Annotated in this window: 52 protein-coding genes and 1 tRNA gene (2 of these 53 only partly in view); 30 read left to right on the top strand and 23 right to left on the bottom strand. The window is 68.3% G+C overall.

Annotation, left to right across the window (positions count from 1 at the left end; all coding sequences use genetic code 11):
- The 11 genes from sucD to sdhC form a co-directional block, all read right to left on the bottom strand.
- Positions 1-346 carry the beginning of a succinate--CoA ligase subunit alpha gene (gene sucD, locus FSB78_RS01325; RefSeq protein WP_147079303.1) on the bottom strand. The gene continues 545 nt to the left of window position 1, outside the view, so 346 of the gene's 891 nt are visible here — the first part of the coding sequence; its start codon is at positions 344-346; its stop codon lies off the left edge, out of view.
- 56 nt (positions 347-402) lie between these two features.
- A complete protein-coding gene (locus FSB78_RS01320) occupies positions 403-699 on the bottom strand; it encodes a GIY-YIG nuclease family protein (protein WP_147079301.1) in 297 nt (98 codons plus the stop codon).
- A 54-nt stretch (positions 700-753) separates the two neighbouring features.
- The gene (mdh, locus tag FSB78_RS01315) at positions 754-1716 is read right to left on the bottom strand and encodes a malate dehydrogenase (protein WP_147079299.1); all 963 of its coding nucleotides are present in this window, start codon (positions 1714-1716) and stop codon (positions 754-756) included.
- A gap of 151 nt (positions 1717-1867) precedes the next feature.
- Positions 1868-2959 (bottom strand): cell division protein ZapE, encoded by a 1092-nt coding sequence (zapE, locus tag FSB78_RS01310; RefSeq protein ID WP_147079297.1) that lies wholly within the window; start codon positions 2957-2959, stop codon positions 1868-1870.
- Between the two features lie 116 nt (positions 2960-3075).
- On the bottom strand, positions 3076-3525 hold the full coding sequence (locus FSB78_RS01305; RefSeq protein ID WP_147079295.1) for a PaaI family thioesterase: 450 nt from the start codon (positions 3523-3525) through the stop codon (positions 3076-3078).
- Between the two features lie 141 nt (positions 3526-3666).
- Positions 3667-4458, bottom strand: a complete 792-nt coding sequence (locus tag FSB78_RS01300) for a succinate dehydrogenase iron-sulfur subunit (RefSeq protein WP_147079293.1) — start codon at positions 4456-4458, stop codon at positions 3667-3669.
- A 104-nt stretch (positions 4459-4562) separates the two neighbouring features.
- A complete protein-coding gene (locus FSB78_RS01295; RefSeq protein WP_147079291.1) occupies positions 4563-5144 on the bottom strand; it encodes a ClpP family protease in 582 nt (193 codons plus the stop codon).
- A gap of 163 nt (positions 5145-5307) precedes the next feature.
- Positions 5308-5577, bottom strand: coding sequence for a hypothetical protein (locus FSB78_RS01290; RefSeq protein ID WP_158637941.1), 270 nt, complete (start codon positions 5575-5577; stop codon positions 5308-5310).
- Complete coding sequence (gene sdhA, locus FSB78_RS01285) at positions 5574-7376, bottom strand: succinate dehydrogenase flavoprotein subunit (protein ID WP_147079287.1); 1803 nt, start codon at positions 7374-7376, stop codon at positions 5574-5576. Before sdhA ends, FSB78_RS01290 begins: the two co-directional genes overlap by 4 nt.
- A complete protein-coding gene (gene sdhD, locus FSB78_RS01280) occupies positions 7376-7762 on the bottom strand; it encodes a succinate dehydrogenase, hydrophobic membrane anchor protein (protein WP_147079285.1) in 387 nt (128 codons plus the stop codon). The genes sdhA and sdhD overlap by 1 nt, the downstream gene beginning before the upstream one ends.
- On the bottom strand, positions 7762-8172 hold the full coding sequence (gene sdhC, locus FSB78_RS01275; protein WP_147079283.1) for a succinate dehydrogenase, cytochrome b556 subunit: 411 nt from the start codon (positions 8170-8172) through the stop codon (positions 7762-7764). Before sdhC ends, sdhD begins: the two co-directional genes overlap by 1 nt.
- A gap of 193 nt (positions 8173-8365) precedes the next feature.
- Here sdhC and FSB78_RS01270 point away from each other — a divergent pair, with 193 nt between their 5' ends.
- From FSB78_RS01270 to FSB78_RS01255, 4 genes are all read left to right on the top strand, one after another.
- Positions 8366-9724 (top strand): methyl-accepting chemotaxis protein, encoded by a 1359-nt coding sequence (locus FSB78_RS01270; protein ID WP_147079280.1) that lies wholly within the window; start codon positions 8366-8368, stop codon positions 9722-9724.
- 19 nt (positions 9725-9743) lie between these two features.
- Positions 9744-11102 (top strand): methyl-accepting chemotaxis protein, encoded by a 1359-nt coding sequence (locus FSB78_RS01265; RefSeq protein ID WP_147079278.1) that lies wholly within the window; start codon positions 9744-9746, stop codon positions 11100-11102.
- Between the two features lie 248 nt (positions 11103-11350).
- The gene (locus FSB78_RS01260; RefSeq protein WP_147079276.1) at positions 11351-12055 is read left to right on the top strand and encodes an SDR family NAD(P)-dependent oxidoreductase; all 705 of its coding nucleotides are present in this window, start codon (positions 11351-11353) and stop codon (positions 12053-12055) included.
- Between the two features lie 88 nt (positions 12056-12143).
- Positions 12144-13070 carry a 50S ribosomal protein L11 methyltransferase gene (locus FSB78_RS01255; protein WP_147079274.1) on the top strand — a complete coding sequence of 309 codons (927 nt, stop codon included), beginning with the start codon at positions 12144-12146 and terminating at the stop codon, positions 13068-13070.
- 129 nt (positions 13071-13199) lie between these two features.
- Here FSB78_RS01255 and phhA read toward each other — a convergent pair whose 3' ends face one another.
- The gene (gene phhA, locus FSB78_RS01250; RefSeq protein ID WP_147079271.1) at positions 13200-14057 is read right to left on the bottom strand and encodes a phenylalanine 4-monooxygenase; all 858 of its coding nucleotides are present in this window, start codon (positions 14055-14057) and stop codon (positions 13200-13202) included.
- A gap of 22 nt (positions 14058-14079) precedes the next feature.
- Between phhA and FSB78_RS01245 the strand changes: the two genes are divergently transcribed.
- Positions 14080-14745, top strand: coding sequence for a TIGR02117 family protein (locus tag FSB78_RS01245; protein ID WP_242007909.1), 666 nt, complete (start codon positions 14080-14082; stop codon positions 14743-14745).
- A gap of 103 nt (positions 14746-14848) precedes the next feature.
- On the opposite strand, the gene FSB78_RS01240 is transcribed toward FSB78_RS01245, so the two are convergent.
- Both FSB78_RS01240 and FSB78_RS01235 read right to left on the bottom strand, forming a co-directional pair.
- The gene (locus tag FSB78_RS01240) at positions 14849-15124 is read right to left on the bottom strand and encodes a hypothetical protein (RefSeq protein WP_147079269.1); all 276 of its coding nucleotides are present in this window, start codon (positions 15122-15124) and stop codon (positions 14849-14851) included.
- Positions 15124-16116 carry a glycerophosphodiester phosphodiesterase gene (locus tag FSB78_RS01235; RefSeq protein WP_147079267.1) on the bottom strand — a complete coding sequence of 331 codons (993 nt, stop codon included), beginning with the start codon at positions 16114-16116 and terminating at the stop codon, positions 15124-15126. Before FSB78_RS01235 ends, FSB78_RS01240 begins: the two co-directional genes overlap by 1 nt.
- A 106-nt stretch (positions 16117-16222) precedes the next feature.
- Between FSB78_RS01235 and FSB78_RS01230 the strand changes: the two genes are divergently transcribed.
- The 6 genes from FSB78_RS01230 (at position 16223) to FSB78_RS01205 (ending at position 24032) form a co-directional block, all read left to right on the top strand.
- Entirely contained in the window at positions 16223-16789 is a 567-nt protein-coding gene (locus tag FSB78_RS01230; protein WP_147079265.1) for a 2Fe-2S iron-sulfur cluster-binding protein, read from the top strand.
- Positions 16786-17763: an FAD binding domain-containing protein gene (locus FSB78_RS01225; RefSeq protein WP_147079263.1), complete on the top strand. Its 978-nt coding sequence runs from the start codon at positions 16786-16788 to the stop codon at positions 17761-17763. Before FSB78_RS01230 ends, FSB78_RS01225 begins: the two co-directional genes overlap by 4 nt.
- A 2-nt stretch (positions 17764-17765) precedes the next feature.
- On the top strand, positions 17766-19997 hold the full coding sequence (locus tag FSB78_RS01220; protein ID WP_147083943.1) for a xanthine dehydrogenase family protein molybdopterin-binding subunit: 2232 nt from the start codon (positions 17766-17768) through the stop codon (positions 19995-19997).
- A 193-nt stretch (positions 19998-20190) separates the two neighbouring features.
- Entirely contained in the window at positions 20191-22395 is a 2205-nt protein-coding gene (locus FSB78_RS01215; protein WP_147079261.1) for a xanthine dehydrogenase family protein molybdopterin-binding subunit, read from the top strand.
- Between the two features lie 109 nt (positions 22396-22504).
- Positions 22505-23428, top strand: coding sequence for an XdhC family protein (locus tag FSB78_RS01210; RefSeq protein ID WP_147079259.1), 924 nt, complete (start codon positions 22505-22507; stop codon positions 23426-23428).
- On the top strand, positions 23415-24032 hold the full coding sequence (locus FSB78_RS01205; RefSeq protein ID WP_147079257.1) for a nucleotidyltransferase family protein: 618 nt from the start codon (positions 23415-23417) through the stop codon (positions 24030-24032). Before FSB78_RS01210 ends, FSB78_RS01205 begins: the two co-directional genes overlap by 14 nt.
- Here FSB78_RS01205 and FSB78_RS01200 read toward each other — a convergent pair.
- The 4 genes from FSB78_RS01200 to FSB78_RS01185 form a co-directional block, all read right to left on the bottom strand.
- Positions 24007-25215, bottom strand: coding sequence for an ABC transporter permease (locus FSB78_RS01200; RefSeq protein WP_147079256.1), 1209 nt, complete (start codon positions 25213-25215; stop codon positions 24007-24009). The two genes, FSB78_RS01205 and FSB78_RS01200, sit on opposite strands and share 26 nt — an antisense overlap.
- A gap of 128 nt (positions 25216-25343) precedes the next feature.
- The gene (locus FSB78_RS01195) at positions 25344-26000 is read right to left on the bottom strand and encodes an ABC transporter ATP-binding protein (RefSeq protein ID WP_147083942.1); all 657 of its coding nucleotides are present in this window, start codon (positions 25998-26000) and stop codon (positions 25344-25346) included.
- Positions 26001-26055: 55 nt separating this feature from the next.
- Entirely contained in the window at positions 26056-27435 is a 1380-nt protein-coding gene (locus FSB78_RS01190) for an efflux RND transporter periplasmic adaptor subunit (RefSeq protein WP_147079254.1), read from the bottom strand.
- Positions 27435-28904, bottom strand: a complete 1470-nt coding sequence (locus FSB78_RS01185; protein ID WP_147079252.1) for an efflux transporter outer membrane subunit — start codon at positions 28902-28904, stop codon at positions 27435-27437. Before FSB78_RS01185 ends, FSB78_RS01190 begins: the two co-directional genes overlap by 1 nt.
- Before the next feature lie 254 nt (positions 28905-29158).
- Here FSB78_RS01185 and otsB point away from each other — a divergent pair, with 254 nt between their 5' ends.
- The 3 genes from otsB to FSB78_RS01170 are packed head-to-tail and all read left to right on the top strand — an operon-like array spanning position 29159 to position 33110.
- A complete protein-coding gene (gene otsB / locus FSB78_RS01180) occupies positions 29159-29914 on the top strand; it encodes a trehalose-phosphatase (protein ID WP_147079250.1) in 756 nt (251 codons plus the stop codon).
- A gap of 26 nt (positions 29915-29940) precedes the next feature.
- A complete protein-coding gene (locus tag FSB78_RS01175) occupies positions 29941-31725 on the top strand; it encodes a glycoside hydrolase family 15 protein (RefSeq protein WP_147083941.1) in 1785 nt (594 codons plus the stop codon).
- Positions 31722-33110: an alpha,alpha-trehalose-phosphate synthase (UDP-forming) gene (locus tag FSB78_RS01170; protein ID WP_147079248.1), complete on the top strand. Its 1389-nt coding sequence runs from the start codon at positions 31722-31724 to the stop codon at positions 33108-33110. Before FSB78_RS01175 ends, FSB78_RS01170 begins: the two co-directional genes overlap by 4 nt.
- Positions 33111-33239: 129 nt before the next feature.
- Here FSB78_RS01170 and FSB78_RS01165 read toward each other — a convergent pair whose 3' ends face one another.
- Positions 33240-34397: a mechanosensitive ion channel family protein gene (locus tag FSB78_RS01165; RefSeq protein ID WP_242007907.1), complete on the bottom strand. Its 1158-nt coding sequence runs from the start codon at positions 34395-34397 to the stop codon at positions 33240-33242.
- Positions 34398-34474: 77 nt separating this feature from the next.
- Here FSB78_RS01165 and FSB78_RS01160 point away from each other — a divergent pair, with 77 nt between their 5' ends.
- The 11 genes from FSB78_RS01160 to FSB78_RS01110 all read left to right on the top strand — a co-directional run bounded on the left by FSB78_RS01160 (position 34475) and on the right by FSB78_RS01110 (position 46647).
- Positions 34475-36136: an efflux MFS transporter permease gene (locus FSB78_RS01160; protein WP_147079246.1), complete on the top strand. Its 1662-nt coding sequence runs from the start codon at positions 34475-34477 to the stop codon at positions 36134-36136.
- Complete coding sequence (locus FSB78_RS01155) at positions 36133-37299, top strand: HlyD family secretion protein (protein ID WP_147079244.1); 1167 nt, start codon at positions 36133-36135, stop codon at positions 37297-37299. The genes FSB78_RS01160 and FSB78_RS01155 overlap by 4 nt, the downstream gene beginning before the upstream one ends.
- Before the next feature lie 242 nt (positions 37300-37541).
- Complete coding sequence (locus tag FSB78_RS01150; protein WP_199743095.1) at positions 37542-38933, top strand: efflux transporter outer membrane subunit; 1392 nt, start codon at positions 37542-37544, stop codon at positions 38931-38933.
- A gap of 39 nt (positions 38934-38972) precedes the next feature.
- On the top strand, positions 38973-39695 hold the full coding sequence (locus FSB78_RS01145) for a phosphocholine cytidylyltransferase family protein (protein WP_147079242.1): 723 nt from the start codon (positions 38973-38975) through the stop codon (positions 39693-39695).
- The gene (locus FSB78_RS01140) at positions 39695-40801 is read left to right on the top strand and encodes a hypothetical protein (RefSeq protein WP_147079240.1); all 1107 of its coding nucleotides are present in this window, start codon (positions 39695-39697) and stop codon (positions 40799-40801) included. The genes FSB78_RS01145 and FSB78_RS01140 overlap by 1 nt, the downstream gene beginning before the upstream one ends.
- Before the next feature lie 111 nt (positions 40802-40912).
- Entirely contained in the window at positions 40913-42022 is a 1110-nt protein-coding gene (locus FSB78_RS01135) for a CDP-alcohol phosphatidyltransferase family protein (protein WP_147079238.1), read from the top strand.
- A 31-nt stretch (positions 42023-42053) separates the two neighbouring features.
- Complete coding sequence (locus FSB78_RS01130; RefSeq protein WP_242007905.1) at positions 42054-43400, top strand: lipopolysaccharide biosynthesis protein; 1347 nt, start codon at positions 42054-42056, stop codon at positions 43398-43400.
- 44 nt (positions 43401-43444) lie between these two features.
- A complete protein-coding gene (locus FSB78_RS01125; RefSeq protein WP_147079236.1) occupies positions 43445-43909 on the top strand; it encodes a DUF2141 domain-containing protein in 465 nt (154 codons plus the stop codon).
- Between the two features lie 67 nt (positions 43910-43976).
- A complete protein-coding gene (locus FSB78_RS01120; protein ID WP_147079234.1) occupies positions 43977-45014 on the top strand; it encodes a diacylglycerol/lipid kinase family protein in 1038 nt (345 codons plus the stop codon).
- A complete protein-coding gene (locus FSB78_RS01115; protein WP_147079232.1) occupies positions 45011-45898 on the top strand; it encodes a hypothetical protein in 888 nt (295 codons plus the stop codon). Before FSB78_RS01120 ends, FSB78_RS01115 begins: the two co-directional genes overlap by 4 nt.
- Positions 45895-46647, top strand: coding sequence for a nucleotidyltransferase family protein (locus FSB78_RS01110; protein WP_147079230.1), 753 nt, complete (start codon positions 45895-45897; stop codon positions 46645-46647). Before FSB78_RS01115 ends, FSB78_RS01110 begins: the two co-directional genes overlap by 4 nt.
- A 3-nt stretch (positions 46648-46650) precedes the next feature.
- Here FSB78_RS01110 and FSB78_RS01105 read toward each other — a convergent pair whose 3' ends face one another.
- Entirely contained in the window at positions 46651-47415 is a 765-nt protein-coding gene (locus tag FSB78_RS01105; protein WP_147079229.1) for a hypothetical protein, read from the bottom strand.
- Between the two features lie 133 nt (positions 47416-47548).
- Between FSB78_RS01105 and dapB the strand changes: the two genes are divergently transcribed.
- From dapB to FSB78_RS01085, 4 genes are all read left to right on the top strand, one after another.
- The gene (gene dapB / locus FSB78_RS01100; RefSeq protein ID WP_147079227.1) at positions 47549-48277 is read left to right on the top strand and encodes a 4-hydroxy-tetrahydrodipicolinate reductase; all 729 of its coding nucleotides are present in this window, start codon (positions 47549-47551) and stop codon (positions 48275-48277) included.
- 30 nt (positions 48278-48307) lie between these two features.
- Entirely contained in the window at positions 48308-49021 is a 714-nt protein-coding gene (gene nth / locus FSB78_RS01095; protein WP_147079224.1) for an endonuclease III, read from the top strand.
- Positions 48999-49075 (top strand) — tRNA-Arg (locus FSB78_RS01090). Before nth ends, FSB78_RS01090 begins: the two co-directional genes overlap by 23 nt.
- Positions 49076-49170: 95 nt before the next feature.
- Positions 49171-50208 (top strand): alpha/beta fold hydrolase, encoded by a 1038-nt coding sequence (locus tag FSB78_RS01085; RefSeq protein ID WP_147079222.1) that lies wholly within the window; start codon positions 49171-49173, stop codon positions 50206-50208.
- A 17-nt stretch (positions 50209-50225) separates the two neighbouring features.
- On the opposite strand, the gene FSB78_RS01080 is transcribed toward FSB78_RS01085, so the two are convergent.
- The 3 genes from FSB78_RS01080 to FSB78_RS01070 all read right to left on the bottom strand — a co-directional run bounded on the left by FSB78_RS01080 (position 50226) and on the right by FSB78_RS01070 (position 55917).
- A complete protein-coding gene (locus tag FSB78_RS01080; protein WP_242007902.1) occupies positions 50226-51347 on the bottom strand; it encodes a pectinesterase family protein in 1122 nt (373 codons plus the stop codon).
- Positions 51348-51370: 23 nt separating this feature from the next.
- Entirely contained in the window at positions 51371-54373 is a 3003-nt protein-coding gene (locus tag FSB78_RS01075; RefSeq protein ID WP_242007900.1) for a TonB-dependent receptor, read from the bottom strand.
- A 191-nt stretch (positions 54374-54564) separates the two neighbouring features.
- Entirely contained in the window at positions 54565-55917 is a 1353-nt protein-coding gene (locus FSB78_RS01070) for a glycoside hydrolase family 88/105 protein (RefSeq protein WP_199743094.1), read from the bottom strand.
- A gap of 175 nt (positions 55918-56092) precedes the next feature.
- On the opposite strand from FSB78_RS01070, the gene FSB78_RS01065 reads away from it, so the two are divergent.
- Positions 56093-57288, top strand: the 5' portion of a protein-coding gene (locus FSB78_RS01065) for a glycoside hydrolase family 28 protein (protein WP_242007898.1). It continues 202 nt past the right edge of the window; the window shows 1196 of its 1398 coding nt (coding positions 1-1196); its start codon is at positions 56093-56095; the stop codon falls past the right edge of the window.

The following is a 57288-nucleotide window of genomic DNA, read 5'->3' as shown; positions in this document are numbered from 1 at the left end:
CCGACAGCGCGCGCTTCACGCGGACCATGTCGAGCACGGGAATGCCCTCGGTGATCGCGACGATCAGCTCGATCTGCGCGTCGATCGCCTCGAGGATCGAATCCGCCGCGAAGGGGGGCGGCACGTAGATGACGGATGCGGTCGCGCCGGTCTTCGCCTTGGCTTCGGCGACGGTGTTGAAGTTGGGCAGGCCCAGCTCCTCGTGCATCGTGCCGCCCTTGCCGGGCGTCACGCCGCCGACCATCTGCGTGCCGTAATCGAGCGCCGCCTTGGTGTGGAAGGTGCCGGTCTTGCCGGTCATGCCTTGCGTGATGACTTTGGTGTTCTTGTCGACGAGGATGCTCATCTAGTTTTCTCTCTCTCGTTCCCCGGCGGAGGCCGGGGCCCAGTTGGGAAGGCGGATCAGTCTGGCGTCAGCGTATCGAACAGATCATCCCAGTTCGGGTTCATCCACTCGATCTCTTTCACCTTCCAGTCCCGTTTCCATTCCTTCATCCGCAGCTCGCGCTGCCGGGCGGCTTCGATCGTGTCATGCGCCTCGAACCAGACGAGATCATGACACCCGTATTTCTTCGTGAACCCCGGGACGACGCCATTGCGGTGTTCCCATACTCGCTTAGCGAGACCACTGGTGACGCCGATGTAGATCGTACCGTTACGCCCGCTTGCCATGATGTAGACGAAGCCGGGCTTTTCCATCCGGGGTTCTCCCAACTGGGCCCCGGCCTTCGCCGGGGAACAGCTTCGCCCACATCAGTTCAGCGAACCATCGATCCCCTTGCACGCCACGATCAGCTCCTTGACCGCGTCGACCGAGACCTGGAGGTTGCCCTTGGCTTCGTCGTCGAGCTTGATCTCGACGATCTTCTCGACGCCACCGGCACCGATCACGACGGGGACGCCGACGTAGAGATCGTCGAGGCCGTACTCACCCGAGACGTACGCCGCCGCCGGCAGGACGCGCTTCTGGTCGTAGAGATACGCCTCGGCCATCGCGATGCCGCTGGTGGCAGGCGCGTAATAGGCCGAGCCGGTCTTCAGCAGCGCGACGATCTCGCCGCCGCCGCCGCGCGTGCGCTTGACGATCGCGTCGATCTTCTCCTGCGTAGACATGCCCATCGCGATGAGATCGGGAACCGGGATGCCCGACACGGTCGAGTAGCTGATGACCGGGACCATCGTGTCGCCATGGCCGCCGAGCACGAAGCTGGTGACGTCCTTGACCGATACGTTGAACTCGTCGGCGAGGAAGTGGCTGAAGCGCGCCGAGTCGAGCACGCCGGCCATGCCGACGACCATGTGGTGCGGCAGGCCCGAGAATTCACGCAGCGCCCAGACCATCGCGTCGAGCGGGTTGGTGATGCAGATCACGAATGCGTCGGGTGCGTTGGCCTTGATGCCCTCGCCGACGGCCTTCATGACCTTCAGGTTGATGCCGAGCAGGTCGTCGCGGCTCATGCCCGGCTTGCGGGCGACACCGGCGGTGACGATGATGACGTCCGCACCGGCGATGTCGGCATAGTCGTTCGAGCCGGTGATCGTGGAATCGAACCCTTCGACCGGGCCGCACTGCGACAAATCGAGCGCCTTGCCCTGGGGCACGCCCTCGGCAACGTCGAACAGGACGATGTCGCCCAGCCCCTTGAGCGCCGCGAGGTGCGCGAGCGTCCCGCCGATGTTACCGGCGCCGATCAGCGCGATCTTCTTGCGAGCCATTCAATCCGTCTCCGTCTACGGGGTGATTGGCCACGCCGCCTACGCGCATTCTGCGCTTACGGCAACCGCTAAAGCGGTAAAGCCACCGTGCTGTTGCGACTGGTTCGCATGTGCAATAAGGCGGCGCTGCCGCGTCCCGCACAGCGACGGGCTAGAGATGCCCCTCGGCCAGATAGTCCTCCGAGCGCATTTCCTCTAGGCGGCTGATCGTCCGGTCGAACTCGAACCGACCGTCGCCGGCTTCGTAGAGGTCGCCCGGCTGTGCGTCCGCCGCGGCGAGCAGCTTGACCTTGTGCTCGTAGAGCGCGTCGATCAGCGCGACGAACCGCGCCGCCTCGTTGCGGTTCTCCGGCCCCAGCTTGGGGATGCCGACCAGGATGATCGTGTGGAATTTCCGCGCGATCGCGAGATAGTCGGCCACGCCTCGTGCTTCGCCGCAGAGCTTCTTGAAGCTGAACACGGCGACACCCTTCAGGCTCTTCGGCACGCGTAGCGTGCGCCCCTGGACGACGAGCTCCTCGGCGGGGACGTGCGCGCTGTCGTCGGGCGAGAAGTCGGTCAGGCGGAAGAACGCCCCCGACAGCTGCGCGGTCACCTCCGCGCCGTTAGGCACGAGCCAGGTGTCCTGGCTGCCGAGGCGGTCGCGGCGATAGTCGACCGGCCCGTTCAGCGGCAGGACGTCGAGCTGGCGCTCGATCGTCGCGATGAACGGCAGGAAATGCTCGCGGTTGAGCCCGTTCCTGTAGAGGTCCGACGGCGGACGATTCGAGGTGGTCACGATCGTCATCCCCGCTTCCAGCAGCGACGTGAACAGCCGCGACAGGATCATCGCGTCGGGGCTGTTGGTGACCATCATCTCGTCGAACGCGAGCAGGCGCGTTTCGTCGGCGATCGCCGCTGCGACCGGCGCGATCGGGTCGCCGACTTCCTTGCGGCGTTCGGCGGCGATGCGCGCGTGAACCTCGAGCATGAACTCGCCGAAATGGACGCGGCGTTTCTTCTCCACCGCGACGTTGGCGAAGAACAGGTCCATCAGCATCGACTTGCCGCGGCCGACGCCACCCCAGAGATACACGCCGCGAGGGTCCGGCTGCTTGCTGAAGCGCGCGAAGAAGCCGGTGGACCGGGGCGTGGCGAGCTGGGTCGCGAGCGTATCGAGCCGCGCCGCGGCGGCGGCCTGTTCGGGGTCGGGGCGCAGTTCGCCCGACGCGACCAGGGCGTCATAGGCGGCGAGGACGGTCACTGCGGTTCCCCGGCGCAGGCCGGGGCCCGGCTGGAAAGGTCGATGTAACGGCGCGCAACGCTAGACAATGGTCGTTTCCCAACTGGGCCCCGGCCTGCGCCGGGGAACGTAAGAGTTCAGCTTTTCGATGGCTTCCGGATCGTGCCCGAAAACGCCGCGATCTTCGCGGTCCCCTGCACCACCAGTCCCCGCAGGAACAGCAGGCGGCCCGTCTCCTTGAGCAGTTCCACCTGCGCCTCGATCGGCTCGCCGATCCGCCCCGCCGCTATGAACTGCGTGTTGAGGTCGAGCGTCACCGCGGTGCCCGTCTCGATCACGCCGAAGCCACGCGCCGCGGCGAACAGTGCGACGTCGATGAACCCCAGCAGCGCGCCACCATGGACGTTGTCCTGCAGGTTGGAATGGCGATGCTCGGGCGTGATGCGGACCCGGACCATGTCGGCATCGACGCGGTAGAGCATGGGTCCGAGCAGCGTGTTGAACCGGGTCGGATCGGACAACGCCCAGCTGCGCCAGCCGGGGTGCGCGGCGGACTCGGCGTCGATGAAATGGGGCTTTTCGGTCATGATGTCCGTTCGTGCCGAGTAGAGACCGAGCGAGGCCGAGGGCTCGTATCGAGGTACCTGTCCTTCGATACGCCATCTCGACACGCTCGACGGCTACCCGGGACGAACGGCGTGAGGGAGACCCGTCTCCCCCAGCAAGGATCAGACGATCCGTTCGGCTTCCATCTTCTTGATCTCGGCGATCGCCTTGGCGGGGTTCAGGCCCTTGGGGCAGGCGTTCGCGCAGTTCATGATCGTGTGGCAGCGATAGAGACGGAACGGATCCTCGAGCTCATCGAGACGCTCGCCGGTCATCTCGTCGCGGCTGTCGGCGAGCCAGCGATAGGCTTGCAAGAGGATCGCGGGGCCCAGGAACTTGTCGCTGTTCCACCAATAGGACGGGCAGCTGGTCGAGCAGCAGGCGCACAGGATGCACTCGTACAGCCCGTCGAGCTTCTCGCGCTCCTTGGGGCTCTGCAGCCGTTCCTTGCCCGAGGGCGGCGGCGTGACGGTCTGCAGCCATGGCTTGATCGAGCTGTACTGCGCGTAGAAGTGCGTGAAGTCGGGGACCAGGTCCTTGATCACGTCCATGTGCGGCAGCGGCGTGATCTGGACCTCGCCCTTGCAGTCCTCGATCGCGGTGGTGCAGGCGAGCCCGTTCTTGCCGTTGATGTTCATCGAGCACGAGCCGCAAATGCCTTCGCGGCACGACCGGCGGAAGGTGAGCGACGAATCCTGCTCGCTCTTCATCTTGATCAGCGCGTCGAGCACCATCGGGCCGGTGTCGTCGAGGTCGAGCGCGAACGTGTCGTAGCGCGGGTTCTCGCCGCTGTCGGGATCGTAGCGATAGACCTTGAACGATTTGAGCCGTTTGCCGTTCGCGCCCGGATTGGTCGGGGCGTAGCTGACGCCCTTCTTGACGACGCTGTTCTTCGGGAGCGAAAATTCGGCCATTGCGCGCGGTCCGTCCGTAGGTGAAGTGATCGGTTACGGGTGCCGATACATGACAGGCAGGTGGTCCGCAAACCCCGTGTCGCTGCGGTGCGACATAGCTGGTGTCAAATCACGTCGAGGACAAGCCCGAGCGACAGCGCCTCCTCGGCCTCGATGTACCAGTTGTTGGGCGCGCGCTCCTTCAGATCCTCGAACGCGACCTTCGATCCGGCGACGATGTCGCGAAAGCCCTCGTCCTGGATCCGGATCGAATCCTCGATCTCGTTGAGTTTCGCGCGCAACGTATAGGACAGCGTGTTGAGCGGGCCGTTGAGCTCGATCGTGCTCTGCATCGAGCGTTCGTGGATCATCAGCCGGGTGTGCTTGGTCAGGAAGCGGCTGTGCACGGGGAATGCCGACATCAGCGTCGCGCCCGCCGAATAGACCGCGACCTTGCCGAGGAACAGCGTCTCGCGGTCGGTATACTCCCGCAGCAAGCGGATATTGTCGCCCATCGCGCGCGCTATTTCCGGGTCGCCGCCGAGGGTCGTGATCGACAGCACCAGCGGGCCATCGACGGGCGCGTTCACGAGCTGCGTCCTGAAATTCTCGTACATCGCGTCGTCCACCGGACCATGGAGCTGGATGTGCGGGCTGGCGAGCAACGGATAGTTGCGGGCGTTGGACTGGGGTGAGGTGTCGGTCATGCGGCGCGTAACCGTTCGGCGCGGTGGGAGTTCCGCCTTCACTCTCACTACCACCCCGGCGAAGGCCGGGGCCCAAATGGGAAGTTGGTAGTAACAGAGCGCTGTCCGTCGTCACGCGAGTCCCCCAATTGGGCCCCGGCCTTCGCCGGGGTGGGGGAGTAGATTACGTGCGCCCAGCCAACCGCCGCTTGATGATCCATCCCAGCACCCCGCCGGGCACCCCGCCCGCCAGCGAGAACAGTGCCGCGAACGGGATTGCCAGCGCGGCATTGGGGTCGTCCGCCGCCAGCGGATGCACATTCACGTAGATGACCGCGCCGATCGCCACCAGCAGGGCCCAGCCGAAGCCGAGCAACAGAGGCTGGAGGCGAGTCGGCACGCCCAACACGATCGGGACCAGGAACCCGACCGCGATGATCGCCCAAGGGCTCAATAGACGCGCTTCTTGGGCTTGATGTAGTCGACGTCGTCGGTGAGCGTGTAGTCGTGGACCGGGCGGTAATCGATCTTGGTCTCGCCGCCCTTGCCGCCCCACCCGTTGAAGGTGGTGATGGTGTGCTTCATCCAGTTCGCATCGTCACGCTCGGGGAAATCCTCGTGCATGTGCGCACCGCGCGACTCGGTGCGGTTGGCCGCCGAGTTCATCGTCACCACGGCCTGGCCGATCAGGTTGTCGAGCTCGAGCGTCTCGACCAGATCGGTGTTCCAGATCATGCTGCGATCCTTCACCTTGATGTCGGTCATCCGGTGATAGATCGTCGCCATCTTCTCGACGCCCTGGTTGAGCAGTTCGGTGTCGCGGAACACGGCGCAATGCTTCTGCATCGTCTGCTGCATCTCGAGCCGGATCTGTGCGGTGGTCGAGCCACCGTCGGCATTGCGGAAATGGTCGAGGCGCGAGAGCGACAGCTCTTCCGATCCCTTGGGCAGCGGCGCGTGGCTCTGGCCGGGCTTCTGGATGTCCCGGATCCGCAGACCCGTGGCACGACCGAACACGACCAGATCGATCAGGCTGTTCGAGCCCAGGCGGTTGGCGCCGTGCACCGAGACGCACGCCGCTTCGCCGACCGCGAACAGGCCGGGCACGACCGTGTCGGGGTTGCCGTCGACGAGGTTGACGACCTCGCCGTGGAAGTTGGTCGGGATGCCGCCCATGTTGTAGTGGACGGTCGGCGTCACCGGCAGCGGCTGGCGCGTCAGGTCGACGCCCGCGAACACCTTGCCGGTCTCGGTGATGCCGGGCAGGCGCTCGGCGAGCACCTTGGGATCGATGTGATCGAGGTGCAGGAAGATGTGGTCGCCGTTCTTGCCGACGCCGCGGCCTTCGCGCATCTCGAGCGCCATCGAGCGGCTGACGACGTCGCGCGACGCGAGGTCCTTCGCCGACGGGGCATAGCGCTCCATGAAGCGCTCGCCCTCGGAATTGGTCAGATACCCGCCTTCACCGCGTGCGCCCTCGGTGATGAGAACGCCCGCGCCGTAGATGCCGGTCGGGTGGAACTGGACGAACTCCATGTCCTGCAGCGGCAGGCCGGCGCGGAGCACCATCGCGTTGCCGTCGCCGGTGCAGGTGTGCGCCGAGGTCGCCGAGAAATAGACGCGGCCATAGCCGCCGGTGGCGAGCACGGTCTGGTGGCTGCGGAAGCGGTGGATCGAGCCGTCTTCCATGCACAGCGCGATCACGCCGCGGCAGACGCCGTCTTCCATGATCAGGTCGAGCGCGAAATATTCGACGAAGAAGTCCGTGTTGTACTTAAGGCTCTGCTGGTACAGCGCGTGGAGCATCGCGTGGCCGGTGCGATCGGCGGCAGCGGCGGTGCGCTGTACCGGGGGCCCCTCGCCCATGTTCTGCATGTGGCCGCCGAACGGACGCTGATAGATCGTGCCGTTCTCGTTACGGCTGAACGGCATGCCGGCATGTTCCAGCTCGTACACCGCCTGCGGCGCCTCGCGGCACAGATACTCGATCGCGTCCTGGTCGCCGAGCCAGTCCGACCCCTTGACGGTGTCGAACATGTGCCAGGTCCAGTGATCCGGCGAGTTGTTGCCGAGCGACGCGGCGATGCCGCCCTGCGCGGCGACGGTGTGCGACCGGGTCGGGAACACCTTGGTGATGCACGCGGTCTTCAGGCCGCTCTCGGCGATGCCCATCGTGGCGCGCAGGCCCGAGCCGCCGGCACCGACGACGACGGCGTCATAGGTATGATCGATGATCTTGTACGAGGCCGACATTATGCGGGGGCTCCGGTGAAGGCGACCTTGAGAATCGCGAAGAGCGCGATGCCGGCGGTCACGAACGTGAAGAGGTTGAGGACGATCATCCACACGACGCGGGTCTCGTCATGCTGGTAGTCCTCGATCACGACCTGGAGACCCAGGCGGAAATGATAGAAGACCGAGACGACCAGCAGGATCATCGGCACCGCGACCCAGGCCGATTGCAGCCAGAGGCGGACCGCGGCGTAGTCATAGCCGGGCATCCGCGCGACCGAGATCATCAGCCACAGCATCAGCAGGATGTTGGCGGCCGCGGTCAGGCGCTGGTGCCACCAATGGTGTGCGCCTTCCTTGCTGCTGCCGAGCCCGCGAACGCGGCCGAGGGGGGTGCCGGTACCCATTAGTTGATCCCCAGATAGAGCCAGAACACGATCGTCAGCGCGACCGATGCGACCATCGTCGCCAGCGCACCCGTCTTGTTGCGCCTCAGTTCGTAGCCGGCGCCGGTGTCGAGCACGAAGTGGCGGATGCCCGTCATCATGTGCTGGAACAGCGACAGCGTCAGGCCGATGCCGATGACGTAGCCGAGGATGTTCAGCGCGCCGGTGTCGGTGGTGAACACGTCGCGAAACGTCGCATAGCTCTCGGCGCCGCCGGCGATCGCGGCGAGCCACCAGACGAGCAGGCCGGTGCCGACGGTGGCCATGCCGCTGCCCGTCGCGCGGTGCAGGATCGAGACCAGCATGTGCGGGCCCCATTTATAGACCTGCAGATGGGGAGACAGCGGGCGGGCGGGATTGCGGGATGCCAAGGGCGAAGTCCTCGAATGGGTTTGGCGACCTATTAGACCGAGCGTGCTGCGATGCAACCCATCCCGCGCACGGCTGGCCCCGCGCACAGGACCGGTCCGTTCGCGAAACAGCCGCACCGTAATTCTAACCAGCGCTTAACCATTGGCGCTTACGTCCGATCCACGATCTTCCTGCGACGCGGAGTGTACCGTCTTGACCACCACCGACCTTCCGGCTCCCGGATCGATCGCCGCGTCCATCGACCTCACCGCGCGCCTGCGCGTCTTCGACTTCGACGGCACGCTGACCACCGCCAGCCGCGGCGTGTGGGCGGCGCTGGCGCCCGAGATCACGCACGTCTCGCGCGCCTATTGGGAACAGTGGCTGCGCTGCTTCTCCGACGAACGGATCTGGGCCCCGCACGAGACCGAGCGGATGATCGAGGTCGGCTGCACCTTCCTGCGCAACCGCTTCCTCGAGACGAGCGGTCGCGCGTGGATCGAATCGATCGAACGGTCGGTCGCCGCCGCCTACGCCGCCGAGGTGTCGCCGATGGCGCTGCTGTCGATGATCAGCGCCAGCGACCGCGCCGCGCTCGACGTGCTGATGCGCCGGATCGACCGCGCGGACGAACAGCTGCCGATGTTCATCGACACATTGATGCGACTGTCCGCGCTAGAGGGCGAGATCACCGTCGCGATCTACAATTCCTACCGCGCGCACGCCGCGCAGGGGCAGCGCGACACGCTGGCCGCCGAATTCCGCGACGGCATCGCGATGATGGTCGAGACCGCCACCGACGAAGGCCATGTGTTGCGCGAGCAGGCGGTGCGCAGTTCGGCGTCGACGCGCGCGGTGCTGGGCAAAGCGAGCGAAGTCGCCGCCGCCGCCGAACAATCCGCCGTGGCGATGCGCGAGGCAGCGCAGACCGCCGCCGGACTGATCCGCGCGATTGAGGATGCGCGCACCGAGGTCGAGGCCGCCGCCGAGATCGCCACCCGCGCCTCCGCGCAGGCCAGCCAGGCGGTCGGCATGTCGGAGACGCTCAGCGATCACGCGAAATCGATCGAATCGATCCTCGGGCTGATTCGCGACATCGCCGGGCAGACCAACCTCCTCGCGCTCAACGCGACGATCGAGGCCGCGCGCGCCGGCGACGCCGGCCGCGGCTTCGCGGTGGTGGCGCAGGAAGTGAAGAGCCTCGCCAACCAGACCGCGCGCGCCACCGACGACATCGCCGCCAAGATCGCCGCGATCCAGTCGGCGACGCGCTCGACCGTCGATACCAATGCCAGCATCAAGGCGACCGTCGCCGAGGTGCAGGAAAGCGCCGACCGCATCCGCTATGCGATGGAGGCGCAGGCACAGACCGTCACCGCGATCACCGCGGCCGTCGACGAGACCGCGCTCGCCGCCGATTCGATGTCGACCACGATCGCCGCGATCCGCAGCGACACCGAGACGGTCGCGAGCGAGATCGACGGGGTCGGTGCCGGCTTCGACGTGCTCGACAGCCGGTTGAGCAACCTCAAGAACAGCGCCGGCGACTTCATCGCCAAGGTCGCTGCGTGAGACCCTCGGGAGGGGATGTATGGCAACCGCACTGAAGACGTGGAGCGGCGAGGATCGTGCGTTCGCCGACCACGTCCGCGACTATGACTGGGACGGCCGGATCCGCGCGGGCTCGGCCGAGATCGACGCGCTGCTGACGCCGGCGGACTATACCCGCATCTCGACGATGTTCTGGACGCATTATCTGTCGCTCGACACGACCGCGCATCTGGCGGCCAAGATGTCGCCCAGCGCGCGCGCAAAGGGCATCGCGCGCAGCGCCGACTATGCGCGCGCCCGCTATCGCGCCTCCTATGACGAGGCGTGGCGCGACGGCGCGATCATGCATGCCGATCTGTGCAAGGCATCGGGCGTGCCCTTGCCTGCGCTGCTGGCGTCGCTCGCCTATGCGCACAGCACGACGATGGCGCTGATCGGCGAACGGCTGGGCGAAGGCGATCCACGGGTGCGCGGACTGTGCGACGTCGTGCTGCGGCTGTCGCTGATCGAGGCGGACGTGATGGCATCGCATCTGGGCGAAGTCGACGCGACCGCGGCGCGCTCCGAACGTGGCCAGCGCGCGGCCGAGTTTCGCGAGCGCATCGCGACCTCGATCGGCGATACCGCCGCGCTCGGCACGCGGATCCGCGTGCAGGCGGCCGGCGCGTCGTCGTCCGCGCGCGGCATGCTGGGCAAGGCAAGCGAAGTCGCGGCGGCGGCCGAGCAGTCGGCGGTGGCGATGCGCGAAGCGGCGCAGACCGCGACCGGGCTGATCCGCGCGATCGAGGATGCCCGCACCGAGGTCGAGGCGGCGGCCGAAATCGCGACACGAGCGAGCACGCAAGCGAGCGATGCGGTCGAGATGTCGGAGGCGCTCTCGGATCACGCGCATTCGATCGAATCGATCCTGGGGCTGATCCGCGACATCGCCGGGCAGACCAATCTGCTCGCGCTCAACGCGACGATCGAGGCCGCGCGCGCCGGCGATGCGGGACGCGGCTTCGCGGTGGTGGCGCAGGAAGTTAAGAGCCTTGCCAACCAGACCGCGCGAGCGACCGACGACATCGCCGCCAAGATCGCCGCGATCCAGCAGGCGACGCGCGGTACGGTCGCGACCAATGCCGGGATCAAGGCGACCGTCGGCGAGGTCCAGCAATCGGCGCAGCATATCCGTCATGCGATGGAAGTGCAGGCGCAGACCGTCGCCGCGATCACCGCCGCGGTCGACGAAACCGCGCTCGCCGCCGATTCGATGTCGGTCACGATCGCGACGATCCGCAGCGATACCGAGGCGGTGGCGAGCGAGATCGAGCGGCTGGGGCAGGATTTCGGCGAGGTCGACGACCAGCTCGGCGTACTGAAGACCGCGGCGGACGGCTTCTCGGCGAGCGTGGGGTAGGCGGCGCCTCGGCCCTCGCGCCTTGTACCGCCCCCGGCCCCGCCCCTTCCGTCATGCCAGCGCAGGCTGGCATCTCCCAGTTCGGGCCGGGTGCCCTCCCCGGAAAGACCCCAGCCTTCGCTGGGGTGACGAAAGGGGCTGGGGTGACGAAGGGGCTGGGGTGACGAAGGGGCTGGGGTGACGAAGGGGGCTGGGGACGGGGGCGTCTCGTTGGTGACGGACCCTTCCCACCCCGCTACAGCGCCCCCATGACCATTCTCCTCACCGGCTCTAGCCGCGGCATCGGCGCGGCGATTCATCAGGCTCTGGGCGATGCCGGCGCGACCGTCATCGGCCACGGTACCGCCAGCGGGATCCCCGCCGACTTCGCCGACCCTGCCGCCCCGCGCGCGCTGTGGGACGCGGCGCTCGAACAGGCCGGCGGCACGATCGACGTGCTCGTCAACAATGCCGGCGTGTTCGAGGCAAGCCCGCTCGAGGCCGACGACTGGACCGCGAACTGGGACCGGACGATGCGGATCAACCTGACCGCGAGCGCCGAGCTCTGCCGGCTTGCCGTGCTGCACTGGCAGGCGCGCGCGGCCTCGGGATGGAAGGGCGGCGGGCGGATCGTCAACATCGCCAGCCGTGCGGCGTATCGCGGCGATTCGCCCGCGCACTGGCATTACGCCGCGTCGAAGGCGGGGATGGTAGCGATGACCAAGACGATCGCCCGCGGCTATGCCCGGCAGGGGATCCTCGCGTTCGCGGTGTGCCCCGGCTTCACGATGACGGGCATGGCCGAGGACTATCTCGAAAGCCGCGGCGGCGACGCGCTGCTGGCAGACATCCCGCTCGGCAAGGTCGCGGACCCCGCCGAAGTCGCGTCGGTGGCGCGCTACTGCGCGCTGGAAGCGCCGGCCTCGATGACCGGCGCGGTGATCGACGTGAACGGAGCAAGCTATGTCCGCTGACATTGCCCGGCCGTTCGCCCTGAGCGCAGTCGAAGGGCAGCGCGCGGCACCATGCTTCGACTGCGCTCAGCACGAACGGATGATTTGAATGACCGACAGTTGGAAACTCACCCTCCCCTGCACCCGCGCCGAGGCCGAGGCGATCGATGCGGCCGAGATGACGATCGACGCGGTGCTGATGACCACCGAGGAGATCGAGGACGACCGCGAGCATTGGCGGCTCGATGCGTATTTCGAGGCGGAACCCGGCGCGGAGACGGTCGCCGCCATCCGCGCGCTGGTGCCGAGTGCGACGGGCGCGGACGTCGTCGTCGAACGGCTGGGCGATGCGGACTGGGTGACGATGAGCCAGGCGGGGCTGGAGCCGCTCCATGTCGGGCGCTTCTACGTCCACACCGGCGAGGCAGTCGCACCCGAGGGCACGCGCGCCTTCCACATCGCGGCGAGCCGTGCGTTCGGGACCGGGCATCACGAGACGACCAGCGGGTGCCTGGCGATGCTCGACGGCCTGTCGGACGCAAGGTTCGCGCACGTGATCGATATCGGCACCGGCACCGGCCTGCTCGCCTTCGCCGCCGCGCATCTCTGGCCCGAGGCGGCGGTCATGGCGACGGATATCGATCCGGTGTCGATCGAGGTGACGCGCGAGAATGCGGCGCTCAACGCTGTGCCCGGGATCGATCTGGTCGTCGCCGACGGGACGCTCGACGATGCGATCGTCGCGCGCGCGCCCTATGATCTGGTGATCGCCAACATCCTCGCGGGGCCGCTGGTATCGATGGCGCCGGAAATCGCGTCGATCGCCGATACCGGTGCGACGATCGTGCTCGCCGGGCTGCTGGAAACGCAGCGCGAGGCGGTGGTCGCGGCCTATGCGGCGTGCGGCTGCGCGATCGAGGCGGTCGATCGCCGCGGAGACTGGAGCGTCCTGCGCCTGCGCGCAGGCGACGTGCGGTTCGTCGCGGACGGCCCGTTCGATCCCAAGGGGCGCGACGGCTGGGCCTTGGATATCTGACGCTGCCACCGCCACGCCCCACCCCGGCGGAGGCCGGGGCCCAGTTGGGAAGGTCGGCGTAACGGAGGGCGGTCCGCCGTCACGAAAGTCCCCCAACTGGGCCCCGGCCTTCGCCGGGGTGGTGAGCGGTTAGGCGTTTATTTTTGCCGAGGCATAGTCCTGCGTGCCCTTGGTCAGCACCACATCGTCCGGCTCGATCTGCGCGACCGGAATATCCGGCAGCGCTTTCAACTCCTCGTACAGCGGTGCGAAATCGGTCTCGACCGTCAGGCGCAGCAGTTCGTCGAAGCTCGGGATCACAAAATAATTCTGCTGGAAATCGTCGATCCGGTACTCGGTGCGCATTACGCGGGCGAGGTCGAGCATGATCCGGTTGGGGCTCGGATCGTCGAGCGCGAAGCGGCTTTCGGCATAGCTCGACACGATCCCCGAGCCGTAGATGCGCAGGCCCTCGGGCTCCGCGATCAGCCCGAACTCGACGGTGTACCAGTAGAGGCGCCCGAGATATTTGAGCGCATCGAGCCCCAGCGCGCGCTGTCCGCCGCGGCCATAGGCTTCGAGATAATCCGCGAACACCGGGTCGGCGAGCATCGGGACGTGCCCGAACACGTCGTGGAAGACGTCGGGCTCCTGCAGATAGTCGAGCTGGTCGGGCCGGCGGATGAAATTGCCCGCGACGAAGCGGCGATTGGCCATATGGTCGAAGAACACGTCGTCGGGGACGAGACCCGGGACCGCGACGACCTGCCAGCCGGTCAGCTTCATCAGCCGTTCGGACAGTTCCTCGAAATCGGGGATGCCGGGCTTGGACAGTTTCAGCACGTCGAGCCCGCGCAGCCACGCGTTCGACGCGCGCCCGGGCAGCAGTTTCGCCTGACGCGCGAACAGCGTGTCCCAGGTCGCATGCTCTTCGGCCGTGTAGTGCGACCAGTCCTGTGCGATCGTCCAGTCGCCTTCGGCCGAGCGGGTGTGGGTTTCTAGTGCCATCGCAGCCGTCTAGCATGACGAAATGGTGACGGGAACGGGTGTGCGGCGTTGGATGGTGCGACTGGCGGCGGCGATCGCGGCGCTGGCGCTCGGCTATCTGGTCGCGGGCGCGATCGGCGGGGCGATACCGACCAACACGGCATGGCGGCCACCCGCGCACGGCGTGCGGATCTTCGTCGAAACCAACGGCGTGCACACCGGCTTCGTCATGCCCAAGGTCGCCGCAGGGGTGGATTGGCGCGACCTCGCACCGGCGGGCGACCTCGGTGACCCGCGCTACGGCGGGTTCGACCATATCGTGATCGGCTGGGGCGAGAAGGCGTTCTTCCTCGAAACCAAGACCTGGGCCGACGTGAAGCCCGGCACGGTGCTCGCCGCCGCGATCGGCAGTGCGCACACGCTGATGCATGTCGAGCATGTGCCGGAGCCGGCGGTCGGCCCGGAGGTGCGCGCCGTGGTGCTGAGCGAGGCGGAGTATCGGCGGCTGGCGGCGTTCATCGCGGCGAGCTTTCGCCCCGGCGGTGCGCGCTATCCGGGCTATGCGGGGTACGACGTGTTCTACGATGCGCGTGGTCGGTACGACGCGGTCGCGACGTGCAATGCATGGACCGGCGACGCGCTCCGCCACGCTGGGGCGCGGGTCGGCGCGTGGACGCCGTTCCCCGCCACGGTGATGCAGTGGTTCTGATCCCCACCGTCATCCCGGGCTTGTCCCGGGATCCAGGGTTACAGGCGTTGCCCCCCGTTACTCTGGATCCCGGGACAAGCCCGGGATGACGTGTCCCTAAGCCTCAATACCCCGCGCGGTACCCCTGATACTGGCGGCAGCTCGACGAGTCCGGGTTGCTGCGGCACTGCTTCTCCCGCTCCTTGCGCTCGCGGCCTTCTTTCGCCTCCTGCTTGCGCATCTTGCGGCCATAGTTGCGGTCCGATTCCTCCTGGCTGGTGGTCGACCAGTCGACCGCCTTGCCGGCGACCTGGAACGGCGCCTTGACGATGCTGGTCGCGGTGCTGATGCAGCCCGCGGTCGCCAGCGGCAGCAGGGCGAGGATCAGGAATTTGCGCATTACTTGGCTCCCGTGCGCAGTGCGTTGCGCGCTTCGACGCCCTGTAGCGGAAAATCCGTGAAGAATCCGTCGATTCCCTGGGACAGCGCCGCGGTTATTTCCGCCTCGACGTCGCCGTGCGCCGCGGGCTCGGTACCGCGACGGAAGGGCTCGCGCACGAAGACGTTCTCGGCGCGGTAGGTCCAGGGGTGGACGCGCAGCCCCGCCGCATGCGCATCGGCGACCAGCGGGCTCGCCGCATCACCGGTCCACAACTGCGCCTTGTCGGGCCCGATCCCGTACGCATAGGCCGCGATCTGCCGCAGTCCGTCAGGCGTCAGCATCGCCGCATAGCTCGGCGCGGCGCCGTCGGCGGGGGCGCCCTGCCCCGCGGTCAGCTGGATCAGCCGTATCTTGGTGACCTCGTGCAGACGCTTGAGGTTCGCGACCTCGAACGACTGGATGAACACCGGCGCGGTCTCCGAATCCCACCCGGCGGCCTGCAATTGCGCGACCAGCGGCAGGTCGGTCGGGTGGCCGATGCTCGCGAAATAGGTCGGGTGCTTGGTCTCGGGATAGATGCCGATCGTCCGCCCGGTGTCTTTCGACCGCCGCTTGGCGAGCGCGATGATCTCGGCGAGCGTCGGGATTGCGAACCGGCCGTCATAGGCGACATTGCCCGGCCGCAGCTTGGGCAGCCGCTCCTTCGCGCGCAGCGTCTTCAGCTCGGCGAGCGTGAAATCCTCGACGAACCAGTCGGTCTGCGCGCGGCCGTCGATCGTCTTGGTGGTGCGACGTCCCGCGAACTCGGGATGCTGCGCGACGTCGGTGGTCTCGGAGATCGCATTCTCGTGCCGCGCGACGAGGATATCGTCCCTGGTCGGCACCAGGTCGGGCTCGATGAAGTCGGCGCCCTGGTCGATCGCCAGGTCATAGGCGGCGAGCGTGTGTTCGGGGCGCGATCCGCTGGCGCCGCGGTGCGCGATGACGATGGGGGGATGCGTCGGTTCCATGCGCGCAGTGTGAACGGGCGCGACCGCCAGCGCCAGTGAGAGCCAGTCGCAATAGGATAGGATCGAGGACATCGGCGTTCAGCACCCAAACCGGAGGACGAGCCCCATGCATTTCACGATCAATGGTCAATCTTATGACGCGGACGTCGATATCCGTACGTCGGTGCTCGATCTGTGCCGCGAGCATCTCGGGCTGACCGGCTCGAAAAAGGGCTGCGACCACGGCCAATGCGGCGCCTGCACGGTGCTGATCGACGGCCGGCGGGTCAATTCCTGCCTGACGCTCGCGGTGATGCATCAGGACGACGAGATCACGACGATCGAGGGCCTGGGCCAGGTCGGCAATCTCCACCCGCTGCAGGACGCGTTCGTGCGGCACGACGGCTATCAGTGCGGCTATTGCACCCCGGGCCAGATCTGCTCGGCGGTCGGCATGCTCGACGAGGTCAAGAAGGGCTGGGCCAGCCATGCATCGGGCGACCTGACCGACCCGAAATTCGACGACGCCGAGATTTCCGAGCGGATGAGCGGCAACATCTGCCGCTGCGCCGCCTATCCCAACATCGTCGACGCGATCCGCGAAGTCGCGGGCGCAGAGCCCGCCGGCCGCACCGCGGACGAGAAGGACGAAGCGATGCGCAACGAACTGAAGCACGGGGAGCTGGCCTCGTGAAGACCTTCACCTATGAAAAGGCCGCAACCCCCGAGGCAGCGGTCGCCGACATCGTAGGCAGCGCGAAATTCATCGCGGGCGGGACCAACCTGCTTGACCTGATGAAGCTGCAGATCGAGACCCCTGACAAGCTCGTCGACATCAGCCGCCTCGACCTCGCCAAGATCGAAGAGCGCGAGGACGGAGGCCTGACGATCGGTGCGCTGGTCCCGAACAGCGACCTCGCCGCCGACCCGCGCGTCATCGCCAAATACGAGGTGCTCAGCCGTGCGCTGCTGGCAGGCGCGAGCGGCCAGCTGCGCAACAAGGCATCGACCGGCGGCAACATGCTCCAGCGGACGCGCTGCTATTATTTCTACGACACCGCCGCCAAGTGCAACAAGCGCGAGCCCGGCACGGGTTGCGACGCGATCGGCGGGTTCAACCGCATCCTCGCGGTGCTCGGCACCAGCGAGCATTGCATCGCCACGCACCCCAGCGACATGGCGGTCGCGATGCGCGCGCTCGATGCGACGATCGTGACACTGAAGGCGGACGGCGACCGGCGGCGGATCTCGGTCCATGAGTTCTACCGCCTGCCCGGCGACACGCCGCATATCGAGACGGTGCTCGAAGCCGGCGAGCTGATCACGCATATCGAGCTGCCAGCCCCGGCCAAGGGCAAGCATGCCTATCGCAAGGTGCGCGACCGTGCGTCCTACGCGTTCGCGCTGGTCTCGGTCGCGGGCGTCGTCTCGGTCGAGGATGGCCGGATCGCCAGCGCCTCGCTCGCGTTCGGCGGGCTCGGCCCGATGCCGTGGAAGAACGACGCGGTCGAGGCGGCCCTGGTCGGCAGCGCGCCGAGCGACGCGGTGTTCGCGGCAGCGGCCGACGCGCTCGTCGCCGACGCCAGGGGCTTCGGCTCGAACGACTTCAAGATCCCGCTGGTCAAGCGGACCTTGATCGCGACTCTTCGCGAATTGACGGGAGCATGAGCATGTTCGGTTTCGGCACCACCAACAGCCTGACGATGGACAAGCCTCACCCGGAGAGCCTGCTCGACACCGGGGTGCAGGGCGTCATCAGCCGCCCGCTCGACCGCGTCGACGGCCCGCTGAAAGTCTCGGGCACGGCGACCTATGCGGCCGAATACGCATTCGACAACATGGCGTACGGCGTCCTCGTCGGATCGAGCATCGCGGCCGGCAAGGTGGTCAGCATCGATGCCGATGCGATCCGCGGCATCCCCGGCGTGATCGACGTCGTCACCGACTTCGACCGGTTCATCCGCGTCGCCGCACAGGGCGGCGCGACCGACGCGCCGACGCAAGGTGTCAAGGACATCGCGTTCTCCGGCCAGATCGTCGCGATCGTGCTCGCCGAGAGCTTCGAGGTCGCGCGCGACGCCGCGCAGGCATTGCCGATCCAGTACGAGGCGAGCGAAGGCCAGTACGAGTTCGCCGCGCACAAGGACGAGACGCGCAAGCCCGCCGACGACGCGACCAAGGCGCATTTCGCGCAGGGCGACGTCGACCAGGCGGTGGCCGATGCGCCGGTGTCGATCGACGTGACCTATGTGACGCCCAGCCAGAACTCGGCGGCGATGGAGCCGCATGCCTCGATCGCGGTGTGGGACGACGACGGATCGCTCGACCTGTACGGCGCGTACCAGATGCCGACCTCGGACGCGCAGCAGCTCGCCAAGTCGCTCGGCGTATCGCCCAAGAAGGTGCGCATCATCGCACGCTACATCGGCGGCGGCTTCGGCTCGAAACTCGGCATCGCGCCCGAGAGCGTCGCGGCGGCGATCGCCGCGAAGCAGCTCGGCCGCCCGGTCAAGGCGGTTATGGCCCGCCAGCAGGTGTTCGACGCGACCGTGCGCCGCTCGAACACCGAGCAGCGGATGCGGCTCGCGGCGCATGCCGATGGCCGCCTGACCGCAATTGGGCACGAGACGCTGTGTTCGAACCAGTCGACCGAGGATTATTTCGAGCCCGCCGGCATCGGCACGCACCTGCTGTACGGCGGCGAGAACCGGCTGATCACGCACGACCTGGTCGATCTCAACTTCGTGCTGTCGGGTTCGATGCGTGCGCCCGGCGAAGCGGTCGGCATGGTCGCGCTGGAATGCGCGCTCGACGAACTGGCGGAGAAGCTCGGGCTCGACCCGATCGAGCTGCGCCGGATCAACGATCCCGCGCAGGATCCCGAGAAGGACATTCCCTTCTCGTCGCGCCAGCTGATGCGCTCGCTCGACGAGGGTGCGCAGCGGTTCGGCTGGAGCCAGCGCCAGAAGGCGGGCACGCGCCGCGAGGGCGAATGGCTGGTTGGCATGGGCGTATCGTCCGCGGTCCGCGGCAACATGCTGATGGAATCGTCCGCCAAGGTCGAGATCCATCCCGACGGCTCGGCCACGGTCGCCTCCGCAATGACCGACATCGGCACCGGCAGCTACACGATCCTGGCGCAGATCGCGTCCGAGATCCTCGGCATCCCGGTCGAGAACATCACGCTGTCGCTGGGTGACACCAATGATCCGCCCGCGGCGGGTTCGGGCGGGTCGTGGGGCGCAGCGTCGGCTGGGTCGGCAGTCTATCTCGCCTGCGAGATGCTGCGCGGCAAGCTCGCCAAGGCGATGGACGTCGACGAGGACGGCCTGACGCTCAAGGACGGCAAGGCGATCGGCGACAATAGGTCGACCCCGATCGGCGAGCTGGTCGGCGAAGGTCTCGAGGCGACCGGGCATATCAAGCCGGGCAAGCAGGAGAAGCAGACCACGCAGGCGTCGTTCGGCGCGCATTTCGCCGAAGTCGCGGTCAACGTCGTCACCGGCGAAGTCCGCGTGCGGCGGATGCTCGGCGTGTTCGCGGCGGGTCGCGTGCTCAACGCGAAGACCGCACGCTCGCAGTGCCTGGGCGGCATGACCTTCGGCATCGGCACCGCGCTGACCGAGGATCTGATCCACGACACGCGCAACGGCAAGCTCGTGAACCGCGACCTCGCGGAATATCACGTGCCGGCGAACGCCGACGTGCCGCAGATGGACGTGCATTTCCTCGACGAGCGCGACATCCATGCGAACCCGATCCACGCCAAGGGGATCGGCGAGCTGGGTATCTCGGGTGCGGCGGCCGCGGTCGCGAACGCGGTCTTCAACGCCACCGGCGTGCGCGTCCGCGACTTCCCGATCACGCTCGACAAGCTGCTCGAGGAATTGCCGGCGGTCTAGTCGGATCCCCCTCGACACCATACATCCCCGGCGGAGGCCGGGGCTCAGTCGGAAAACGACGGTAACGGAGCGCTGCCTTCCACCATGGTTCTCCCAACTGGGCCCGGCCTCCACCGGATGGGAGAGTAAGGTCTGGCCGCTAGCCACATCCCCACCCCGCCCCTATCTTAAGCCTCATCTTCGAGGATCATGCATGACCGATCACGTAATGGACGCCGCGTTCCGGCCGGCGGCGCTGGACCGCGCGGTACAGGGCGTGCTCGGGCGGCCCGTCGACCGGATCGAGGGTCCTGCCAAGGTCTCGGGCGCAGCGAACTACGCCTATGAAGGCACGCCCGACGGAACCGCCTATGCGGCGATCGTCGGGACGCCGGTCGGCAGCGGCAGGATTCTGCGCATCGACGACACGGCGGCGAAGGCGTTGCCGGGCGTGATCGCGGTCATCCACGGTGACAAGCGGATGCCCGCGGGCGAGTCCAATTCGCGCGCGATGCCGCTGTTCGACACGGCGACGATCCTGCATCTGGGCCAGCCCGTCGCGATCGTCGTTGCCGAACACCAGGAGATCGCGCGCGAGGCGGCGGCTTTGGTGGTAGTCGAGGTCGAGGCCGGCACGCCGCGCTACGACGTCGCCGAGCAGACCGTCGACACCAATCCCGATATCGGCTTCCTGGCGCCGGTCGACATCGGCGATCTCGATGCGGCGATGGCGTCCGCAGCGGTGACGCTGGACCGGACCTACACGACGCCGGTGCACTTCCCCGCCGCGCTCGAACCGCATGCGACGACCGCCTGGTGGGAGGACGGCAAGCTGATCGTCCGCACCAGCAGCCAGGTGATCGGCGGTGCGCGCAAGACGATCGCCAACGCGCTCAAGATCGATCCGGATTCCGTCCGCGTGCTCGCGCCCTATGTCGGTGGCGGGTTCGGCGGAAAGACCGGGGTCGGCTCCGAGGTCATCCTCGCTGCGATAGCGGCCGAGGCGATCGGCCGGCCGGTCAAGATCGCCCTCCCCCGCCGCCAGACCGCCTATATGGTCCACCACCGCTCGCACACCGTGCAGCGCGTCCGCATCGCGTGCGACGCCGACGGTGTGATCAGCGGTTTCGGGCATGAGAGCGTCGCCGCGCAGAACGACGACGGCGAGTTCCTGGAACCCGTGCCGTTCGGGACCTTGCCGCTGTACCGCGGCGAGGCGCGGCGGTTCCGCACCGACCTGGTCCGCGTCAACCTGCCCGCGAGTGGTGCGGTCCGCGCGCCCGGCGAAGCGGTCGGTACCTTCGCGGTCGAATGCGCGATGGACGAACTGGCCGAGCAACTGACGCTGAACCCGCTCGAACTCCGCCGCCGCAACGAGCCCGAGACCGATCCCGTCAGCGGCAAGCCGTTCTCGACGCGGCGGATGCTCGATTGCTACGCGCAGGGCGCGGCGTGGTTCGGCTGGCCCGAGACGGTGCCCGCCCCCGGATCGGTCCGCGAGGGCGAGTGGCTGATCGGCATCGGCATGGCGGCGGCGCTGCGCGGCAACTTCACCGTGCAGGCGCAGGCGCGCGTGCGGCTGGAGGCGGACGGTCGCGCGACGGTCGAATGCGACATGACCGATATCGGCACGGGCACCTATACGATCCTCGCGCAGATGGCGGGCGAGATGCTCGGCCTGCCCGTCGCCGACGTAAACGTGCGGATCGGCGATACCGACCTGCCGCCGAGCGCGGGGTCGGGGGGATCGTTCGGCGCGGGCAGCGCGACCGCCGCGGTGGCGCTGGCGTGCGAGGACATCCTCGCCGAACTCGCGCGGCGGATGAATGCGGCGCCCGAGGAGCTGCGGCTGAAGGACGGCTGCGTCAGCGTCGGTACGCGGCAGGTGTCGATGGCGGATCTCGTGCGCGGCGACCCGATCGTCGCGATGGGCAAGACCGGGCCGGGTGCCGAGAGCAAGCGCACCAGCCAAGCCAGCCACGGCGCGCAGTTCGTCGAGGTCGCGGTCAACGCGGTAACCGGCGAGACGCGGGTCCGGCGGATGCTCGGCGTGTTCGACGTCGGCCGCGTGCTCAACGCGAAGACCGCCGCCAACCAGATCGTCGGCGGGATGATCTGGGGCATCTCCTATGCGCTTGGCGAAGAAGCGGTCGTCGACATCCGGACGGGCAGCTTCGTGAACCCCGATTTCGGCGAGTACCACGTCGCGGTGAACGCCGACGTGCCGCAGATCGCGGTGCATTTCATCGAGGAGATCGACGATTCGGCGAATCCCGCAGGGGCCAAGGGGGTCGGGGAACTCGGCATCTCGGGCGCCGGCGCGGCGGTCGCCAACGCGATCTACAACGCGACGGGGATCCGGGTGCGCGAGTTTCCGGTGACGCTCGACAAGCTGCTGGACGGATTGCCGGCTGTGTGACCGTCACCCCGGACTTGTTCCGGGGTCCATGTCACCGCACATCCGAACCCATAGAGTACGCCGCACGATGGATGCCGGAACAAGTCCGGCATGACGAAAGAGACAAGACATGGCTGAAAACGATAGCGTGATTGCCGCCGCGAAGGCGTGGAAGGGCGAACCGATGGCGATCGCCACGGTCGTCTCGACCTGGGGCTCCGCACCCCGCCCCAAGGGCAGTCACATGCTGGTCCACGCCGACGGCCGGTTCGAGGGGTCGGTGTCGGGCGGCTGCGTCGAAAGCGACATCCTCGCCACCGCCGCCGACGTCATTGCCGGCGCGCCCTTCTCGGTGCGCAGCTACGGCGTCGCCGACGCGGCCGCGTGGGAGGTCGGCCTGCCCTGCGGCGGCGAGATCGCGGTGATGGTGCAGCCGGTCTCGGCCGAGGGCTTCGACCCCGAACTGTTCGACCGCATCGCCGCCGCGCGCGATGCCGGCGACGCGCTCACCGTCTCGACCGACCTCGCCTCGGGCCATTCCGACGCCCGGCCGCTCGAGACCGGCCAGGCGTTCGTCAACCGCTACGACCCGCCACGCCGCCTGCTCATCGTCGGCGCGGTGCAGATCGCGCAGTCGCTGGCACAGCTCGCGACGACGCTGGGGATCGAGACGGTGGTGATCGACCCCCGCGCGCGCTTCCTTACCGAGGAGCGCTTCCCCAGCGTCACGCTTGACGACCGCTGGCCCGACGAGGCGATCGCCGCCTATCGCCCGGGCCCGTCGACCGCGGTCGTGACGCTCAGCCACGACATCAAGATCGACGATCCGGCCCTCATCGCCGCACTCGGCAGCGATGCCGCCTATGTCGGCGCGCTCGGCTCGCGCAAGAGCCACGCGGCGCGGCGCGAACGCCTTGCCACCGCGGGCCTGTCGCCCGAGCAGATCGAGCGGATCGACGCGCCGGTCGGGATCGACATCGGCGCGATCGGGCCGTCCGAGATCGCGCTGTCCGTCGCCGCCGCGATGATCGGAGCGTTCCATGATCGCGGCTGAAGACGTCGTCCTCGTCTTGCTCGCAGCGGGCAAGTCGGAGCGGTTCGGCATCCCGAACAAGCTGGAGGCGGATTTCCTCGGCAAGCCGATCGGCTTCCACGTCGTCACGGCGCTTGAGGGCATGCCGTTCAAGGACCGGCTGGTCGTCACCGATGGCTGCCAGCTCGATTTCGCGTCGCGCGGCTATACCGTGGTCCATAACGACGATCCCGATGCCGGCATGTCGCGGTCGGTGAAGCTGGGCGTACGGCATGCTCAGCAGGCAGGCGCGGCGGCGGTACTGATCGCGCTGGCCGACATGCCGCGGCTGACGACCGCACATATCTACCGGCTGCTCGACGCCGCCGACAGCGACGACGCGGTGGTGGCGTCGAGCGATGGCGAGAAGCCCTCGCCCCCCGTGGTCTTCGGCCGCGCGCAGTTCAACTTCCTGCTGACGCTCGACGGCGATGCCGGCGCACGCGAGCTGGTCAAGGCCGGGCGCCACGTCGTCACCTCGCCCGCCGAGCTGATAGACATCGACACGCCCGAGGATCTGGCCGCGCTGCAGGCGCTGGTCCACGATCCGTCGACGGCGATCACTCGTGCCGTAAGGCGTCGATAGGGTTCATCGCCGCGGCGCGCCGCGCGGGGAAATAGCCGAACACGACGCCGATCACCGCCGAGATCGCGAACGCGAACACGTTGATCTGCAGGTCGAACATCCATTCGACCTTGATCAGCGGCGAGATGATCGCGATCGCCGCCTGCGCGATGATCAGCCCGATCAGCCCGCCCAGGCACGATAGCGCGATCGCCTCGACCAGGAACTGCAGCAGCACCTCGCGCGCGACCGCGCCGATCGCGAGGCGGATGCCGATCTCGCGTGTGCGCTCGGTCACCGACACCAGCATGATGTTCATGATCCCGATCCCGCCGACGACCAGGCTGATCCCCGCGACCGCGGCGACGATGCCGGTCAGCAGCGTCGTCGTGCCGGTCAGCGTGTCCGAAATCTGCTTGGTGTCGAAGATGTTGAAATCGTCGGGCTTGCCGCCGGTGATCGTGCGGCGTTCGCGCAGCAGGTCGGTGATCGACGCCTGCACCGTCGCGGTCGAGAAGCGCTCGTCGACGCCGACCAGCATGAGCCGGATGTCGCGGTTGCCGGTGAAGCGGCGCTGCACCGCCTTGATCGGCATGACGACGGTATCGTCTTGGTCGCCGCCGAACCCGGCCTGGCCGCGGGTGGTCAGCACGCCGATGATGTCGCAGCTGATCGGGCCGATGCGGAAGCGCCGGCCGACCGGATCGCCGCTCGGGAAGAGGTTCTTCGATACCGTGTTGCCGATGACGCAGACCGCGTTGCCGGCGCTTTCCTCGGCCGGGGTCCAGTAGCGCCCGTTTGCCAGCGGCCAGGGCTGGACCTGGAAGATCGCGTTGGTGGTGCCGTTGATCGTCGTCGACCAGTTGGCGCCCTCGTAGATCGCGGTGGCGGTGGCGCTCGCCTGCGGTGCGACCGCGGTGACGCCGGCGATCTGGTTGGCGATCGCGGTGACGTCCTCGGGCTTGAAGTCGGGCGGACGCGGGCCGCCGCCGCCACGGCCGAAGCCCTGGCCGGGGCGGACCTGCAGAATGTTGGTACCGAGCGCCGAGATCGATTTCTGCACCGCCGCGGTGGTGGCTTCGCCGAGCGTCACCATCGTCACGACCGCACCGACGCCGATGACGATGCCGAGGATGGTCAGGAACGACCGCAGCAGGTGCCGGCGGATCGAGCGCAGCGCGAGCGAGAGTGTGGTGAAGAACATCTACTCCCCTCCCGCCTGCGGGAGGGGTTGGGGGAGGGCGTGTCCGCAAGACGCAAGCTTTGGTTTGGCCGACAGGCCCTCCCCTAGCCCCTCCCGCGAGCGGGAGGGGGAAGGGTTGCGCGTGCCCATCACGACTCCACCCTCTCGCCCTGATGGTGCTGGCTCTCGATCCGTTCCACCAGCCCGTCCTTGAAGTGGATCACGGTCCGCGCGAACGCCGCCATGTCGGGTTCGTGCGTGACCATCAGGACGGTGATCCCCTTGTCCGCGTTCAGCCTGGTCAGCAATTCCATGATCTCGACCGAGCGTTCGCTGTCGAGGTTGCCGGTCGGCTCGTCGGCGAGCAGCACGTCAGGGCTCGTCACCAGCGCGCGCGCGATCGCGACGCGCTGCTGTTGCCCGCCCGACAGTTCGGCGGGGGTATGGTCCCACCAGTCCGCGAGGCCGACGGTGTCGAGGCTCGCCATCGCGGCCTCGCGACGCGCGCGCTTGTCGTCGCCGCGATAGACCAGCGGCAGCTCGACATTCTCGAGCGCGCTGGTGCGGCTGAGCAGGTTGAAGCCCTGGAACACGAAGCCGAGATAGCGGCGGCGCAGCAGCGCGCGCTGATCGCGGTCGAGCGTCTCGACATGGTGGCCGCGGAACAGGAAGGTCCCGTCGGTCGGCACGTCGAGACAGCCGAGGATGTTCATCGTCGTCGACTTGCCCGACCCCGATGGCCCCATCACCGCGACGAAATCACCCGCCGCGATGTCGAGGTCGACGCCCTTCAGCGCCTGGAACATCGTCGCGCCCGCGCCATAGGTCTTGGTGACGCCGCGCAGGCTGATGATGGGGGCGTTACTGGCCACCGCCCCCACCCTTGTTCGCGCCGCCACCGCCGCGGCGACCGCTGCTCTTCTTGTTCTCGCCACCGGTAGCAAGCTGGCCGGTGATGACCTGCGCGCCGGGCTGGAGGCCGGACAGCACCTCGGTCATGGTGCCGTTGCTGTCGCCCGTCGTGACCTGCACCGCCTGCGGCGTGCCGTCGGCGCCCTTGACGTACAGCGTTTGCTGCGCGCCGCGCGCCAGCGTCGCGGTACGCTCGGCCCCGCCGCCGCCGCGCCGCGGACGGAAGGTCAGCGAGCCGGCGATGCCGCCGCTCGCGTCGCCGTCGGTGGCCGTCGGCTTGAACCGCAGCGCGGCGTTGGGGACGAGCAGCACGCCGCGCCTGTCCGACGTCACGATGTCGGCGGTCGCGGTCATGCCCGGGCGCAGCGTCAGCGACGGGTTCGCGACGGTCAGGTCGGCGGCATAGGACACCACCTGCCCGGTGGTCGTGGTCGCCGTCGTGGTGCTCGACGAGGTCGCCGAGCTCACCGTCAGGTTCGACCCCAGGTCGACGCGGCTGATCGTCGCGGGGAAGGTCTGGCCGGGGAAGGCGTCGACGGTGAAGTTCGCCTTCTGGCCGATCTTGACCTCGCCGACGTCCGCCTCGTCGATCGCGACCTCGAGCTTCATCTTGGTCAGGTCCTCGGCGATCACGAACAGCGTCGGCGTGTTGAACGACGAGGCGACGGTCTGGCCGGGGTCGATCTGGCGCGCGAGCACGACGCCGGTGACGGGCGAGCGGATGATCGCACGCGCGCGCTGCGTCTGGCTCTGCGCGAGGACGGCGCGGCTGGCGGCGACGTTGGCCTCGGCGACCTTCATCGCGGCGACGGCGCGCTGATAGGTGGCGCGCCCGGTCTGCAATTCGGTCTTGGACGGCACGCGCCCTCCCGACAGCCGCGAGACTTCCTCGAGCCGCGCGAGCTGCGCCTGGCTTTCGGAGACGGTGGCGCGCGCCTGGTTGACCTGCGCCTGGTTGGCGGCGAGCTGCGCATTGCCCTGCCGGATCTGGTCGTCGAGCTGTTCGGGATCGATCAGCGCGAGCGGCTGGCCGGCGACGACGCGGTCGTTGACGTCGGCGACCACCTTCGTGACCAGCCCCGACAGCTGCGAGCCGACCGTGACCTGGTTGGTCGGGGCCAGCTTGCCGGTCGCCGACACGGTGACGGTCAGGTTGCCGCGCGTGGCGGGCGTGACGGTGTATTCGGTCTGCGGCTTGGCCCCGAAGCAGCGCGCGAGCAGCAGGCACAGCAACACGACGCCGACCGCGATCGCGACCCATTTGATGTAGCGTTTCCACGGCGCCTGCGGCTTCACGCCGAGGAAATCGTCGAGATGTTGGTCGGCCATCACCGGGTTCCCAGGGTATTTGATGTCGTGGAGAGATCGGGCACGCGCGTCGCGTCCCAGCCGCCGCCGAGCGCGATATAGAGCGCGATCAGCGCGCTGGCGGCGTCGGAGCGCGCCTGGCTGGCGCCGTTGCGCGCCGAGAGCAGCGCGATTTCCTGCTGGTTGAGCGTCGTGAAATCGGTGAGGCCGGTGCGATACTGGCTGCGCGAGAGGATCGCCGAATTGTTCGCGGCATCGAGCGCGATCGCAAACTGGCGCTCGCGCTCCTGCGCCGATCGCAAAGCGACGACGGCGTTCTCGACATCCTCCAGCGCGGTCAGCACGGTGCCACGATACGCCGCGAATGCACCGTCGGCGGCGGCTTCGCTGGCGCGGACCTGGCTGCGCAGCCGGCCGCCGTTGAAAATCGCCTGGGTCAGCCCGGCGAACAGCCCGCCAGTGATCGCGTCGCCGATATTGCCGAGCGAGGTGGCGTTGGTGTTGATGTTCCCGGTGATCGCGAGCGCAGGATAGAGCTGCGCCTTGGCGACGCCGATCCGCGCGGTGGCGGCGGCGAGCGCGCGTTCGGAGGCGCGGATGTCGGGGCGCTGGCGCAGCGTATCGGCGGGGATGCCGGTGTCGACCGTGGCGGGGCCGCGCGGGATCGGCTTGACCGGCGCGATCAGCGGTTTCAGCGCACCCGGCGCCTGCGCGGTCAGCACGCCGAGGCGCGAGACCGCGGCGTTGTACTGCTGTTCGAGGTTGGGGACAGTCGCCGCGGTCTGTGCACGCTGCGCGCGGGCCTGTTCGGCGTCGAGGCTCGAGACCAGCCCGGCCTGGACGCGGAACCCGGCGATTTCGAGATTGTCGTCCTGGATGGCAAGCGACGCGCGGGCGTTCTCCAACTGCGCCTGGTACAGCCGGGCGAGGACGTAGTTGCGTGCGACCTCGCTCTCGACCGTAAGCAGGACGGTGGCATAGTCGTAGCCGGACGCCGCGTAATCGGCGTTGCTTGCCTCGACGGTGCGGCGGACTTCGCCGAAGATGCCGACCTGGTAGCTGGCGCTGAGCCCCAGCGAGAAGCTGTTGGCGCCGCCCCCGCCGCCGGTGTCGACGACGGTGCCGTCGGGCAGCGTGAACGCGCGTCCGCCGCCGCGGAGATTCTCATTGCGCTGGTAGCCGGCCGAGCCGCTGAGCGTCGGCAACAGGCTGGCGCGGCTCTGGTTCAGCGCCTCGCGTGCCTGGCGGAGACGGGCGACGCTCTGTGCGATGTCGAGATTGGCGGCCGCGGCCTGCTCGACGAGCTGCCCGAGCACGGGGTCGTCGAACCGCTGCCACCACCGCGTCAGGTCGGCGGCCGTCGTCGCCGACGTGACCGAATAGGCATCGGGGACGCCGAGCTCGGACGCCGCCTTGGGACGGTAATCGGGGCCGACGGTGCAGCCCGCGAGCGCTGCGGACAGCAGGAGAAGGACGCGGATACGGACCATGCCGAGGGGATGGCGGCGGGGCTCGCGCGCGTCCAGTGGTTTTGTGTCGCGAGATGTATCTGCGGGATGAGGCGTTGCCCACATCCGGGCCGTCATCCCGGGCCTGTCCCGGGATCCAGAGTTGCGAGCGCCGTCCTCCGTTACTCTGGATCCCGGGACAAGCCCGGGATGACGATAGGAAATATCGAACCGCTTGCGTATCAAATTTCCGCGGCGCAGCGGAACGCAGCCGTCCCCCCACGGGTTAGGAGACCATGCCAGCCGAACGCCTGTCCGCGACGCCCGACCGTGCGCCGCCCCTTTCGCTCGGCGAGACCAGCCTGTTCTTCGACTTCGACGGGACGCTCGTCGATCTCGCCGAAACCCCCGATGCGGTGGTGGTCGAACCGGCGCTGCTGACGCAGCTCGACGCGCTTGCCGCGCGGTTGCCTGGACGCGTGGCGATCATCAGCGGACGGTCGATCGCGCAGCTCGATGCGATGCTCGGCGGGCATGCCCGGCTGTTCGCGGTCGCGGGCAGCCACGGCGCCGAGCGGCGGACGCCGGACGAGGGCCATGTCACGCCTCAAGCGCCACAGGCGCTGGAGCGCGCCGCCGCCGAGCTTGCCGCCTACGCCGCAGCGAACGACCTGGTATTCGAGGCCAAGAGTCTGGGCGCTGCGCTGCATTACCGCACCCGTCCCGACCGTGAGGCGGAAGCGGTCCGGTTCGTCGAACAGGTCGCGGAAACCCGGAAGCTGACGCTGCAGCGGGGGAAAATGATGGTCGAGGTCCGCAGCCCCGGCGACAAGGGCGCGGCATTGACGACGCTGATGGCCGCGCCGACGATGGCGGGCACCACGCCGTTGTTCTTCGGCGACGACGTCACCGACGAGGACGGCTTCGTCGCGGCGGCCGCCTTGGGCGGCGACGGCGTCCTGATCGGCGCGCCGCGGCCTACCGCCGCCACCTACCGCCTCGGCGATGTGAACGCGCTTCGCGACTGGATCGCCGCGATATTGGAGACATGATGCCTACCCCCACCCCGCCCACGCCTATGGCAGCCGACATGAACCTGTGGCCGATCGGCAATTGCCAGGTCTCCGCGCTGATCGACAGCCGCGGCACTTTCGTCTGGGGCTGCGTGCCGCGCGTCGACGGCGATCCCGCCTTCTGTTCGCTGCTGGGTGGCGCCGAGGAGCCCGAGACCGGGTTCTGGTCGATCGAGCTCGAGAACGTCCAGACCATCACGCAGTCGTACATCCGCAACACGCCGATCCTGGTGACGCGCCACGAGGACGCGACCGGCAACGCGATCGAGGTGACCGACTTCGCCCCGCGCTTCGTGCGGGAGGGGCGGACCTATCGCCCGACCAGCTTCGCGCGGATCGTGCGGCCGGTGTCGGGATCGCCGCGGATCCGCATCCGGCTGCGCGTCGCGACCGACTGGGGAGCGCCGGCGAACAACACGCATGGCTCGAACCATATCCGCTATCTGATGACGCACCAGACGCTGCGGCTGTCGACCGACGCGCCGGTCGGGCACATCACGGGCGAGAACTGGTTCCGGCTCGAACGCCCGCTGCACCTGTTCCTCGGCCCCGACGAGAGCTTCACCGGGGTGCTGAGCGAGGCGGTGACGGCGATGCTCGCGCGCACTACCGACGAATGGCGGCACTGGGTGCGCGGGCTGGCGACTCCGCTCGAATGGCAGGACGTGGTCATCCGCGCGGCGATCACGCTGAAGCTGTGCCAGCATGAGGAGACCGGCGCGATCGTTGCCGCGCTGACCACCTCGATCCCCGAGCATGAGGGGTCGGAGCGCAACTGGGACTATCGCTACTGCTGGATCCGCGATGCCTATTACACGGTGCAGGCGCTCAACCGGCTGGGCGCGCTCGACGTGCTCGAGGGGTATCTCGAATATCTGCGCAACATCGTCGATGCAGCGAAGGGCGGGCACATCCAGCCGCTCTACGGCGTCGGCGGCGAGGCGACGCTGGTCGAGCGGATCGAGACCACCCTGCCCGGCTATCGCGGCATGGGCCCGGTCCGCGTCGGCAACCAGGCCTATGAGCAGATCCAGCACGATGCCTATGGCCAGATCGTGCTGTCCGACGTCCAGGCGTTCTTCGACGAGCGGCTGTTCCGGATGTCGGGGCCAGAGGATTTCGCCAGCCTCGAACTGGTCGGCGAGCGTGCCTGGGAAATGTACGACAAGCCCGACGCCGGCTTGTGGGAACTGCGCACCAAGGCGCACGTCCACACCTATTCCGCGGCGATGTGCTGGGCGGCGTGCGATCGGCTCGGCAACGCCGCCGACGCATTGGGCCTCGAGGACCGCCGCGTGTTCTGGTGCGAGCGCGCGACGATCATGCGCAAGCGGATCGAGGACGCGTCGTGGCGCGAGGACACCCAGCGGATCTCGGCGACGTTCGGCGGCGACGATCTCGACGCCAGCCTGATCCAGCTGCTCGACCTGCGCTTCCTGGCCCCCGACGATCCCCGCTTCCAGTCGACGCTGGCGGCGGTCGAACACGGCCTGCGACGCGGATCCTACATGCTGCGCTACGCGACCGAGGACGATTTCGGCCTGCCGCATACCGCGTTCAACGTCTGCACCTTCTGGCTGATCGAGGCGCTGCACGTCACCGGCCGTTCGGCCGATGCGCGCGCGCTGTTCGACGAGATGGTGGCGCGGCGGACGCCCGCCGGGCTGCTATCGGAGGACATCGACCCCACCACCGGCGAGCTTTGGGGCAATTATCCGCAGACCTATTCGCTGGTCGGGCTGATCAACTGCGCGGTCCTGCTGAGCAAGCCCTGGAGTGCCGTACGATGAGCCGCCTTGTCGTCATCTCGAACCGCGTCCAGTCGGTCGATGCGCCCTCGGGCAACCAGGGGGGCCTCGCGGTCGCGCTGCTCGCCGCACTCCGCGAAAAGGGCGGGGTATGGTTCGGCTGGTCGGGCGAGATCACCGATACCTTCACCGGTCACATCAACTTCCAGCAGGGCAAGGGCGTCACCACCGCGACGATCGACTTGGAGGAACAGGATTTCGACGAATATTATAACGGCTATGCGAACCGGACTTTGTGGCCGCTGTTCCACTACCGGATCGACCTGACCGAGTTCGAACGCGATTTCAGCAGCGGCTATGCACGCGTCAACACGCGGTTCGCCGAGACCGTGCTGCCGCTGATCGAGCCCGACGACCTGGTCTGGGTGCACGATTATCACCATGTGCCGCTGGGCCAGGAGCTGCGCAAGCTGGGGGTCGAGAACAAGATCGGCTTCTTCCTCCACATCCCGTGGCCGCCGATGGCGATGCTGCTGTCGCTGCCCAGCCACCGCGCGCTGGTCGAATCGATGTTCGCCTATGACGTCGTCGGTTTCCAGACGCAGGACTGGCTCGACAGCTTCCTGCATTACGTCACCAGCCAGCTCGACGGCGTCGTCGGCGAGGACGGCTGGGTCACGGTCGGCGATCGCACGATCAAGGCGATCACCACGCCGATCGGCATCGAGACCGCGGATTTCGAGACGTCCGCCAGCAGCGACGCCGCGCGGATGGCGCGCGAACGCATGTACATGTCGGCGACCGGGCGCAGCCTGATCGTCGGCGTCGACCGGCTCGATTATTCGAAGGGCCTGGCCGAGCGGTTCGCAGGCTATGAGCGCTTCCTGGCGGCGCATCCCGACCGCCGCGGGCTCGTCTACATGCTGCAGATCGCACCGCCGAGCCGCGAGAAGGTCGATACCTATCAGGAGATCCGTGCGAACCTCGATTCGATGTCGGGGCGGATCAACGGCGAATTCTCGGACATCGACTGGACGCCGATCCGCTACGTCAACCAGGGGTTCCCGCGCGACGTGCTCGCCGGGATCTACCGCGCAGCGCGGATCGGGCTGGTGACGCCGCTGCGTGACGGGATGAACCTCGTCGCCAAGGAATATGTCGCCGCGCAGGATCCCGAGGATCCCGGCGTGCTGATCCTGTCGCAGTTCGCCGGCGCCGCCGCGCAGCTGCGCGACGCGGTGCTGGTCAACCCGTACAGCCCCGAGGAAATGTCGGACGCGATCGCCCGCGCGCTGACCATGCCGCTCGCCGAGCGCAAGGCGCGCTGGGAGAAGCTGATCGACAATGTCCGTCGCGAAGACGTGATGTGGTGGTGCGAACTGTTCATCACCGCGCTGGAAGCGGTGCCGGAGAACGAGGCGGCGTAGCGATCGATCCTCCCCCGCCAGGGGGAGGTGGCAGGCGGAGCCTGACGGAGGGGGCGGACACGATAACGCTTGTTCCGTGTCCGCCCCCTCCGTCGCCGGCGGCGACACCTCCCCCTGGCGGGGGAGGATTTAAACGGAGCCGCTAATCCGCCCCGCCGTCACCACGTCCGGCCCCATCAGGAAACGCCCGCGCGGCATCGCCTCGGGCATCTCGTCGCGGACGAAGGCGAGCATCGCCTCGCGCACGTCGCAGCGCAGGTCGAACGCGATCGCGGCATCCTTGGCGGTCATCAGCCCGCGCACCTCGATCGCGTCGGCCTTCATGTCGGTGACCTGGACGTTGAAGAAACGCCGGTCCCAGCGCGGGTTGGCGGTCACCACCTCGGCCAGCTTCGCGCGGAACCGCGGAATGTCGGCGCTCGGGTCGAGATACCAGAACACCGACCCCAGCAGCTGGCTGGTCTCGCGCGTCCAGTTCTGGAAGCTCTCCTCGAGGAACTTCGACACCGGCACGACCAGGCGGCGTTCGTCCCAGATCTTGATGACGACGAAGGTCAGGTGGATCTGCTCGACGCGCCCCCATTCGCCCGCGACGATCACGACGTCGTCGAGGCGGATCGGTTCGGTAAACGCCATCTGCACGCCCGCGATCAGGTTCTTGAGCGCAGGCTGCGCGGCGGCACCGACGACGAGGCCGGCGATGCCCGCAGACGCCATCAGCGTGACGCCGATCGTGCGGATGCCGGGAACGCTTAGCAGCATCAGGCAGACACTGATGAAGATGATGAAGAAGGTCCCGATCCGCCCCAGGATCGCCGCGCGCGTACGCTTGCGCCTGGCGCGCAGATTGTCCTCGACGGTGATGTCGGAACGGATCTCGATGACGTCCTGGAACGCGCGGAGCGCCGCCACCGCGAGCCAGCCGAGCAAAGCCGGGACGATGAAGCCGAGCGCCTGGTGCCACATGTCCTGGACATCGCCGTCCATCGGCAGGAAGCGCGCGACGAAGCTCACCGCGACCGCGACGAACACCGCGCGCAGCGGTCGGCGGATCCGCGCCAGCACCAGGCCGTCCGTCTTGGCGGTACTGCGTCGTTCCGCATGACCTGCGATCCGCATCGTCAGCCAATGGGCGATCAGCGCGGCCAGGACGGCGACGGAGACGGCGATGACGCTTTCGACCCAGACCCAGTCGGGTGGCACGTGAAGCGAACGGAAGAGACGGCGCATGACCATGCAACCGGTGCGGCTGTGGAATGTTCCGCCGCAGTGCAGCATGGTGCGCATGCCGTCACTCCGACGAAGGTCGCCGGGACGTGCGCGAGGCTAGTGACCCGTCGGCAAAACGGAGCGTATAGACGGGCATGATCGCGACGCGCTTCCGCAAATTCCTGAGCGAGGAAGACTGGCAATTCGCCCAGCACGAACTGCCGGTGATCCCCGGGTCGCCCGGCAATCCCGAGCATCCCTTGCGGCGGCAGATCGCGTACGGCGTCATCGGGGTGCAGCTCGGTCTCACCGGCGGGCTCGGCAACGCGCTGATCTCGGCGAACACGACGACGCTGCAGGGCGCGCTCGCGCTCGACCCGGCCGAGATCGCCTGGCTGCCGACGGTCTATGTGATGACCAACGTCTCGATCAACCTGCTGCTGATCAAGTTCCGCCAGCAGTTCGGGCTGCGGCCGTTCGCGCTGATCTTCCTCGGGCTGTATACGCTGTTCACGCTCGCGCACCTGTTCGTGCACGGCTTCTGGTCGGCGATCCTGGTCCGCGGCGCGAGCGGGATGGCGGGCGCCGCGCTGTCGAGCCTCGGCTTCTATTACGTGATGCAGGCGCTGCCCGCGAAATGGCGGCTGAAGGGCATCGTGATCGGGATCGGGGTGCCGCAATGCGCGACCCCGCTGGCGCGGCTGTTCTCGCCCGACCTGCTCGCGATGTCGCAGTGGCGCACCTTGTACCTGTTCGAGCTCGGCATGGCACTACTCAGCCTGGCGGCGGTCGCGTTCCTCCGCCTGCCGCCGACGACTCGCATGAAGGTGTTCGAGCGGCTCGATTTCGTGACCTTCGTGCTGTTCGCGGTCGGCATGGGGCTACTGACCGCAGTGCTGGGCGAGGGCCGCTACGTATGGTGGACGCAGAGCGTCTGGCTCGGCTGGGCGCTGGCCGCCGCGATCCCGATCCTCGCTGTCGCGTTCTGGATCGAACACCACCGCGCGAACCCGCTGATCAACACGCGGTGGCTGGGCGGCGCCGATATCCTGCGCTTCGCGATCGTCACGATCATGGCGCGCATCGTGCTGTCCGAACAGACCTTCGCCTCGGTCGGTCTGCTGACGGTGCTCGGGCAGAACAACGACCAGCTGATCGTCTTCTTCACGATCATCTTCCTCGCCTCGGTCGCGGGCGTGGCGCTCAGCGCGATCACGCTCGACCCCGAGCGGCTGACGCATCCGATCATGCTCGCGATCGGACTGGTCGCGGTCGCCGCGTACATGGATTCGCACGCCACCAACCTGACGCGTGCGCCGCAGATGTACTGGACGCAGGCGATGATCGCGTTCTCGGGGACGTTCTTCCTCGGCCCCGCGCTGCTGTTCGGCCTGACGCGCGCACTGAAAGCCGGCAGCGGGCACATCATCAGCTTCTTCGCGCTGTTCGGGATCGTCAATTCGGTCGGCGGGCTCGCGGGAACGGCGCTGCTCGGCACCTATCAGACGATCCGCGAGAAGGCGCACAGCGCGGCGATCGTGCAGGACATCGTCGCCACCGACCCGATCGTCGCGCAGCGCATCCAGGCCGGTGGCGCGGCCGTCGCCCGGGTTATCAGCGATCCCGGCTTGCGCTCGGCCGAAGGAGCGACGATTTTGGCGCAGACCGCAACCCGTGAGGCGAATATCTTAGCGTATAACGACACGTTCCGGCTGGTCGCGATTCTTGCCGCGATCACGACCGCCTATCTGATCGGCCTGCTGGCGTTGCGCGCCCGCAGGGCCCGGGTGGCGGCGCGCGCGGGCGTTCCCGCATGACCGACGCCCGGACTGCCGAGCCTGCCGCCGAACCCGCGCCCGTCAGCGAGGCGCGCGCCGCGGAGATAGCCGCAGGCGCTGCGCCCGCGGCCCCCGCGGGCTCGGGCTGGAAGCCGCAGCGTCCCAGCCCGACCGCGACGATCGTCATCGTGCTGCTCGCGGTGGCGGGGATCTGCGCGGTGCTCGCGGCGTGGCGGCTGCCGCCGTTCACCACCGCGAACGAATCGACCGACAACGCCTATGTCCGCGGCCGCACGACGGTGATCAGCCCGCAGGTCAGCGGCTATGTCACCAAGGTGTTCGTGCGCGACTTCGCCGACGTGACCGCGGGGCAGCCGCTGGTGCTGATCGACGACCGCATCTATCGCCAGCGCGTCGAACAGGCGCAGGCGCAGGTCGGCGCGCAGGAGGCGACGCTCGCCAACAGCCGCCAGACCGCTGCGTCGCGCGCCGCCAGCCTCGCCGCGCAGGACGCCGCGGTCGCCAACGCCAGCGCGCAGCTGATGCGCGCGCAGGCCGACATGAACCGCGTCAACGACCTCGTCACCGATGGCTCCGTATCGCTTCGTGAGCGCGACCAGACGCTGGCCGCGCTGCGCCAGGCGCAGGCGCAGGTCCAGCAGGCCGAGGCCGCACGCGAGATCGCCCGGCAGGACATCCGCACCGTCGAGGTCGGTCGCGGCGGGCAGCAGGCCGGTGTCTCGGGCGCGGAGGCCGCGCGACAGCTCGCGCGGATCGACCTGGCGAACACCGTGGTCCGCGCTCCCGAGGGTGGCCGGCTGAGCGAGGTCGGCGTGCGGCTGGGGCAATATGTCACCGCCGGATCGCAGCTGATGTTCCTGGTACCGCCCGAAACCTGGGTAATCGCGAACTTCAAGGAGGCGCAGACCGCGCGGATGGCCATCGGCCAGCCGGCCTCGTTCACCGTCGACGGGCTTGCCAACGCCCAGCTGACCGGACGCGTCGAGCGGATCTCGCCCGCGGCCGGGTCCGAGTTCGCGGTACTCAAGGCCGACAACGCGACGGGGAACTTCACCAAGGTGCCGCAGCGGATCGCGGTGCGGATCAAGGTCGACGCCGGCCAGCCGCTGGCGCGGCGGCTGCGCCCAGGGATGTCGGTCCAGGCGCGGGTCGATACGGCCGGTGGGCCGGGCGACCGGTGATGAGCCGCTTCGCATCTACCGTTCCCCCGCGCAGGCGGGGATCCAGAGGCGGCAACCGCAGCGCCTGCGACTCCTGGACCCCCGCCTTCGCGGGGGAACGGAGAAGTATCGGCGGCCCCCTTCCCCCCCCGGCGAAGGCCGGGGCCCAATTGGGGGGCGTCCGTGACGTAGGATCGCACGCGATCATCGAGGCATTCCCGATTGGGCCCCGGCCTTCGCCGGGGAGGCGCTTTTGCGGGAGCTTGAGTGGACGGCTGCTTGCTGCATCGGCTCTAGTTCTGGCCGTCGCCGGGTGCATCGGCCCCCGCCCGTCCGCCCCCGCCGCGACCGCGGTCGCGCCTCCGCCCGCGTGGCGCACCGCGCTCGCTCCCGGCGGTCCGGTCCGCGCGGACTGGTGGAACGCGTTCGGCGATCCGGTGCTGACCGGCCTTGTCGCACGCGGCCTCGCCAACAATCCCGACCTCGGCAGCGCGGCGGCGCGGATCGACGAGGCGCGCGCGACCGAACGGCTGGCGCGCGCGCAGCGACTGCCGCTGGTCGGCGGGTCGGTGCCCGGCACCACCGGCCAGACCGTCAGCCCGCTCGGGACGCCCTCGGACGCGATCGGCGCGCAGCCCGCGGTGTCGATCAGCTACGATCTTGACCTGTTCGGGCGGCTGCGCCAGGCGAACCGGGCCGCACAGGCGCAGTTGCTGGCGACCGAGGGCGCGCGCGACACCGTGCGGCTGGGGATCGAGAGCAGCATCGCGATCGGCTATATCACGCTGCGCGCGCTCGACCTGCGCCTCGCGGTCGCGCGCCAGACGCTGGCGGCGCGCGCCGAAGGCCTGCGGATCGCGCGGCGCCGGGCCGAGACCGGCTACACCTCGAACCTCGAGCTCCGCCAGTCCGAGTACGAATATCGCGCGACCGAACAGCTCGTCCCCGCGGCGCAGCTCGCGATCAGCCGGCAGGAGAATGCGCTCAGCCTGTTGCTCGGCGACAATCCCGGGCCGATCCCGCGCGGCGTGCCGCTCGACCGGCTGGCGACACCGGCGATCCCCGACGGCCTTCCCGCCGACCTGCTGCGGCGACGGCCCGATCTCTATCAGGCCGAACAGACGCTGGTCGCCACCGACCGCTCGCTCGACAGCGCGCGCGCGGCGATGCTGCCCAACCTCGCGCTCACCGGATCGGCGGGCGTCGCATTGTCGACCGCGCTCGCCAACCCGATCGGCGTGTTCACGGTGGGGGCGAGCATCCTCAGCCCGATCTTCGACGGCGGCCGGCTGCGCGCGCAGACCGATGCGGCGACCGCGCGGCGCGACCAGGCCGCCTTCGCCTATCGCCGCGCCGCGCTGCAGGCGTTCCGCGAGGTCGACGACAGCCTGGCCGGCGTGCAGCGGTCGGGCGAGCAGGCGATCGCGCTATCCGGCCAGCGCGATGCGCTCGCGGGCGCGCTGCGCAACGCATCGAACCGCTACCGCGCGGGCTATTCCGCCTATATCGACCAGCTCGACGCGCAGCGCGGGTTGCTGACCGCCGAACTGTCGCTGGTGCAGGCGCGCGCGGATCGACTTAACGCCTACGTTACCCTCTACCAGGCGATGGGCGGCGGCTGGTCACCCGCCGATATCACGGCGACGACGCGCTGACGCTTTTTCCTGCCACAGTTCGCCAGTAGGGGCGCGCGAATGAAGGCCATCATCATCGCTGCCGGACATGGCTCGCGCCTGTTGCCGCTGACGCTGACCACGCCAAAATGCCTGGTCGCCGTCGGCGGTCGCGCGATCCTCGACCATCAGCTCGATGCGGTCGCCGCGGCGGGGTTCGACGGTGCGGTGATCGTCGGCGGATACCGGATCGATCAGGTCGCCGCGCACCTGGCGACCCGCGACGCGTTTCCCGTCGAGCTCGTGTTCAACCCGTTCTGGGCAATCGCGAACAGCATCGGCAGCGTCTGGGCGGCGCGCGCCGCGCTCGACGAGCCATTCGCACTCATGAACGGCGATACGCTGTTCGAGACCAGCATCCTGCACCTCGCGATCGACAGCCCGGGCACGGGCGTGAAGCTGGTCGTCGAGCAGCTGTCGAAGCCGGGGCTGGACGACATGCTGGTCGAGACCGACGGCGACCGGATCGTGACCGTCGGCAAGCAGATCCCGGGGCACCTCCCCACCGATCGGTCGCTCGGGCTGATCGTATCGACGGGCGGCACCGCCTATGCCGATGCGCTACGCGACGTGATCGGCGAGGAAGGTGGCATCCAGTCCTATCACCACGCGGTCGTGCGCCGCGTCGCGCACGGGGCCGGCGTGACCGCGGTGCGGATCGTGCCGGGCACGCGCTGGCAGGAGATCGACCGGCCCGAGGACATCGACCTGTGGCAACGCGACCATCGCGGTGAGCTTGCGTGATGCACCGGAAGGTCGCCTTCCTGTTCCTGGGCGAGACGCTGCTGATCCCGCACCTCTATCCGATCGTCGAGGCGCTGGCCGCGGCGGATCCCGCGCTGCCGATCGAGCTGTGGGCCAGCACGTCGATGCACGCGGCCCTGCTGGAACGCTGGAGTGCCGACCTGCCGAGCGTTCGGATCCGGCGCGCACCCGGGTTCCGGACGGTCGGCGATGTGGAGGGGCGCAATCCCGCCCTGCCCGCCAAGCTGCCCATGCTCGCGCGCCTGCTCCCCCATCTCGCGCGGACGCCCGTCGTCGTGTGCGCCGAGCAGACGAGTCTGTGGCTGCCTGCGGTGGTGCCGTTGAAGACGCGGTTCATCGACACGTTCCACGGTGCTGGGTCGATGATGGCGCGCGGGCATTGGCGGCGGCGCGCGGGGTGGCGGACTCTGGTCGCGGCCGAGCGCGATCGCCGCGCGCTGATCGCAGGCGGCGACACCCCGTCGCGCGTCGTGACGACGGGCTATGTGAAGGCCGCCTTCCGCCAGCGTACGCCGGCGACGACGCTGTTCGCCAATACCAGGCCGGTCGTGCTCTACACGCCGCACTGGCAGGCGCATCGTTCGTCCTGGTGGCGCTGGGGACCCGAGGTGGTCGAGCGCGTACTGGCGGACGGACGCTACAACCTGATCTTCGCCCCGCACCAGCGGCTGGCCGAACGCGCGCCCGACCTGCGGCCGTTCGCCGAGGGGCTTGCGGGCCGGCCGGGCGTCCATGTCGACCTCGACAGCTTCGCGATGGTCGACGGCAGCTACACCGCGGCGGCGGACGCCTATCTTGGCGACACGTCGAGCCAGGTCGTCGAATATATGATCCGCCCGCGCCCCTGTGTCTTCCTGAACGCACTGGGCGCGGACTGGAAGGGGGATGTTTCCTACGAAATGTGGGGCGCGGGCGAGGTCGTGGAGACGCTCGACTCGCTGATCCCGGCGCTGGAGCGTGCGCCGGCGATGCATGAGGGATTTGCGGCGTTCCAGGCGCGCTTCGTCGAGGATGCGCTAGGCGATATCGGTGGCGGCGCGCCGACACGGGCCGCAGCGCAGATCCTGATGGCTCTGGAACGATAGCGCCCCCAACTTTCGCAAATTGGGCGGCAGGTGCCGTGACCGCGACGAACGCGGTGACGGCGACCGGGTCGCCCGGCTTTAATTCACCCCGTAATCGGCTATCGCAGACCCATGGCATCACCACTCGCTCTCGTTCCCGTCGGCACCAACCCGACCCTGCTCTGGGGGATGACGAACACCGAGCGGACGCGGCGGATCGCTGCGTCACAGGGGTTCGCGGCGGATGACGCCGGCGGCCCGGCGATCCTGGCCAACACGGCGTTCGCGTTCGATCCGGTCTGGACCGCACATCTGAAGACGCGGCCCGGCACCGTCGTGACGCGCGGCGGCGTGCCCGTGCTGGCGCACGTCCGCGACGCCTCCGAACGGCTCCAGGTCGAGGAGGCGATGCGGGCCGATGCCGCGATGCCCGCGACGGCGCTGACCGTGATCGCGGCCGAGGCGGACGAAGGCATCCTGAACGAGGCGCTGCGCAAGCGGGAGAAGCCGTTCGCCGAGCGCCTGGTCCCCGCCGCCGTGCCGGGAATCGAGCGCGCCAGCTATGTGGGGGCCTATAAGGGCGTCACCGACCTGCTCACCAAGTATCTGTGGCCCGAATGGGCGTTGGCGATCACCCGGGTCTGCGCGCGCTTCGGCATCACGCCCAACCAGGTGACCGCACTGGGATCGGTGCTCTGCATCGTCGCGACGATCGCGTTCTGGCATGGCTGGTTCTGGACGGGCCTCGCGACGGGCCTGGTCTTCATGGTGCTCGACACCGTCGACGGAAAGCTCGCGCGCTGCACGATCACCGCGTCGAAGCTCGGCAATGCCTGGGACCACGGCGTCGACCTGGTCCACCCACCCTTCTGGTGGTGGGCCTGGGCCGCGGGGTGCGCGCCCTATGGCCGGCCGCTCGACGACACTACCTTCTGGTGGGTGATCGGCACGATGCTGTTCGGCTATGTCGCGCAGCGGCTGATCGAGGGCGCGTTCATCGTGCGGTTCGGCATGCACATCCATGTCTGGGAGCGGTTCGACAGCCGCTTCCGACTCGTCACCGCGCGGCGCAACCCCAACATGGTGATTCTTTTCGCCTGTCTTCTGCTCACGCGGCCCGACTGGGGGATCATCGGGGTGGCGGCGTGGACGGCGATCTCGCTGGTCGTCCACATGGTCCGGCTGCTGCAGGCGATCGCCCGGCGCGCGCGCGGCGAAGCGCTGACAAGCTGGCTGGCCTGACGCGTGGCGGACCGCTAGGGGCGGCCAGGACATGAGCATCGGCGCACGCCTGTCTGCCCGGTTCCGCGGGCGTTCCGCATCCGGTGGCAAATTCCGCCTCCAGGGCGCGATGGGCGTGGTCGCACGCAACCTCGGCTGGCTGCTCGCCAGTCGCGGCGTGGTCGCGGTGCTGTCGCTGTTCTATATCGGGTTCGCGACGCGCAGCCTGGGCGTGAAGGATTTCGGCCGCTTCGCGCTGGTATCCGGCGCCTCGCAGGCGCTGGCGACCCTGGTCGCGTTCCAGACCTGGCAGATCATCGTCCGCTACGGCATCGAAGCGCAGGCCAAGGGCGACATGGCACGGCTGGGTCGGCTGTTCCGGACCTGCGCCGCGATGGATCTCGCCAGCGCGTTGATCGGCGTGGTGATGGCGGTGACGATCCTCGAACTCTGGGGCGAGGCATTCGGGATCGGACCGACGCTGTTGCGCGCGACGTTGATCTTCACGGTCATCCAGTTGCTGACGATCCGGTCGACACCCACCGGGGTCCTGCGGCTGCGCGATCGCTTCTCGTCAGCGGCGGTCGCGGACAGCGTGACCCCGATCATGCGCTTTATCGGCGCGGCGCTGGTGATGTGGTTCCATCCGACCGTGCAGGGCTTCCTGTTCGCCTGGGCGCTGGCCGAGCTCGCCACCGCGCTCACCTATTGGGCCTTGATCATCCGCGGTGGGGACTGGCGCCTGTTCGCGTCGCGCGGCTGGTTCGACTGGCGCCAGGTGATCGCGGAAAATCCGGGGTTCGTCCGGTTCGCGCTCAGCATCAACGCGAATTCGACGCTCAACTTGTCCAGCAAGCAGGTGCCGCTGCTGGTCATCGGCGCGTTCGTGGGAACGTCGTCCGCCGGTATCTTCCGCCTGACCGCGCAGCTGGCCCAGGCGCTCGCGAAACTGTCGCAGATGCTGTCGCGCGCCGCCTTTGCCGAAGTCGTCCGGATGGTCGAGCGCGAGTCGATCATACGCCTGATCCGCCGGATGGCGTTGGGCAGCGCGCTGGGCAGCCTGGTGATCATGGCGATCGTCGTCGCGATCGGTCGCCAGGCGCTGGAAACGATCGGCGGCCCGGGCTTCGGCGTCGGCTACCCGGTTCTCATCGCGCTGTCGGCGGCCGGCTGCGTCGAGCTGACGATCGTCGGGCTCGAGACCGTGATGACCGCCAACGGTCGCGGTGCACATGATGTGTTCGTCGCCCGCGCGGTCAGCGTCGCGATCATGGCCGCCGCGGCGTGCGTGTTGATCCCGCTCCTCAGCTCGCTCGGCATGGCGTTGGCGGTCCTGATCGGTTCGGTGAGCGCAGGCGTGCTGCTGGTGATCCGGTTGCCAGCGGTGATTGCACGGTGAGGCGCGCTCATCCTGTGTTCAGGCCGCGCGCGATAAGCGGAGTCATGCTTCAGTCTACTTTTGCCCGAACGCTGCTTGCCGGCGTGCTGATCCTGTCGCCCGCCGCGGCCTATGCGGAAACCTGCGTCGGTACCCCCGGCAACGGGGCGGCGAAGCTCGTGCTCGAGGCGACCACGTTGCACAACCGGACGGGCGAAGTCGCCTTCACCGTCTATCCGGACGACAAGAGCCGGTTCCTGTCCAAGGGCGGCAAGCTCACGCGTGCCCGCGTGCTGGCGACCGAGCCGCGCGCCTGTTTCTGGCTGTCGCCCGGCTATTACGCGATCGCGCAATATCATGACGAGAATGGCGACCATAAATTCAACCGGACGCTGTTCATGCCGAAGGAAGGCTATGGCTTTTCGAACGACGCGCCCACGACGCTGAGCCTGCCGTCGTTTTCCGCCACGCGATTCCAGCTTCCCGCTGCCGGGCGGACACTCCGGATGACGATGCGCTACGGCCGCTAGCCGGAAAACCGCAAAGAATTTGCCATAAAAGTGTAGCGGTGACGCGCACGGACGAGTAGCCAGACCTGTGCGTAATGCTGTCTCAAATTTCCAGGCGTTCCAGATCGCGGCCCTGGCGCAGCCCGCGCGGACGCCCGCAGCCGACGTCGGCGAGGCGCGCTCGGCTGCCTCGCGCATCCGCACCGGCATCATCTGCAACCCCAAGAGCCACCGCAACCGTAGCAGCGTCGAGGCCACACGACCGTTCGTGTCGGGCACCGTGCTCGCGGCGACGCCGCGGACGCAGGCAGAGCTCGCCGACGTCCTGACCGACTTTGCGCGGCTGAACATCGAATTGCTCGTCATCGACGGCGGCGACGGCACGATCCGCGACGTGCTGACCTGCGGCGCGACGATCTGGAAGGACGAGTGGCCCAAGGTCGCGATCGTGCCGTCGGGCAAGACCAACGCGCTGGCGCTCGATCTCGGTCTCCCCGACGACTGGTCGCTGGGCCGCGCGCTGACCGCCGCGCGGGATGGGCATATCGTCGCGCGCAGCCCGATCGAGGTCGCGCGCGAAGGTGGCGCGCCGTTGCGCGGATTCCTGTTCGGCGCGGGCGCGTTCGTGAGCGCGACCGCGCTCGCACAGCGCACGCATCACGCCGGCGCATTCAAGGGTGTCGCGGTCGGTCTCGCGACCGGCTGGGGCATCCTGCAGACGCTGGCCGGTCGTGCATCGAGCGCGTGGCGGCGTGGCGAGCGGATGCGGGTGCTCTATCCGGCCACCGCCGGTGCAGGCGCGAACACCGATACCGACCGTGCACGCTACATCCTGCTGGCATCGACCCTGGTCCGCATGCCCGTGGGCGTGCGCCCGTTCGGTCGCCCGCGCGAGGGCATGAAGACGCTGCTGGTCGATGCCCCGCCGCGGATGCTGGCAATCGGCGCACCGCTAGTCGTAGGCGGCGCATCGCCGGCATGGCTCGATCGCGCCGGCTATCACCGGATCGATACGCCGTCGTTCGGGCTGCACATCGACGCGGATTTCATCATCGACGGCGAGGTCTATCCCGGCGGCGACCTGACCGTGAGCCAGGCGGCGCCGATCCGCTTCGTCGTCCCGTGATCCTCGCCGATGTCGTGCGGCGCGACCTGCTCGCGCCGACGACCGAGGCGGTCCGCGCGGTGGCGGGTGAACTCGCCAAGGCCGATGGGGCGGTGGCGGTATTGTTCTACGGATCGAACCTGCGCACCGGATCGAGCGAGGGCGTCCTCGATTTCTATGTCCTGACCGCAGGCCCTCGCGAGCGTGGCATGTGGCCGACGGTCGGCTACCGCGAGTTCGACCATGGGGAAGAGCGGCTGCGTGCGAAGATCGCGACGATGCGGCTGGCGACGTTCGCCGATGCCGCCGCGGCGCGGACGCTCGACACCACGATCTGGACGCGGTTCGTGCAGCCTTCGGCCTTGGTATGGTCGCGGGACGAGGCGGTGGCCGACGCGGTGGCCGAGGCGATCGCCGATGCCGCAAAGTCCGCGGCACGGTTTGCGGCGGCGCTGGGGCCCGTGGCGGGCACAGCACCCAGCTTCTGGCGCGCGCTGTTTCGGCAGACCTACGCCGCCGAGTTCCGGGTGGAGAAGAGCGGGCGCGAGGCGCAGATACTGGCATTCCACCCCGGCCGGTACGAGGCCTTGCTTCCGCTGGCCTGGGCCGCGGACGGAATCGACTATGTGGTCGACGGAACGCTGCTGCGGCCGGCCCTGACGGCCGCGCGGCGTGCGTCGCTGGTGAAGGCATGGGCCGCGCGGCGGCGGATGGGCAAGCCGATCAACATCGCGCGCCTCGTCCGCGCGGCGTTCACCTTCGACGGCGCGGCGCGCTATGGCGCCTGGAAGATCGAGCGGCATACCGGGATACCCGTGCCGCTGACGCCGTGGCGCGAGGCGCATCCGCTGCTGGCCGCGCCCGGCGTGTTCTGGCGGCTGTACCGCGCACGACGCAACGCATGAGCGGGTTCGGGGCACTCGTCCTTGCGGGATCGCGCGGCGGCGTCGATCCGCTCGCCGCCTATGCCGGTGTCGCGCACAAGGCGCTGATCGTGCTCGACGGCGAAACGCTGTTGGCGCGAGTGGCGCGTGCGCTGACCGAAGCCGGCGCCGGCGAGATCGCGGTGTCGGTATCGGACGAGGCGGTCGGCGCGCATGCTACGGCGCTCGGCCTACGCGTGCTGCAGGCGGCGGGAGGGCCCAGTCTCAGCGTCCGACAAGGGTTGGAAGCGCTGGGGACTCCGCTGCTGGTGACGACCGCGGATCACGCGTTGCTGCAGCCGGGCTGGATCACACGGTTCCGCGCCGACGTGCCGCCAGGTGCCGACGTCGCGGTGCTGCTCGCGCGGCAGGACGTGATCGAGGCCGCGGCGCCGGGGACCAAGCGGACCTATCTGCGCTTTGCCGACGGCGCCTGGTCGGGGTGCAACCTGTTCCAGTTCAACACCGAGCGATCGGTCGCCGCGCTCGATCTGTGGGCACAGGTCGAGGCGGACCGGAAGCGGCCGTGGCGGATCGTCCGCCGGCTGGGGGTGGGAACGCTGCTGCGCTATCTGCTCGGGCAGCTGACTTTGGTGCAGGCGGTGGCGCATCTCGGGCGGCTCGCCGGGCTCGACGCGGCGGCGGTGGCGAGCCCGTACGGGCTGGCGGCGGTCGACGTCGACAAGCCCGCCGACCTGGATCTTGTACGACGGCTGGTCGCACCGGACTGAGCCCTACCGCGTCGCGCTCTTGGTGAAATCCATCCGGATGCGTACCCAGCCGCCGATGATCTTCCTGGTCCCCACCCGCGGCGGGAATACCCGGAACTGCCACGACGCCAGCCGCATCCCGCGCGCGAGCCCCGACCCCGGCGGCGATTCGCCCAGCGAGCGGCAATTCTCGACGCGGTAGCCCTCGACCATCCGGCACGCGATCATCGCCCAGCTGCCGGCCGGAACATTGGCCGGGAGGAACGGCGATAGCTCGGCATCGGTCGGGCGCTTGACCCAGTCGACGTCGTACAGCCGCTCGCCACCCGGCCCCTCGCCCGGGCCATAGACCGACGCGCTGTCCTTGCCCTTGCCGGCGCCGTCGCCACTGCCGCCGGTCTCGCGATCCTCGGGATGCTGGGGCAGCTTGCCGATATCCGCCGCCTCGAACAGTGCCGCTCCACCCGGCAACAGCCCGAACGGCGAGACCGGCGCCTGCGCGGCCGGCGGTGCGGGCGCCTTGGGTACCGGGTCCTTCGCACGGGCCTGCGATCCGCCGGTCTTCTTCACGGTCGGCTTCTCGGTGATCGCCTGCGCGAGTTGCGGCGGCGGCGGGGGCGGTGTCACCTGGAACGTGCTCAGCGTGCGCTCGAGAAGGCGCGGCGTCAGGCTGGGCGACAGGTTCAACAGCACCCAGATGATCAGCACGTGCGCCAGCAGCGTCAGGGCGATCGCTGCCATACGGCGGCGGCGCGCGGAGTCCGACTGGTTCAGATAGGACTCGTGCATTGCCGGTTCGCCTAGACCGGGGATGCGTTCGTCGCAATGGTTTCGAAACCCACTGTCGCCGCCCCCTTGCTTTGTGCCAAGGATGGCGGATGCCTACTCAGACATATCGGCCATTTGCGGCGAGGGACGTGGCATGACCGCGATCGGAATCTACGGCAGCGCCGGCCGGATGGGCCGCGCGATCACCGACGCGATCGAGGCGGCGGGGGCACAGCTGGCTGGTGGCGTCGATGCCGGCGACGACCCCGCCCCGCTCGCGACCACCGCCGACGTGCTGGTCGACTTCTCGACCCCCTCGGCGCTCGAAGCGCATCTGGCCGCTGCCCGCGCCGCCGGAACCGGTATCGTCGTCGGCACCACCGGCCTCTCGCCGCGCCACCAGTCCCTGATCGACGAGGCCGCGCTTGACATCGCCGTGCTCCAGACCGGCAACACGTCGCTCGGCGTGACGCTGCTCGGCATCCTGGTGCGCGAGGCCGCGGCGCGGCTCGGGCCCGACTGGGACGTCGAGATCGTCGAGATGCATCATCGCCACAAGGTCGATGCCCCGTCCGGCACCGCGCTGCTGCTCGGCGAAGCCGCCGCGAAGGGGCGCGGATCGTCGCTCGCCGAGTTGCGCGTCGACAGCCGTGCCGGGCTGGTCGGCAGCCGCAGCGAGGGCACGATCGGCTTTGCCTCCCTGCGCGGCGGATCGGTGATCGGCGACCACAGCGTGATCTTCGCGGGCGAAGGCGAGCGGATCGAACTCAACCACCGCGGCGACGATCGCTCGATCTTCGCCCGCGGTGCGGTACGCGCGGCGTTGTGGCTGGCCGACCAGCCGGCCGGGCGCTACCGGATGGGCGACGTGCTGGGCCTGTGAAGAAGGTGGGCCTGTGAAGAACGTGAGCCTGTGAAGAAGGCGGACGTCGTCGACTTCTACGCGCGACTGGCGGAGGCTGATCCGCATCCCGAGACCGAGCTCGAATTCGTCAATCCGTTCACTTTGGTCGTCGCGGTCGCGCTGTCGGCGCAGGCGACCGACGCCGGCGTCAACAAGGCGACGCGCGCGCTGTTCGCGGAGGTCGCTACCCCGGCGAAGATGGTCGCGCTCGGGCTCGACGGGCTCAAGGCGCATATCCGCACGATCGGCCTGTTCAACACCAAGGCGAAGAACGTCATCGCGCTATCGCAGATGCTGATCGACGAATTTGGTGGCGAGGTGCCCCCCGACCGCGAGTCGCTCGAACGACTCCCGGGGGTCGGTCGCAAGACCGCGAACGTGGTGATGAACGTCGCGTTCGGGGCCGAGACCTTCGCGGTCGACACGCATATCTTCCGCGTCGGCAACCGTACCGGGCTGGCGCGCGGCAAGACCCCGCTGGCGGTCGAACTCAAACTGGACAAGGCGACGCCGCAGCCGTTCCGCCTCCACGCGCATCACTGGCTGATCCTGCACGGCCGCTATGTCTGCAAGGCGCGCACGCCCGAATGCTGGCGCTGCATCGTCGCCGACCTCTGTGCCTACAAGCCGAAGACACCAGCGCCCAAAGCGATGAAAACGGCTGGCGCCCCCGCCCCGGCTTTGCTACGCGACCCACAGCGCACCCGTAGCTCAGCTGGATAGAGCACTGCCCTCCGAAGGCAGGGGTCACAAGTTCGAATCTTGTCGGGTGCACCATTAAGCCATCGAAGTCCGCATTACGTCCGCCACGGACGAGGAACGCGCACGCGCCGACCGGGTTTGAGAGCAATCGTCAATAACGGTTGCGATCCATGCCCAAGCTGACCACCGACCATCTCGTCATCGACTATGCCGACCATGGCAACCCTGGCGATCCGCCGGTCCTGCTACTCCACGGCTGGCCTGACGATGCGTCGAGCTGGGATGCCGTGGTTCCCACGCTGATCGCGGCCGGGTTGCGCGTCATCGTACCGAGCCTGCGGGGTTTCGGGGCGACCCGTTTCGTATCGGACAGCGCGCCGCGGACCGGCAACAGCGCGATCCTGGCGATCGACGCCATCGCGCTGATGGACGGTCTCGGCATCGACCGTTTCATGGTAGCCGGGCATGACTGGGGGTCGAATACCGCCGAAGCCATGGCCGTGGGCTGGCCCGATCGCATCGGGCGCATGGCGATGCTCGCCACCCCGCCCCGGCTTGGCGGCATGCCGACACCACCGTTCGAGCAGGCGCAGCGGCAATGGTATCATTGGTTCATGGCAACCGCGCGCGGCGCGCAGGCGGTGCGCGACGACCGGAAGGGCTTCGCGCACATCCACTGGGTCAACTGGTCGCCGCCGGGCTGGTTCGACGAGGCGACCTTCCAGCAGGTCGCGACGTCGTTCGAGAATCCCGACTGGGTCGACGTCACGCTGCACAGCTACCGCGCGCGCTGGGACGAAGCCGAGCCCGATCCGCGCAGCCAATGGCTCGAGGACAAGGTCAGGGCGACACAGACATTGTCGTTGCCGACGATGTACATCCAGGGCGCGGAAGACGGCGTGAACCCGCCCCAGGCAACCAAGGCCGTGCCGGGCAAGTTCAGCGGTCCGTTCGCGTTCGTGACAATGGCGGGCGTGGGCCATTTCCCGCAACGCGAGAATCCGCAGTCGGTCGCGCGGCATCTGGTCCAGCTTTTCACCGGCGATCCCGCCGCACTTGCCGATACCACCGACCGAAGCCTGTTTTGGGCCAAAGCCAGGCCTTTGCTTGCCGGTGCCGCCGCGATCGGCGCTGTCGCCGCCGCCGTGATCGGGATCGCCGGATCCGACCGGCCAGCCGCTGACCAGGGTCGCCGAGATCCGGACTGACGTCAGATCAGAGCGCCTCAGCCTTTGGGCGACCATCCGGCAAAGATGAGTTTTCGCGTATGGGCGATGTCGTATTCGGTGTTGCCTTCGGCTGCGCGGTTGCGGCGGGCGCCCGGGCCGCGGGAACCTGTTTCGGCGAAGCGGGATTCGGCGGGGAGGAAGATCCGGCTCTTGGTCCCGTCGCGCGCGGTGCCCGCCATGCCGGTCCAGCGATCAGGGTGGATGTGCACGTCCATGGTGCAGTCGACGAACGCCGCCTGCCCGACCGCCTGCGGATCGGCGTAGCGGCCGTCCGCGAACGTCGTGGTCGGGTGCCAGGGACGACCGAGCGCCACGCTCGCGTCCTCCACCCCCGGCTCTCGCGTCAGGCGCGAGCGATAGACGACGATGCCGATCGGTTGCGACAGCTGGGTCGAGGGCGCGGTGATGAACGAGGCGAAGCCGTCGGGCGGCGTGGGTACGGCGCGGCGCCGCGTACGGACCTCGCTGTCCTCGATCAGCAGCGTGCCGTTGCCGAAGATGAAGTCGATATTGCCGGCGATCACGCTGCCGCGGATGACAGCGCGCTTGCCGCGCGTGAACAGCGTGTCCTGGTAGCCGAGGATCGCGACCCGGTCCAAGGCGACGCGGTCGCTGTGCACGTCGAGCATCACCGCGACGCCTTGCGAATTGCCGATCTTGCGCGGATCGCCGGCCGGCAGGGCATCATTGGCGAGGTAGTCGAACGCGTTCTCGATCGTGATGCCGGTGACCGCGACCTCGTCGGCGTCGATGGTCAGCGTCGCCGACCCCGCGGTACCCCAGTGCGCGCGGTCGTAGCGGCCGGCATGTTCGGCGACCGCATCGAACGACAGCCGGGTCCGCGCCGCACCGCTGCCGACCAGCCGCACGCGGCTGCGGCGAAGCACGACCTTTTCGCGGAACGCGCCTGCGCCAATATCGACGGTGATCCACCGCCCGGACGTGTCGCGATCCGCCGCGTCGAGGGCCGCTTGGATGCCGGTGAAACAGCCGAGCATCGCGCCGCACGCGGTGCGGACCCGGTAGTGTCCGGTGTCCGCACCGGCCGTCGTCGCGCAATCCGCGAGCAACCCGAGCACCGGCAGGACGATCGCCCGCGTCCACGATCGTCCCGCCACCGCCGTCCCCCTGCCCGATCGCGTCAGAACTTCACCGTCGCGCCGACTGTGAAGGTGCGACCCAGGCGGGTTTCGAACAGCGTGTCCTGACGCTTGCTGTCGATGAACAGCGTGTTGCGCTCGTCGGTCAGGTTCTGCGCCTCGAGGATCAGCTTGAGGTTCTCGCTGATGTTGTACGAGGCCGAGGCATCGACGAACAAAGTCGAGGCGTTGGCGCGGACGTCGCTGTCGTTCGCGCCCGACGGAATGCCGCGGTTGAACTTGTCGCGGTAGCTGGCGGTGCCGCGGATGCTGAAGCGATCGTCCTCGTAATAGAGCGTGCCGCTGGCGGCGTTCTTCGACAGGTCGATCAGGTCGTCGACCGTCGTCTGGATCGGCGACAGGATGTAGGTAATCTTCGATTTCACGCGCGTGTAGCTGCCGAGGACGCCGAAGTTCGACAGGAACCCCGGCAGGAAGCTCAGCTGCACCTGCGCGTTGACCTCGAAGCCGTTGAGCTTGCCGCCCGGCGTGTTGTTCGACCGGTTGACGGTAAAGATATCGGCCGGCGTCGACGGCGTCCCGTCGAGCAGCGCGTCGGGCAGGCCGAGCGAGCTATACGGCACCTGCTCCGAGATCGACTGGATGTAGGTCTCGATGTTCTTGTGGAAATACGCGACCGACAGCAACGAGCCGGGCGCGAAATACCATTCCAGCGCGGCATCGAAGGTGTTCGCGCGGATCGGGTCGAGGAACGGGTTGTTGACGGTGCCGGTGCGGGTGGCGACCGTGACGCCCGATACCGGGGTCAGCTGACCGAGCTCGGGACGCGACATCACCGCGGCGGCGGAGAAGCGAGCCTGGAGCTTGGGCGTGATCTCGGCGACCAGGTTCATCGACGGCAGCCAGTCCTCGTACGACCGGTTGACGTCGCCGCGGCGGCCGACCGTCGGATATTGCGCGCCGGCGGGCGCCGCGACCGGGATGAAGCCGAACGAATCCTGCTGCGTATGAACATAACGGACGCCGGCGTCGCCGCGGACGGTGAACGGCAACACGCCTTCGGTATTGAACGTCGTCATCAGGTAGCCGCTGGTGATCTGTTCGCGCACGCCGGAGCGCGCGGCACCGCATTCGACCCCGCAATACTGGAAGCTGTCGAAGCCGAATGCCTCACGCCACTTCTTCGAATCGATCGCCGCGAATTCCGCCGGGCCCGAACCGAGCAGCTTGCCGAAATCGGTGATCTGCCGGGTGATGCTGGCGAGCGTGGTGCCCGCGGGCAGCGCGCGGACCGCGACCTGGCTGGGGATGAGGTTCTGGCCGCGGATCTGGAAGTCGCTCTCGCGGAACTGGCCGCCGGCCTTGACCGCGAAATTGTCGACGACGTTCCATTCGAGGTTGCCCTCGAACGTCTTGTTGCGCGTGTCCTGCGTCAGCGGCCGGCCGGCGGTGCTGAACCCGCCGAGCACGGTGAAGTTGCCGTCGGGGCTAGGCGCGTAGCTGAAGTTTCCGGGGTTCGCGACGTCGGTGCCGAAGCCGATCGTCGGGATGTTGCCGCCGTTGCGGAAGTCGATCGAGAAGCCGTCGGCGTCGATGATATCCATGAAGGTCTGCAGTCGCAGCGGGCTGTAGAAGCGCGAATGCGAATAGCCGGCGAGCGCGGTGACCTTGAACCGGTCGGAGAAGCGGTGCTCGAAGTTCAGCGTGCCCTGCTTGAAGGTCGAGGTAAAGCGGTCGACCAGCCCTTCCGAACGGATGTCGACGCCGTCGAACAGGCCATATTGCAGCGAGCCGAGCGAATCGAACGCGATGTCGCGGACCGAGGTCATCGGCTTGCCGCCATTGGTGGCGGTACGGCCGAACGAGATCGCACCGATATAGTTGTCGCGGCGTTCGACCTTGAAGCGCGAATAGAGCCCGTCGAGCGAAATGTCGGTGTTCTCGTCGGGCTTCCACTGCAACGTCAGCGTGCCGCCCATGCGTTCGGCGTCCTGTTCGGAATTCACGTAGCGCGGGATGCGCGGCAGGAACGCCCCGCCCCCGGGCTGGTTGGTAATCCCGCGCAGACCCTGGATGGTGTTGTACGCCGCAGTCGTGCTGGTCCGCGGGTTGTTGGTGCTGCAATTGGCGGCGTTGGTGCCGCGCGCAGCATTCGTCGCCGGGTTCTGCGGCGCGAAGCCGACCGGCGAGCAGAAGCCGCCGTCGATATAGGCGGGCAGGATGTTGACCGCGGAATAGCCGACCTCGCGCAGGTTGCGCTTGCCGTAGGCGAACGAGCCGAGCACGCCGAGCGTACCGTCGGCGAACTTCTTCGACACTAGGACGGACGCGCGCGGGTCCACGGTCTTGGCGAGCTCGTTATAGATGCCGCGCGCGGTGGCGGTGAAGACGAAGTCGGTCTTGAAGTCGAGCGGATGCGGCGCCTTCAGATCGACGGTCGCGCCGAGCGATCCCTCCTCGACATCGGCCGAGGGCGTCTTGCGCACCGCCAGCGCCGAGAAGATCTCGGTCGGGAAGGCGTTGAAGTCGAAGCTGCGGCCCGAATTGCCCGCGCCGTAGATGTCGGAGGCGCCGGTCTGCGACGTGCCTTCCATGCCGTTGATCCGGACGCGGGTGAACGCGGCGCCGAGCCCGCGGACCGAGATGTTCTTTCCCTCACCACCATCGCCGCGCGACAGCGCCACGCCCGGGATGCGCTGCATCGATTCCGCGAGGTTGGAGTCGGGGAACTTGCCGATATCCTCGGCCACGATGCTGTCGATCGCGGCGGTTTCGTTGCGCTTGATGTTGATCGCGCTGTTCAGCGACGCGCGGAACCCGGTGACGACGATGTCCTGCTCTTCGGCGGGAAGTTCGGGGGTGCCGGTGCCGGTCGGCGTATCGGTGGGCGGGGTCACCGGTCCGGTATCAGCTTGCGGCGCGGTCGGCGTCGTCTGCGGCGCAGTCTGCGCGGCGGCAGGCGCGGCGGCGATCGCGATCGCCAGAGCCAGCCCGGAAACGGTACCGCATGCGGACATGGCGGCGCGACCCAATGGCGTGTTCATCATCACTCCCCTTTTTACACGGAGAGCCATCGAGCCTTGGCGGTCTCGATATCCTCTCCAGCCCTGAAACATTCTTATTATGCCACCGGTATCATCGATCTTTTCGAGGCTGTAAAGTGGGCATAAGACAACATCTCAATAGTTGGGATTTTTGAGAGGGTTGGCCACGCGTCACGCGCCTGCCCGCAGGTTCAGCGGAATATGACGCCCTGCCCGTTGCCGCCCTCGATCGGGCCGCCGCCGCGTAGCATCGTGATCACCTCTGCCCCGGCCAGCAGCACCGGGCCATAGCCGTGCGCGGCGCGGACGTGGCGCGGGCGAAAATAATAGAAGGCCGGGTCGAAGCCCACCCCGGTCCCGACGCATACGTCCTCGACCTCGCCCGCGGCCGACACCTTGGTCGACACGCCCTGCCAGGCCAGCAGCGCGACGGGCGCATAGGCACGGCGGTCGATCCAGCCGCGGTTGATCGCGCGCGCCATCGCATAGGCGTACATCGCGCTCGCCGAGGTCTCGAGATACGAATCGGGCCGGTCGAGCAGCTGGTGCCACAGGCCGGTCCCCGACTGCACCTTCGCCAGCCCCGCGATATGCGCCTTAAGCTGCGCCAGCACTGCGGGTCGCCCGGGGTGATCGGCGGGCAGCACGTCGAGCAGCTCGACCATCGCCACCACCGCCCAGCCGTTTGCGCGCCCCCAGTGGAACGCGGGATGCGGATCCATCCCCTCCACCCAGCTGTGCATGTAGAGCCCGTTGTCGGCGACGAACATGCGCTGCGAGAATTGCAGGATCTGGCGGACGGCGTCGTCGTAGTAGCGCCGGTCGCCGGTCAGCGCGCCCATCTGCGCGAGGCCGGGGACGCTCATGTAAAGGTCGTCGAGCCACAGCGTGACCGGCAACGGCCGCTGCCGCGCGAGCGTGCCGTCGGGCATGCGGAACTGCCGATTGGCGATCCAGTCGAGATACACGTCGATCTGCGGGCGGACGTTGCGGTTGGCGAGCCCCGCGCGCTGCAGCTTGATCAACGCGGCTGACATCGCGCCCGAATCGTCGAGGCGATCGGGCGCGAGCATGTTGCGGACCGGCGTCGCGTCGGCCTTCGCACGAGTGGTGCGGTAGCGTGCGGCGACGTCCGCGACGAAGTTGACGCGATCGGCGGCGTAGCGCGTGTAGCGGCGGTCGCCCGTCACCTCTCCGGCGAGCAGCGCGCCCGAATAGGTCACGCCCCATTCGTAGGTCGTGAGCCCGAACCCGGGCTTGAACACCGCGCCGGGATGGAGCCGGTTGAGCTCGACGGCCGCACCGCGCGCGTCGACCATCCCGATCGGCGCTTCGCGCTCGATATAGCCGAGCACGCGGTCCATCACCGTCTTGAGCGCCGCGGCGGACGGATCGAGATAGGGCATCGGATAGGCGGGCGGCAGGCGGGTCGGCGCATCGCCGACCTTCGAGACCACGACCGTGCTGGCCGGCGGCACCGGCGCCAGCTGCGCGGTGGCGGGCATGGCCGACAGTGTCGCGGCCAACGCTGCGATGGGTGCCACAACGCGCGTCCTGGCTCGATTTCCGCCTGCCATCGCCCTCTCCCTGTCCTGCGACCGGCTTGTACCGGATCGATGAACCTGTCGTACAACAGTGTTCGATTTCGGGAAAGACGCTTGATTCCGCTTCGATATGCCGGATGATCGGTGCCGAACGTCGCACCACCGGGAGCTGCCCTTGACCTATCTGTTGAATCGCCGCGCGTTCGTCGCGGCGAGCGCGGCCGTCGCCGTCGGGGCGCATGCCCGCCCTGCCCCGGACGACGCCGCCGACGATTGGGCGCGGGCTCGCGGGATAGCCGCGCGGGTGCGCGTGCCGCGGTTTCCACGCCGGCAGTTCGACATCCGGGCCTATGGCGCGACGCCCGGCGGCACGCTGTGCACGCAAGGGTTCGCCGATGCGATCGCCGCCTGTGCCGCGGCGGGCGGCGGGCGCGTGCTTGTGCCGGCGGGGCGCTGGCTGACGGGTGCGATCCGGCTGGAGTCGCGCGTCGAACTGCATCTGGATGCGGGCGCGACGATCCTGTTCAGCACCGACCCCGCGCAGTATCCGATCGTCGCCACCCGGTTCGAAGGGGTGGAACTGATGAACTATGCGCCACTGATCTACGCGAGCGACGCGCAGGACGTTGCGGTCACCGGGCGGGGCACGATCGATGGACAGGGTGCCGCCTGGTGGTCGTGGAGCGGCGGCAAGCATTATGGCTGGCGCGAGGGGCTGCCGAGCCAACGACCGGCGCGCGACCGGCTGTTCGCGATGGCCGAAGCGGGCGTGCCCGTGGCCGAGCGACGCTTTGGCGCGGGCGGCTATATCCGGCCCAATCTCCTGCAATTCCAACGCTGTCGCGGCGTGCTGATCGAGGGCGTGACGCTGCGCGATTCGCCGTGCTGGAACGTCCATCCCGTGCTGTCGCGCGACGTGACGATGCGCGGCGTGACGGTGACCGGGCTCGGCCCCAACAATGACGGCTGCGACCCGGAATCGGTCGACGGGATGGTGATCGAGCGCTGCATCTTCGACACCGGCGACGATTGCATCGCGATCAAATCGGGCCGCAACGCCGACGGGCGGCGGATCGCCGTGCCGTCGCGCGACATCCTGATCCGCGGCTGCACGATGAAGGCCGGCCATGGTGGCGTCGTGATCGGCAGCGAGGTGTCGGGCGGCGTCGAGCATGTCTTTGCCGAGGACTGCACAATGAGCAGCCCTGACCTCTGGTATGCGTTGCGCTTCAAGACCAACGCCGTCCGCGGCGGCCGGATCGCGCATGTCCGCGCGCGCAACATCACCGTGGGACAGGTCGGCCGCGCGGCGCTGACCTGCGACTTCAACTATGAAGAGGGCGCGAACGGCCGCTTCGTCCCCGAGCTCGA

The organism is Sphingomonas ginsenosidivorax (assembly GCF_007995065.1).
In the GTDB taxonomy this organism is placed as follows: Bacteria; Pseudomonadota; Alphaproteobacteria; order Sphingomonadales; family Sphingomonadaceae; genus Sphingomonas; species Sphingomonas ginsenosidivorax.
Note: the sequence above shows the minus strand (reverse complement) of the source record. Positions and strands in the feature narration are given on the sequence as shown.

Bases quoted from the DNA above. Each gene is read 5' to 3' on its own strand.
- FSB78_RS01160 (WP_147079246.1), top strand. From the start codon at position 34,475: ATGATCGCGACGCGCTTCCGCAAATTCCTGAGCGAGGAAGACTGGCAA.
- FSB78_RS01110 (WP_147079230.1), top strand. From the start codon at position 45,895: ATGAGCGGGTTCGGGGCACTCGTCCTTGCGGGATCGCGCGGCGGCGTC.
- FSB78_RS01145 (WP_147079242.1), top strand. From the start codon at position 38,973: ATGAAGGCCATCATCATCGCTGCCGGACATGGCTCGCGCCTGTTGCCG.
- FSB78_RS01220 (WP_147083943.1), top strand. From the start codon at position 17,766: ATGTTCGGTTTCGGCACCACCAACAGCCTGACGATGGACAAGCCTCAC.
- sdhD (WP_147079285.1), bottom strand. From the start codon at position 7,762: ATGGGTACCGGCACCCCCCTCGGCCGCGTTCGCGGGCTCGGCAGCAGC.
- FSB78_RS01190 (WP_147079254.1), bottom strand. From the start codon at position 27,435: ATGGCCGACCAACATCTCGACGATTTCCTCGGCGTGAAGCCGCAGGCG.
- FSB78_RS01295 (WP_147079291.1), bottom strand. From the start codon at position 5,144: ATGACCGACACCTCACCCCAGTCCAACGCCCGCAACTATCCGTTGCTC.
- FSB78_RS01085 (WP_147079222.1), top strand. From the start codon at position 49,171: ATGCCCAAGCTGACCACCGACCATCTCGTCATCGACTATGCCGACCAT.
- FSB78_RS01175 (WP_147083941.1), top strand. From the start codon at position 29,941: ATGGCAGCCGACATGAACCTGTGGCCGATCGGCAATTGCCAGGTCTCC.
- FSB78_RS01215 (WP_147079261.1), top strand. From the start codon at position 20,191: ATGACCGATCACGTAATGGACGCCGCGTTCCGGCCGGCGGCGCTGGAC.
- FSB78_RS01195 (WP_147083942.1), bottom strand. From the start codon at position 26,000: ATGTTCCAGGCGCTGAAGGGCGTCGACCTCGACATCGCGGCGGGTGAT.
- FSB78_RS01230 (WP_147079265.1), top strand. From the start codon at position 16,223: ATGCATTTCACGATCAATGGTCAATCTTATGACGCGGACGTCGATATC.
- sdhA (WP_147079287.1), bottom strand. From the start codon at position 7,376: ATGTCGGCCTCGTACAAGATCATCGATCATACCTATGACGCCGTCGTC.
- FSB78_RS01245 (WP_242007909.1), top strand. From the start codon at position 14,080: ATGGTGACGGGAACGGGTGTGCGGCGTTGGATGGTGCGACTGGCGGCG.
- FSB78_RS01165 (WP_242007907.1), bottom strand. From the start codon at position 34,397: ATGCGCACCATGCTGCACTGCGGCGGAACATTCCACAGCCGCACCGGT.
- FSB78_RS01185 (WP_147079252.1), bottom strand. From the start codon at position 28,904: ATGGTCCGTATCCGCGTCCTTCTCCTGCTGTCCGCAGCGCTCGCGGGC.
- FSB78_RS01140 (WP_147079240.1), top strand. From the start codon at position 39,695: ATGCACCGGAAGGTCGCCTTCCTGTTCCTGGGCGAGACGCTGCTGATC.
- dapB (WP_147079227.1), top strand. From the start codon at position 47,549: ATGACCGCGATCGGAATCTACGGCAGCGCCGGCCGGATGGGCCGCGCG.
- FSB78_RS01205 (WP_147079257.1), top strand. From the start codon at position 23,415: ATGATCGCGGCTGAAGACGTCGTCCTCGTCTTGCTCGCAGCGGGCAAG.
- FSB78_RS01300 (WP_147079293.1), bottom strand. From the start codon at position 4,458: ATGGCCGAATTTTCGCTCCCGAAGAACAGCGTCGTCAAGAAGGGCGTC.
- FSB78_RS01210 (WP_147079259.1), top strand. From the start codon at position 22,505: ATGGCTGAAAACGATAGCGTGATTGCCGCCGCGAAGGCGTGGAAGGGC.
- FSB78_RS01075 (WP_242007900.1), bottom strand. From the start codon at position 54,373: ATGAACACGCCATTGGGTCGCGCCGCCATGTCCGCATGCGGTACCGTT.
- FSB78_RS01305 (WP_147079295.1), bottom strand. From the start codon at position 3,525: ATGACCGAAAAGCCCCATTTCATCGACGCCGAGTCCGCCGCGCACCCC.
- FSB78_RS01200 (WP_147079256.1), bottom strand. From the start codon at position 25,215: ATGTTCTTCACCACACTCTCGCTCGCGCTGCGCTCGATCCGCCGGCAC.
- FSB78_RS01320 (WP_147079301.1), bottom strand. From the start codon at position 699: ATGGAAAAGCCCGGCTTCGTCTACATCATGGCAAGCGGGCGTAACGGT.
- FSB78_RS01170 (WP_147079248.1), top strand. From the start codon at position 31,722: ATGAGCCGCCTTGTCGTCATCTCGAACCGCGTCCAGTCGGTCGATGCG.
- FSB78_RS01260 (WP_147079276.1), top strand. From the start codon at position 11,351: ATGACCATTCTCCTCACCGGCTCTAGCCGCGGCATCGGCGCGGCGATT.
- otsB (WP_147079250.1), top strand. From the start codon at position 29,159: ATGCCAGCCGAACGCCTGTCCGCGACGCCCGACCGTGCGCCGCCCCTT.
- FSB78_RS01235 (WP_147079267.1), bottom strand. From the start codon at position 16,116: ATGGAACCGACGCATCCCCCCATCGTCATCGCGCACCGCGGCGCCAGC.
- FSB78_RS01155 (WP_147079244.1), top strand. From the start codon at position 36,133: ATGACCGACGCCCGGACTGCCGAGCCTGCCGCCGAACCCGCGCCCGTC.
- FSB78_RS01135 (WP_147079238.1), top strand. From the start codon at position 40,913: ATGGCATCACCACTCGCTCTCGTTCCCGTCGGCACCAACCCGACCCTG.
- FSB78_RS01105 (WP_147079229.1), bottom strand. From the start codon at position 47,415: ATGCACGAGTCCTATCTGAACCAGTCGGACTCCGCGCGCCGCCGCCGT.
- FSB78_RS01125 (WP_147079236.1), top strand. From the start codon at position 43,445: ATGCTTCAGTCTACTTTTGCCCGAACGCTGCTTGCCGGCGTGCTGATC.
- mdh (WP_147079299.1), bottom strand. From the start codon at position 1,716: ATGGCTCGCAAGAAGATCGCGCTGATCGGCGCCGGTAACATCGGCGGG.
- FSB78_RS01240 (WP_147079269.1), bottom strand. From the start codon at position 15,124: ATGCGCAAATTCCTGATCCTCGCCCTGCTGCCGCTGGCGACCGCGGGC.
- FSB78_RS01265 (WP_147079278.1), top strand. From the start codon at position 9,744: ATGGCAACCGCACTGAAGACGTGGAGCGGCGAGGATCGTGCGTTCGCC.
- FSB78_RS01255 (WP_147079274.1), top strand. From the start codon at position 12,144: ATGACCGACAGTTGGAAACTCACCCTCCCCTGCACCCGCGCCGAGGCC.
- FSB78_RS01130 (WP_242007905.1), top strand. From the start codon at position 42,054: ATGAGCATCGGCGCACGCCTGTCTGCCCGGTTCCGCGGGCGTTCCGCA.
- phhA (WP_147079271.1), bottom strand. From the start codon at position 14,057: ATGGCACTAGAAACCCACACCCGCTCGGCCGAAGGCGACTGGACGATC.